At 41.0% G+C, this 55674-nt stretch carries 70 protein-coding genes, 2 pseudogenes and 2 other annotated features (1 of these 74 only partly in view); of the genes and pseudogenes, 3 read left to right on the forward strand and 69 right to left on the reverse strand.

Annotated elements, in window-relative coordinates; genetic code table 11:
* Window positions 1-273: 273 nt before the first annotated feature.
* A complete protein-coding gene (locus tag ACWF5P_RS24275) occupies window positions 274-510 on the reverse strand; it encodes a hypothetical protein (RefSeq protein WP_101225888.1) in 237 nt (78 codons plus the stop codon).
* Between the two features lie 132 nt (window positions 511-642).
* Here ACWF5P_RS24275 and pdaB point away from each other — a divergent pair, with 132 nt between their 5' ends.
* Window positions 643-1395, forward strand: coding sequence for a polysaccharide deacetylase family sporulation protein PdaB (pdaB, locus tag ACWF5P_RS24280; protein WP_101225887.1), 753 nt, complete (start codon window positions 643-645; stop codon window positions 1393-1395).
* A 93-nt stretch (window positions 1396-1488) separates the two neighbouring features.
* Here pdaB and ACWF5P_RS24285 read toward each other — a convergent pair whose 3' ends face one another.
* On the reverse strand, window positions 1489-2169 hold the full coding sequence (locus ACWF5P_RS24285; RefSeq protein ID WP_101225886.1) for a KinB-signaling pathway activation protein: 681 nt from the start codon (window positions 2167-2169) through the stop codon (window positions 1489-1491).
* Window positions 2170-2306: 137 nt separating this feature from the next.
* Here ACWF5P_RS24285 and gerD point away from each other — a divergent pair, with 137 nt between their 5' ends.
* Entirely contained in the window at window positions 2307-2867 is a 561-nt protein-coding gene (gene gerD / locus ACWF5P_RS24290) for a spore germination lipoprotein GerD (protein WP_101225885.1), read from the forward strand.
* Between the two features lie 44 nt (window positions 2868-2911).
* On the opposite strand, the gene ACWF5P_RS24295 is transcribed toward gerD, so the two are convergent.
* The 5 genes from ACWF5P_RS24295 to ACWF5P_RS24315 all read right to left on the reverse strand — a co-directional run bounded on the left by ACWF5P_RS24295 (window position 2912) and on the right by ACWF5P_RS24315 (window position 7073).
* Window positions 2912-3970, reverse strand: a complete 1059-nt coding sequence (locus ACWF5P_RS24295; protein WP_101225884.1) for an Mrp/NBP35 family ATP-binding protein — start codon at window positions 3968-3970, stop codon at window positions 2912-2914.
* A gap of 139 nt (window positions 3971-4109) precedes the next feature.
* Window positions 4110-4826 (reverse strand): N-acetylmuramoyl-L-alanine amidase CwlD, encoded by a 717-nt coding sequence (gene cwlD, locus ACWF5P_RS24300; RefSeq protein WP_101225883.1) that lies wholly within the window; start codon window positions 4824-4826, stop codon window positions 4110-4112.
* A gap of 82 nt (window positions 4827-4908) precedes the next feature.
* The gene (locus ACWF5P_RS24305; RefSeq protein WP_101225882.1) at window positions 4909-5334 is read right to left on the reverse strand and encodes a DUF2521 family protein; all 426 of its coding nucleotides are present in this window, start codon (window positions 5332-5334) and stop codon (window positions 4909-4911) included.
* A gap of 451 nt (window positions 5335-5785) precedes the next feature.
* Complete coding sequence (locus ACWF5P_RS24310; protein ID WP_101225881.1) at window positions 5786-6316, reverse strand: ECF transporter S component; 531 nt, start codon at window positions 6314-6316, stop codon at window positions 5786-5788.
* Window positions 6317-6524: 208 nt separating this feature from the next.
* Window positions 6525-7073, reverse strand: a complete 549-nt coding sequence (locus tag ACWF5P_RS24315; protein WP_434168256.1) for a TetR/AcrR family transcriptional regulator C-terminal domain-containing protein — start codon at window positions 7071-7073, stop codon at window positions 6525-6527.
* Between the two features lie 155 nt (window positions 7074-7228).
* Between ACWF5P_RS24315 and ACWF5P_RS24320 the strand changes: the two genes are divergently transcribed.
* Window positions 7229-8698, forward strand: coding sequence for a DHA2 family efflux MFS transporter permease subunit (locus ACWF5P_RS24320; RefSeq protein ID WP_434168255.1), 1470 nt, complete (start codon window positions 7229-7231; stop codon window positions 8696-8698).
* A gap of 142 nt (window positions 8699-8840) precedes the next feature.
* Here the strand turns inward: ACWF5P_RS24320 and rpsI are convergent, their stop codons facing one another.
* The 62 genes and pseudogenes from rpsI to disA all read right to left on the reverse strand — a co-directional run.
* Entirely contained in the window at window positions 8841-9233 is a 393-nt protein-coding gene (gene rpsI / locus ACWF5P_RS24325; protein ID WP_034304957.1) for a 30S ribosomal protein S9, read from the reverse strand.
* Between the two features lie 20 nt (window positions 9234-9253).
* Window positions 9254-9691, reverse strand: coding sequence for a 50S ribosomal protein L13 (gene rplM / locus ACWF5P_RS24330; protein ID WP_034304960.1), 438 nt, complete (start codon window positions 9689-9691; stop codon window positions 9254-9256).
* A 267-nt stretch (window positions 9692-9958) separates the two neighbouring features.
* Complete coding sequence (gene truA / locus ACWF5P_RS24335; RefSeq protein WP_230178747.1) at window positions 9959-10699, reverse strand: tRNA pseudouridine(38-40) synthase TruA; 741 nt, start codon at window positions 10697-10699, stop codon at window positions 9959-9961.
* A 14-nt stretch (window positions 10700-10713) separates the two neighbouring features.
* Complete coding sequence (locus ACWF5P_RS24340; protein ID WP_101225877.1) at window positions 10714-11511, reverse strand: energy-coupling factor transporter transmembrane component T family protein; 798 nt, start codon at window positions 11509-11511, stop codon at window positions 10714-10716.
* Window positions 11511-12377 carry an energy-coupling factor ABC transporter ATP-binding protein gene (locus ACWF5P_RS24345; protein WP_053537046.1) on the reverse strand — a complete coding sequence of 289 codons (867 nt, stop codon included), beginning with the start codon at window positions 12375-12377 and terminating at the stop codon, window positions 11511-11513. The genes ACWF5P_RS24340 and ACWF5P_RS24345 overlap by 1 nt, the downstream gene beginning before the upstream one ends.
* Window positions 12353-13192, reverse strand: a complete 840-nt coding sequence (locus ACWF5P_RS24350; protein ID WP_434168254.1) for an energy-coupling factor ABC transporter ATP-binding protein — start codon at window positions 13190-13192, stop codon at window positions 12353-12355. Before ACWF5P_RS24350 ends, ACWF5P_RS24345 begins: the two co-directional genes overlap by 25 nt.
* 366 nt (window positions 13193-13558) lie before the next feature.
* Complete coding sequence (gene rplQ / locus ACWF5P_RS24355; RefSeq protein WP_034304973.1) at window positions 13559-13921, reverse strand: 50S ribosomal protein L17; 363 nt, start codon at window positions 13919-13921, stop codon at window positions 13559-13561.
* A gap of 83 nt (window positions 13922-14004) precedes the next feature.
* A pseudogene (locus ACWF5P_RS24360) lies at window positions 14005-14949 on the reverse strand (DNA-directed RNA polymerase subunit alpha).
* Between the two features lie 177 nt (window positions 14950-15126).
* Window positions 15127-15516, reverse strand: coding sequence for a 30S ribosomal protein S11 (gene rpsK, locus ACWF5P_RS24365; RefSeq protein WP_028390438.1), 390 nt, complete (start codon window positions 15514-15516; stop codon window positions 15127-15129).
* A gap of 22 nt (window positions 15517-15538) precedes the next feature.
* Entirely contained in the window at window positions 15539-15904 is a 366-nt protein-coding gene (gene rpsM, locus ACWF5P_RS24370; protein ID WP_034304978.1) for a 30S ribosomal protein S13, read from the reverse strand.
* 22 nt (window positions 15905-15926) lie between these two features.
* Window positions 15927-16040, reverse strand: a complete 114-nt coding sequence (gene rpmJ / locus ACWF5P_RS24375; protein ID WP_003156543.1) for a 50S ribosomal protein L36 — start codon at window positions 16038-16040, stop codon at window positions 15927-15929.
* Window positions 16041-16080: 40 nt separating this feature from the next.
* The gene (gene infA, locus ACWF5P_RS24380) at window positions 16081-16299 is read right to left on the reverse strand and encodes a translation initiation factor IF-1 (RefSeq protein WP_028390440.1); all 219 of its coding nucleotides are present in this window, start codon (window positions 16297-16299) and stop codon (window positions 16081-16083) included.
* Between the two features lie 42 nt (window positions 16300-16341).
* A pseudogene (locus ACWF5P_RS24385) lies at window positions 16342-16694 on the reverse strand (M24 family metallopeptidase); the annotation flags it as partial.
* 170 nt (window positions 16695-16864) lie between these two features.
* Window positions 16865-17518, reverse strand: a complete 654-nt coding sequence (locus tag ACWF5P_RS24390; RefSeq protein WP_101225874.1) for an adenylate kinase — start codon at window positions 17516-17518, stop codon at window positions 16865-16867.
* Window positions 17519-17576: 58 nt separating this feature from the next.
* Window positions 17577-18872, reverse strand: coding sequence for a preprotein translocase subunit SecY (gene secY, locus ACWF5P_RS24395; protein WP_034304981.1), 1296 nt, complete (start codon window positions 18870-18872; stop codon window positions 17577-17579).
* Entirely contained in the window at window positions 18872-19312 is a 441-nt protein-coding gene (gene rplO / locus ACWF5P_RS24400; RefSeq protein WP_034304982.1) for a 50S ribosomal protein L15, read from the reverse strand. Before rplO ends, secY begins: the two co-directional genes overlap by 1 nt.
* A gap of 32 nt (window positions 19313-19344) precedes the next feature.
* Complete coding sequence (rpmD, locus tag ACWF5P_RS24405; RefSeq protein ID WP_034304984.1) at window positions 19345-19527, reverse strand: 50S ribosomal protein L30; 183 nt, start codon at window positions 19525-19527, stop codon at window positions 19345-19347.
* Between the two features lie 16 nt (window positions 19528-19543).
* Entirely contained in the window at window positions 19544-20044 is a 501-nt protein-coding gene (gene rpsE / locus ACWF5P_RS24410; RefSeq protein WP_034304987.1) for a 30S ribosomal protein S5, read from the reverse strand.
* Between the two features lie 22 nt (window positions 20045-20066).
* A complete protein-coding gene (gene rplR / locus ACWF5P_RS24415) occupies window positions 20067-20429 on the reverse strand; it encodes a 50S ribosomal protein L18 (protein WP_101225873.1) in 363 nt (120 codons plus the stop codon).
* Window positions 20430-20461: 32 nt separating this feature from the next.
* Window positions 20462-20998: a 50S ribosomal protein L6 gene (gene rplF / locus ACWF5P_RS24420; protein ID WP_137016892.1), complete on the reverse strand. Its 537-nt coding sequence runs from the start codon at window positions 20996-20998 to the stop codon at window positions 20462-20464.
* 30 nt (window positions 20999-21028) lie between these two features.
* Window positions 21029-21427 (reverse strand): 30S ribosomal protein S8, encoded by a 399-nt coding sequence (gene rpsH, locus ACWF5P_RS24425; RefSeq protein ID WP_034304995.1) that lies wholly within the window; start codon window positions 21425-21427, stop codon window positions 21029-21031.
* Window positions 21428-21457: 30 nt separating this feature from the next.
* Window positions 21458-21643 (reverse strand): type Z 30S ribosomal protein S14, encoded by a 186-nt coding sequence (locus ACWF5P_RS24430; RefSeq protein WP_034304998.1) that lies wholly within the window; start codon window positions 21641-21643, stop codon window positions 21458-21460.
* Window positions 21644-21668: 25 nt separating this feature from the next.
* The gene (gene rplE / locus ACWF5P_RS24435) at window positions 21669-22208 is read right to left on the reverse strand and encodes a 50S ribosomal protein L5 (protein ID WP_034305000.1); all 540 of its coding nucleotides are present in this window, start codon (window positions 22206-22208) and stop codon (window positions 21669-21671) included.
* A 29-nt stretch (window positions 22209-22237) separates the two neighbouring features.
* Window positions 22238-22549, reverse strand: coding sequence for a 50S ribosomal protein L24 (gene rplX, locus ACWF5P_RS24440; RefSeq protein ID WP_034305002.1), 312 nt, complete (start codon window positions 22547-22549; stop codon window positions 22238-22240).
* 43 nt (window positions 22550-22592) lie between these two features.
* On the reverse strand, window positions 22593-22961 hold the full coding sequence (gene rplN, locus ACWF5P_RS24445; RefSeq protein ID WP_034305005.1) for a 50S ribosomal protein L14: 369 nt from the start codon (window positions 22959-22961) through the stop codon (window positions 22593-22595).
* A 41-nt stretch (window positions 22962-23002) separates the two neighbouring features.
* A complete protein-coding gene (gene rpsQ, locus ACWF5P_RS24450) occupies window positions 23003-23266 on the reverse strand; it encodes a 30S ribosomal protein S17 (protein ID WP_048677887.1) in 264 nt (87 codons plus the stop codon).
* 18 nt (window positions 23267-23284) lie between these two features.
* The gene (gene rpmC / locus ACWF5P_RS24455) at window positions 23285-23488 is read right to left on the reverse strand and encodes a 50S ribosomal protein L29 (RefSeq protein WP_034305010.1); all 204 of its coding nucleotides are present in this window, start codon (window positions 23486-23488) and stop codon (window positions 23285-23287) included.
* On the reverse strand, window positions 23478-23912 hold the full coding sequence (gene rplP / locus ACWF5P_RS24460) for a 50S ribosomal protein L16 (RefSeq protein ID WP_034305012.1): 435 nt from the start codon (window positions 23910-23912) through the stop codon (window positions 23478-23480). Before rplP ends, rpmC begins: the two co-directional genes overlap by 11 nt.
* Before the next feature lies 1 nt (window position 23913).
* Window positions 23914-24570: a 30S ribosomal protein S3 gene (rpsC, locus tag ACWF5P_RS24465; RefSeq protein ID WP_034305014.1), complete on the reverse strand. Its 657-nt coding sequence runs from the start codon at window positions 24568-24570 to the stop codon at window positions 23914-23916.
* A 3-nt stretch (window positions 24571-24573) separates the two neighbouring features.
* Complete coding sequence (gene rplV / locus ACWF5P_RS24470; protein ID WP_034305017.1) at window positions 24574-24915, reverse strand: 50S ribosomal protein L22; 342 nt, start codon at window positions 24913-24915, stop codon at window positions 24574-24576.
* Between the two features lie 17 nt (window positions 24916-24932).
* Window positions 24933-25211: a 30S ribosomal protein S19 gene (gene rpsS / locus ACWF5P_RS24475; RefSeq protein ID WP_034305018.1), complete on the reverse strand. Its 279-nt coding sequence runs from the start codon at window positions 25209-25211 to the stop codon at window positions 24933-24935.
* Between the two features lie 60 nt (window positions 25212-25271).
* On the reverse strand, window positions 25272-26102 hold the full coding sequence (gene rplB, locus ACWF5P_RS24480) for a 50S ribosomal protein L2 (protein ID WP_034305021.1): 831 nt from the start codon (window positions 26100-26102) through the stop codon (window positions 25272-25274).
* Window positions 26103-26128: 26 nt separating this feature from the next.
* A complete protein-coding gene (gene rplW, locus ACWF5P_RS24485) occupies window positions 26129-26413 on the reverse strand; it encodes a 50S ribosomal protein L23 (RefSeq protein ID WP_034305023.1) in 285 nt (94 codons plus the stop codon).
* Window positions 26413-27036 (reverse strand): 50S ribosomal protein L4, encoded by a 624-nt coding sequence (gene rplD / locus ACWF5P_RS24490; protein ID WP_034305025.1) that lies wholly within the window; start codon window positions 27034-27036, stop codon window positions 26413-26415. The genes rplW and rplD overlap by 1 nt, the downstream gene beginning before the upstream one ends.
* A 25-nt stretch (window positions 27037-27061) precedes the next feature.
* Complete coding sequence (rplC, locus tag ACWF5P_RS24495; RefSeq protein ID WP_034305028.1) at window positions 27062-27691, reverse strand: 50S ribosomal protein L3; 630 nt, start codon at window positions 27689-27691, stop codon at window positions 27062-27064.
* Window positions 27692-27731: 40 nt separating this feature from the next.
* Window positions 27732-28040, reverse strand: a complete 309-nt coding sequence (gene rpsJ, locus ACWF5P_RS24500) for a 30S ribosomal protein S10 (RefSeq protein WP_019244375.1) — start codon at window positions 28038-28040, stop codon at window positions 27732-27734.
* 418 nt (window positions 28041-28458) lie between these two features.
* The gene (gene tuf / locus ACWF5P_RS24505; protein WP_054398381.1) at window positions 28459-29646 is read right to left on the reverse strand and encodes an elongation factor Tu; all 1188 of its coding nucleotides are present in this window, start codon (window positions 29644-29646) and stop codon (window positions 28459-28461) included.
* 121 nt (window positions 29647-29767) lie between these two features.
* A complete protein-coding gene (gene fusA, locus ACWF5P_RS24510; protein ID WP_101225871.1) occupies window positions 29768-31846 on the reverse strand; it encodes an elongation factor G in 2079 nt (692 codons plus the stop codon).
* Window positions 31847-31890: 44 nt separating this feature from the next.
* Complete coding sequence (rpsG, locus tag ACWF5P_RS24515) at window positions 31891-32361, reverse strand: 30S ribosomal protein S7 (protein ID WP_048677878.1); 471 nt, start codon at window positions 32359-32361, stop codon at window positions 31891-31893.
* 41 nt (window positions 32362-32402) lie between these two features.
* The gene (gene rpsL / locus ACWF5P_RS24520; RefSeq protein WP_034305038.1) at window positions 32403-32825 is read right to left on the reverse strand and encodes a 30S ribosomal protein S12; all 423 of its coding nucleotides are present in this window, start codon (window positions 32823-32825) and stop codon (window positions 32403-32405) included.
* Window positions 32826-32929: 104 nt separating this feature from the next.
* Window positions 32930-33178: a 50S ribosomal protein L7ae-like protein gene (locus tag ACWF5P_RS24525; protein ID WP_034305040.1), complete on the reverse strand. Its 249-nt coding sequence runs from the start codon at window positions 33176-33178 to the stop codon at window positions 32930-32932.
* A 294-nt stretch (window positions 33179-33472) separates the two neighbouring features.
* Window positions 33473-37072 (reverse strand): DNA-directed RNA polymerase subunit beta', encoded by a 3600-nt coding sequence (gene rpoC, locus ACWF5P_RS24530; RefSeq protein ID WP_101225870.1) that lies wholly within the window; start codon window positions 37070-37072, stop codon window positions 33473-33475.
* 184 nt (window positions 37073-37256) lie between these two features.
* The gene (gene rpoB / locus ACWF5P_RS24535; RefSeq protein ID WP_230178745.1) at window positions 37257-40826 is read right to left on the reverse strand and encodes a DNA-directed RNA polymerase subunit beta; all 3570 of its coding nucleotides are present in this window, start codon (window positions 40824-40826) and stop codon (window positions 37257-37259) included.
* Between the two features lie 238 nt (window positions 40827-41064).
* The gene (locus ACWF5P_RS24540) at window positions 41065-41670 is read right to left on the reverse strand and encodes a class I SAM-dependent methyltransferase (protein WP_101225889.1); all 606 of its coding nucleotides are present in this window, start codon (window positions 41668-41670) and stop codon (window positions 41065-41067) included.
* 195 nt (window positions 41671-41865) lie between these two features.
* Complete coding sequence (gene rplL / locus ACWF5P_RS24545) at window positions 41866-42225, reverse strand: 50S ribosomal protein L7/L12 (RefSeq protein WP_034305050.1); 360 nt, start codon at window positions 42223-42225, stop codon at window positions 41866-41868.
* A gap of 62 nt (window positions 42226-42287) precedes the next feature.
* The gene (rplJ, locus tag ACWF5P_RS24550; protein WP_101225868.1) at window positions 42288-42788 is read right to left on the reverse strand and encodes a 50S ribosomal protein L10; all 501 of its coding nucleotides are present in this window, start codon (window positions 42786-42788) and stop codon (window positions 42288-42290) included.
* 39 nt (window positions 42789-42827) lie between these two features.
* Window positions 42828-42978: a sequence feature (ribosomal protein L10 leader region), on the reverse strand.
* Window positions 42979-43028: 50 nt separating this feature from the next.
* Window positions 43029-43721, reverse strand: coding sequence for a 50S ribosomal protein L1 (gene rplA / locus ACWF5P_RS24555; RefSeq protein ID WP_048677868.1), 693 nt, complete (start codon window positions 43719-43721; stop codon window positions 43029-43031).
* A 104-nt stretch (window positions 43722-43825) separates the two neighbouring features.
* Window positions 43826-44251: a 50S ribosomal protein L11 gene (gene rplK, locus ACWF5P_RS24560; RefSeq protein ID WP_034305057.1), complete on the reverse strand. Its 426-nt coding sequence runs from the start codon at window positions 44249-44251 to the stop codon at window positions 43826-43828.
* A 174-nt stretch (window positions 44252-44425) separates the two neighbouring features.
* Window positions 44426-44959, reverse strand: a complete 534-nt coding sequence (gene nusG / locus ACWF5P_RS24565; RefSeq protein WP_048677866.1) for a transcription termination/antitermination protein NusG — start codon at window positions 44957-44959, stop codon at window positions 44426-44428.
* A 247-nt stretch (window positions 44960-45206) separates the two neighbouring features.
* Window positions 45207-45389, reverse strand: a complete 183-nt coding sequence (gene secE / locus ACWF5P_RS24570; RefSeq protein WP_034305062.1) for a preprotein translocase subunit SecE — start codon at window positions 45387-45389, stop codon at window positions 45207-45209.
* Window positions 45390-45439: 50 nt separating this feature from the next.
* On the reverse strand, window positions 45440-45589 hold the full coding sequence (gene rpmG, locus ACWF5P_RS24575) for a 50S ribosomal protein L33 (protein ID WP_101225867.1): 150 nt from the start codon (window positions 45587-45589) through the stop codon (window positions 45440-45442).
* Window positions 45590-45790: 201 nt separating this feature from the next.
* Entirely contained in the window at window positions 45791-46423 is a 633-nt protein-coding gene (gene sigH, locus ACWF5P_RS24580) for an RNA polymerase sporulation sigma factor SigH (RefSeq protein ID WP_094246690.1), read from the reverse strand.
* Window positions 46424-46508: 85 nt separating this feature from the next.
* Window positions 46509-47018 carry an NYN domain-containing protein gene (locus ACWF5P_RS24585; RefSeq protein WP_034305067.1) on the reverse strand — a complete coding sequence of 170 codons (510 nt, stop codon included), beginning with the start codon at window positions 47016-47018 and terminating at the stop codon, window positions 46509-46511.
* Between the two features lie 4 nt (window positions 47019-47022).
* Complete coding sequence (rlmB, locus tag ACWF5P_RS24590) at window positions 47023-47766, reverse strand: 23S rRNA (guanosine(2251)-2'-O)-methyltransferase RlmB (RefSeq protein WP_063235788.1); 744 nt, start codon at window positions 47764-47766, stop codon at window positions 47023-47025.
* Window positions 47763-48185 carry a Mini-ribonuclease 3 gene (locus ACWF5P_RS24595; protein WP_101225866.1) on the reverse strand — a complete coding sequence of 141 codons (423 nt, stop codon included), beginning with the start codon at window positions 48183-48185 and terminating at the stop codon, window positions 47763-47765. Before ACWF5P_RS24595 ends, rlmB begins: the two co-directional genes overlap by 4 nt.
* A gap of 3 nt (window positions 48186-48188) precedes the next feature.
* The gene (gene cysS / locus ACWF5P_RS24600) at window positions 48189-49586 is read right to left on the reverse strand and encodes a cysteine--tRNA ligase (protein ID WP_101225865.1); all 1398 of its coding nucleotides are present in this window, start codon (window positions 49584-49586) and stop codon (window positions 48189-48191) included.
* 1 nt (window position 49587) lies between these two features.
* A complete protein-coding gene (gene cysE, locus ACWF5P_RS24605) occupies window positions 49588-50238 on the reverse strand; it encodes a serine O-acetyltransferase (RefSeq protein WP_101225864.1) in 651 nt (216 codons plus the stop codon).
* Between the two features lie 85 nt (window positions 50239-50323).
* Window positions 50324-50572 (reverse strand) — a binding site (T-box leader).
* A 42-nt stretch (window positions 50573-50614) separates the two neighbouring features.
* Window positions 50615-52072 carry a glutamate--tRNA ligase gene (gltX, locus tag ACWF5P_RS24610; RefSeq protein ID WP_230178744.1) on the reverse strand — a complete coding sequence of 486 codons (1458 nt, stop codon included), beginning with the start codon at window positions 52070-52072 and terminating at the stop codon, window positions 50615-50617.
* A 90-nt stretch (window positions 52073-52162) separates the two neighbouring features.
* Window positions 52163-52642, reverse strand: a complete 480-nt coding sequence (gene ispF / locus ACWF5P_RS24615; protein WP_101225862.1) for a 2-C-methyl-D-erythritol 2,4-cyclodiphosphate synthase — start codon at window positions 52640-52642, stop codon at window positions 52163-52165.
* Between the two features lie 14 nt (window positions 52643-52656).
* Window positions 52657-53346 carry a 2-C-methyl-D-erythritol 4-phosphate cytidylyltransferase gene (gene ispD, locus ACWF5P_RS24620; RefSeq protein ID WP_434168252.1) on the reverse strand — a complete coding sequence of 230 codons (690 nt, stop codon included), beginning with the start codon at window positions 53344-53346 and terminating at the stop codon, window positions 52657-52659.
* Between the two features lie 21 nt (window positions 53347-53367).
* Window positions 53368-54465: a PIN/TRAM domain-containing protein gene (locus ACWF5P_RS24625; protein ID WP_101225860.1), complete on the reverse strand. Its 1098-nt coding sequence runs from the start codon at window positions 54463-54465 to the stop codon at window positions 53368-53370.
* Window positions 54466-54692: 227 nt separating this feature from the next.
* Window positions 54693-55674: the 3' portion of a DNA integrity scanning diadenylate cyclase DisA gene (gene disA / locus ACWF5P_RS24630; RefSeq protein ID WP_063595517.1), read on the reverse strand. The gene runs 92 nt beyond the window's last position; the window shows 982 of its 1074 coding nt (coding positions 93-1074); the start codon falls outside the window, past its right edge; it ends in the stop codon at window positions 54693-54695.

Here is a 55674-nt window from a genome sequence, read left to right on the forward strand (position 1 = left end):
GTTTGACTTGCTCATTTGCTTTTTTGATAGTGTGTGCTCACTTAAAATTTAACGTTGGCGCTTTGTTTTGTTCAGTTTTCAAAGAGCAATTTGTTCGCCGTATCTCTTAGCGACTTTAATATCTTAACATCTTATTACTACTTCGTCAATAACTTTTTTAAAAAAGTTTTTTCATTCTTTTTCAAAAGCTTTTACGTTGCAGCAACTTTTATAATATACCAGCGTATAAATCAATAGTCAATAGATTTTTTGAATATAATTCACTTTTGAATCTCATGACTGATTCCACTTGGACAAATTCTTTTTCCCCCTCATATAGATTAGGCATTCCTCCTCGGTGCTCACCCTTTTAAACAGTCTGAAAAGGATGTTATATTTCTCGTTTATAGCCCTTTTGACCAAGTGATCGATTCTGTCATCCTGCAGATCGAATAGTATTTCATCCATCTCTCTTTTTAAAAGGTACTCCAATTCCATCTTTTCCTTGTCATTAATCAATAAACCGAGCATGGTTCACACCTCCATCAGACAGCATTCCCCATTGCCAGCATTTTTATGAATTTTCAACTGACTTTTTTGCATAACAATAATCCTCGCGCATAAATTTGAAGACAAGAGTACTTTGGACAAGGGGATGGATTAATGAAATTTTTCATGGTGCTTCAAGCCAAGAAGATCAAATATTATTCGTTAATATTACTTACGGCACTTTTTACCGCTTGGTTCCTTTTTGTACAAAACATTCTTCATGCTCCCGTTTTTTCAACAGATGATGGGCCGAAAGCTGTTTATAAAGGGGAAAAGAATGTTGCGATCACGTTCAATATCGGCTGGGGTGATGAGAAAGCCGCTCCGATAATAGAAACATTAAAAAGGGAAGAGATTAAATCCGCCACATTTTTCCTCTCGGGATCCTGGGCTGAACGTCATCCGGACATAGTAGCGGAAATTGTGAAAGAAGGATATGAAATCGGCATCCTTGGTTACGATTATAAGGATTATTCCGAAATGGAAGATCAGGAAATCATCCGGGATATTTCTAAAGCCCAGGAAGCATTTAAAAAACTTAATATAAAGAATATAGAACTTTTACGCGCTCCCACCGGACACTTTGATAAACGCCTCTTAAAGATCAGCGAGAAATTCGGATACACCGTTGTCCATTGGAGCATCGATTCAAAGGATTGGACCAATCCGGGTGTGGACCGGATCGTACAGAACATCACCAAGGCCCAAAAGGGTGATATCATCTTATTACATGCTTCAGACTCAGCAAAACAAACGAATAAGGCTTTACCGGAGTTAATAAGTGAACTTCGAACAAAAAATTTAAACTTCGTTAACGTTTCAGAGATGATTTCCAATTCATCAGCAAGCAGTGAGGAAATTCGCTGACTGAAAAAACTGCGTACTAATGGTCTCCTTGAACCTTTAGTACGCAGTTTTTATGTTTTGACTTCCTCAAGTATGGCCCGGCATACATATAGGTTATCTGCCTTCACCAAGTTCACCGGCTTTCATCTTTCCATTTGCCGGAGTTTGCTTACGCCCTCTTTTACTGGCCAATTCCTTTTGTGAAATTTCAATCAATTTGCTCAGGACCAATAATTGATAAGCATTGCAGACCAGCAATGGAAACAGCATGAAGTAAAGCCAGCTTTCATCATTGGCACTTAGGACAGGTATCCACTCCAACACCGTGAACACGACCATGAAAAACAAAGCCGGGATGAATGACTGTTTATTCGTTTGTTTCATTTTGAAATAAGCTGTAACAAGCCCCGAGGCCAATACAACCAATGCTAACACGATGTAGGAACTGATCCCCTCGCCTGAACCAAAGCTAAGGTATCGCAGGTAAACAAGATCGAAAACAACAAAAAGAATGAGTACAAGTTGAACGGCATTCCATAAGGAAGCGCTTTTAAATATTCCGAGACCAAAACGATGTATCGTTAAATAGGCAAAAAAGCCAGCTTGGCTTATGACACTGAAAATTAATCCAACACCGAATAACCAAATAAAAGTTGATAGGATGGCACTGACATCAAAAGAAGAGAAATAAGGCTTAAACTCATTCCACCGGGCCAAGAAACCTACAACTCCGCCCGTTACACCACCTATAAGCAATGTTGTTAAAAACAATTTAACTAAATTACGGCTGTTCATTGTTTTCCTCCATACATTTCTATTTCATTTCCTTAATTGTACCAACCAAATTTGGAAAAATCCACTTATTCCACCAAGGAATAATATCGCCGATTGGAACCATATTAACAGTAAGAAGGATGAAAGGGGCCCTGCGTATGAGAGTGGGAGTTGCTTTGCTTTTCACGTCATTCTTACTCGTTTGTTCCGGTTGTGCTCAAAATGGAGCAGGCGCAGAAAAAATGGAGTATGAAGAGACAAAGAAGATGGTCGTAGATATCTTGAAAACAGATGATGGAAAAAAAGCCATCCAGGATATCATTACTGACGATAAAACGAAAGCTGAACTTATTATGGATTCGGATGACATTAAGAAATCCATTGAAGATATGGTCACTTCAGATAAAGGGAAGGAATTTTGGAAAAAGACATTTAATGATCCCGAATTCGCTTCCGCGTATGCTAAAGCATTAGAAGACGAACATAAAAAGGTATTGAAGGACTTAACTGCCGATCCTCAGTATCGTGGAATGCTCATGGAAATAATGAAAGAACCGGATATGGAAAAAGAAATGAATAAGTTATTAAAAACCAAGGAGATGCGGTCGGTCTACAAAGAGCTGATCATCGAAACCATGGAGAGTCCTCTCGTCCAGGCTAAAATGCAAGAGAAATTGGATAAAGCAGCCACTAAAGCGGCTGAGAAGGAGAAAAAGTAAAAAGAATGAAATAAGGCTGATTCCAATCGGAATCAGCCTTATTTTCATTGTAGTTTTTCAATGACTTTCTTAGCAATATCTTCGTAAATCCTGCCGAGCCTATGGTCCGCTGCGTAAATGGATGGAGCAAAGTCCTCTTCGTTCCAATCCGGCTGTTGCAGGGGAAGTTGACCTAAAACTTCTGTACGAAGCTCTTCTGCAAGCTTCTCTCCGCCGCCTTTTCCGAAGACATATTCTTTTTCACCCGTCGTTTTACTTTCGAAGAATGACATGTTCTCTATGACACCAATGACTTCGTGTTCTGTCTTGATGGCCATGGCACCAGCTCTTGCAGCAACGAAGGCTGCAGTCGGATGCGGTGTCGTAACGATGATTTCTTTACATGATGGGAGCATCGTATGAACGTCCAAAGCAACATCGCCTGTACCCGGCGGTAAGTCAAGGACCAAATAGTCCAAATCTCCCCATTCCACTTCATTAAAGAAACTGTTGAGCATTTTCCCCAGCATTGGCCCTCTCCATATGATCGGCGCGTTATCCTCTACAAAAAAGCCCATTGAGATAACTTGAACGCCAAACCGTTCTACAGGAATGATTTTTTCCCCGCGAACAACCGGTCTTTTTGTTATCCCCATCATATCAGGTACGCTGAATCCATAAATATCGGCATCAACCAGTCCGACCTTTTTACCTAAACGAGCAAGTGAAGTGGCGAAATTCACTGAAATCGTAGATTTTCCCACTCCGCCTTTACCGCTGGCGATCGCGATGAATTGTGTCTTGCTGTTAGGGCCAAGCAAGCCTTGGTCCGCTTCATCCTGAGGAATGCTTTCACGGTGCTTGGCTAACTCCTCTTCAGAAAGCTCCGCGAAACGGATGCCTACCGATTCCGCTCCGTTCGTTTTCAGTAAGTCCACAACTTCCGATTGCATTTGCATTTGCTCGGCGGTCCCCGTTTTCGCAATCGCAAGTTTAACGCTTACATGATTCTTTTCAGGTTTTATTTTGATTTCTATAATTCCATTTGTCTCTTCAAGGTTTTTATGTAGAAAAGGGTCTTTAAGATCCTTTAATAAATTCAGTACTTTCTCTTCTGTTAGCAAGTCGAGCACCCCTTTGAATTTTATTTTCCCATTTTTCAGTATAACATATTACGGAAAGAAAGATTATTATCTGCCCCGCATGAAAAACCTGATTATTTTCCCATAATAAAGAGGCCTTGTACCTTACAAGACCCAGACATCACTTTTCTTCTGATAGTTTTCCCTCTGTAAAGTACCGTAAAATCCCCATATAAATCGAGCTGGCAACCTTTTCTTGATACTTATCACTGACAAGGCGTTCCCTTTCCTCGGTATTGGAAAGAAAGCCAATTTCCACAAGCGCTCCCGGCTTCTTAGCATAATTCATCAAATACACATGATTAATCGTTTTTGCATCACGCTTTGTATTTTCCAGGTTCCTGATGATTTCAGTCTGAATGAATTTTGCCACCTGTTCATTTTCTTCAAACCTGCTTGTATAAAAGGTCTGGGCACCTTTCGATGACGCTGATGGAAAAGAGTTCAAATGAATGCTTAAGAATAAGTCCGCTTCCGAATCATTGATCATTTCAACCCGATTCCGTAAGTCCTCCTGTTTTCGCTGGCGGATCCCCTTTGTATTTCCCTGTGCCAAATCCTCATCTTTCTCACGGGTCATGATGACAAGGGCACCCTGTTCCTGCAAATAGTCCCTGACCTTTAATGAAACGGAAAGGGCAATTTCCTTTTCCATAATCTCTTGTACATTTGCCCCGCCGTCCATTCCTCCGTGACCTGCATCCAGAATGATGACCTTACCTGCCAACGGAAGGTTCCAGGAGTCCCAAGAATCATCTTCAACAAATTTAAAAGTTACAATTAAAAAAAGGACAAACAATCCCATAGCGATTCCTGTATATTTCAGCTTTCTGCGCATGACCGTTCCCCTTCCATGATCTCTCTACTAAAAAGTATGGGACAAACCATGGAAATAGAACAAGGAATGGGAATTTGCCTTCCTAATGCAGTTTCATTTTATATCGTTTTTCACCAGTCTTAAAGCCGTCCAGCCACCAATCCCCTACAAATCCTTCACAGCAATAAAACAAACCCTCATCAAAAGCATTATTCGCCGTAACTTCCCGCCAATACAAAATGAAGTTAAAAAGAGTATCTACCAAAAATTTCTCTTCCTTCCAGCACCTGGACCTAACATCTTCTTCCGACTCACCATAATAGCCAAACTTACTATAGTTGGCTCCTAATAAATAAGCCTCGATGGCAACATCAAAGTAGCCCTCCTCCAAAACATCCATCAAGTCCTGTCCGAAGTAACGCTGAATCCTTCCCTTCATATCCTCGATAGAAAGTTCCCTGAGCAGCCTGCGTTCGAACTTCAATTGCCTTTCCCTTTGCATCTCCTGTAAACCTAATATCACAGCCATAATTCACCTCCGGGGCAATTCCCCATTTCCCAAAATTATTTCCCAAGACATAATTTAGTTTTAGCCTTCTATTTTGAACCATTCATTTATTCCATTGGCAAAAAATAATAAGGATAGGTTTGGCAAGTAATTTAATAATGCGTATCGATATGCAAAATGCTATCTTCCATGGTCAAAGGGCAAACTGAACATTTCGGATGATGTTTAATGGCAGAAAACTCGGAACTATCACCCATAACTCGCCACTCAGGCCGCTACCCGAGGCTGACCTTGCCGACTTGGGTCGCTCACTGCGTGTATCTCTTTGAACCTTGATCAATACTATTTGAGATCTATTAAGATAAAAGGACATCCATGGTAAACGGATGTCCTTTGATATAACTTTTAAACTGTCCTAAATTCAATCGGTGGCGCCTACACAATGTTTTGAAATGGTTTCCCATGTTTTACTTTATATCTGTCCAGCTCTTTTCTTTAATCTACCAGCAAGCGGCACTACAATTATACCGGCTATTACGACCTGCATCACGTTTCCGGGGATGGAGCCAAATGGCTGTATCCAGTTACCATAAAGAATAACCTCGACAAAATAGTAGCCGACGATTTTTATAACCAATGCAACGGCAACGGCCATAGTGTATACCCATTCTCTTTTGCCCGGTACCTTTTCGGATATAAGGCCGGCTAGAAAGCCCATTGTACCTACGATGACGAATGTAAACGGTGCCCACGCTGCCCAACCAGAGAAAAGGTCGAAGAAGGCCATACCGAAGGCGCCTGCTATCGCTCCTGTTTTTTTGCCATATACCAAGGCTGCTATAAAAAGGGGAACGTTACCAAGATGGATCAGGCCGCCGTTACCCATTATTGGAAGCTTGATGTTGATGAACATTGTCGCTACAAGAGTTAATGCAATGAATAGCGCATTGATGACCAAGGCTTTTGTTTTAGTTGTTTCAATTGGTGAGTATGTTGAATTCATATGAAGTCCTCTTTCTTTTTTAAGTATTATCATACTCCTAAACAGGAACTTAATAAATATGGATTTTACAAAAAATTCTGTATTACATAAATAAACTCAAGTGTAAACAAATGGAACACACCCGTCACCAACGCCGCCGCGGCCTTTTACTTGGATCTGATGCTGAAAATGGGACAAATCTTTTTCCGGACAAAGAACACCCCCAACATCATTGCACCTTGTACATTAAATATATTTGATTGGCAATATAATCTGAACTAAAATGAAGCCCCTTTCTTAACCACCATATTATAATGCCTACCAATGAGGCTGTTTTAATGTCAATGTCAACATATTCAGCAGGTAGATCCTTTTTGGTATTCTTCCTTCTAATTTCTACTAATTGCTTTAACAATGAAAACAACTGGTCCTCAAACTGATTCGTTTTAAATAAAATAAGTAAATAATCCCGATGAATATATAAATAATCAAGCAATTGTGTTAGCTGTTGTTTTTCTGATAAATCTTTTGCATGTATTAAAGCAAAAATTTTATCGGAAAGCTCATTTAAAATCTCATCGGTGATTTGCGTTAGTAAATCTTGAATATCCTGATAATGCAGGTAAAATGTTGTCCGATTTAATCCTGCTTTGTCTGCGATTTTCTTAACCGTTAAATTTGAAATTATGGGGTCCTCGCGTAAGAGAGCAATGACAGCGTCCTTAAACATTTCCCTTGACCGAATTGTACGAGGATCTTCTTTTTTTGGTATAGACATTTTTAACTCCTTTATAGATTTTTCCCTGACTTTCTCAACAGCATATATTTCTATGTCGATTAGTGAACATTTTCAAAAAAACTGTTCATGGTAAGCAACATATTTTTTTGTTACCATCGATTTTATCGACACGGTGTTGAGAATGCAAGTCAAAAATGAAGGGGTTGTCGACAGAAGTGGACATAACGGAAGGAAATAAAAAAGTTTTATTAATTGTATTGATCGCTGGGTGTTTTTTATCAACATTAAATCAGACACTATTAAATGTTGCATTGAGTGGTTTAATGGATGTATTTCATGTAACGGCCGCAACTGTACAATGGCTATCAACAGGATTTATGCTAGTGAATGGTGTGTTAGTGCCGATTACTGCCTTTTTAATGAAACGGTTTACAACAAGGCAGCTATTTATTAGCTCGATGTTCTTTTTGCTCATCGGATCTTTACTTTGTGCATGTGCAGGGAATTTTGGTGTGCTGTTAACGGGAAGAATGATTCAGGCAATTGGTGCCGGGATTATTATGCCTCTAATGATGACAGTTATTTTATATTTATATCCTAGCGAAAAGCGCGGAAGCATTATGGGGACAATTGGCTTTGCGATGATTTTCGCTCCAGCCATAGCCCCTACATTATCTGGTTTTATCATTGAATATGTTTCATGGAGATGGCTATTTATTGGGTTAATGCCATTTATATTAATCGTCATAGTTCTAGCGTTCAAATATTTAATGAATGTTGCCGAGACAACAAAAGCAAAATTGGATATCATAAGTGTCACTTTATCGACGATTGGTTTTGGCTGTGTATTATTTGGATTTAGTAGCGCAGGAAGCAAGGGATGGGATGATCCCGTTGTCATTACTGCAATACTCGTCGGAATGATCGTGTCGACTCTATTCTGTACACGACAAATGAAATCCAGCGATCCATTATTAAATTTATCTGTATTCAATTATAAAATTTTCACTCTCACATCTTTCATCAATGTACTAATTACGATGATCATGTATGCTGATTTAATTCTTTTACCCATTTACTTGCAAAACGGAAGAGGTTTTACAGCATTTGAAGCAGGTTTACTGTTATTACCTGGAGCTGTGATTAATGCCTTCTTATCCCCTGTCACAGGTAAAATGTATGATAAATATGGTGCTAAACCGCTCTTTATTACAGGTTTGGTATTTATCATTGTTTCGATGTGGGGAGTCATAGATATAAACGAATCCACAACCTATAGCTATTTAATGGTTCGTACCATTATATTACGAATTGGCTTGAGCTTTATTACCATGCCATTAAATACAGCAGGGTTGAATGCTTTACCAAGAGAATTGGGTTCCCATGGTTCAGCTGTAAATAATACCATTCGCCAATTGTCAGGTGCTATTGGAACGGCAGTTGTCATCACAGTGTATACAATGCAGGCAACTTCGCATGCCTCTGAGCTATCAATGAAAAATGAAAATATTTCAGCTATTCAACTAAAGGCATTAGCTTCCATCTTTGGCTCAAGTGATGCCTATGTTTTCATGTTAATCTTATCTTTTGTGGCATTAATTTTTGCATGCTTCATGCCGGGAAAGGCCGTAATCAAAAAAAGCCAAGGTGAATCTCATAACTAAAATTATTAAATGGAGTATTGAAAATAAAGCATATCCGGGAGATCCCAGATATGCTTTTTAATATTTCCAGTGACACACTTTTCCGGGCATAAAAAAAGACTCCCAACCGAAATGGTTGAGAGTCTTTGAAACGGTAATAGAATTAACGTTTTGAGAACTGAGGTGCACGACGTGCGCCTTTAAGACCGTATTTTTTACGCTCTTTCATACGTGGGTCACGAGTTAGTAAACCAGCAGTTTTAAGAGATGGACGGTATTCTGGATCAACTTGAAGCAATGCACGAGCGATACCGTGACGGATTGCTCCAGCTTGACCAGTGTATCCACCACCGCTAACGTTTACTAGAACGTCGTAATTTCCAGTAGTTTCTGTTGCAACTAGTGGTTGGTTTACAACTTCACGTAATGCTGCGAAAGGAATATATTCATTGATGTCACGACCGTTAATAACGATGCGACCTTCGCCTGGTACTAAACGTACACGAGCTACTGAGCTCTTACGGCGACCAGTACCATAATATTGAACTTGTGCCAAGATAGTAACCTCCTTAGTAATTATCCGCGTAATTCGTATACTTCTGGTTGTTGAGCAGCGTGTGGGTGCTCAGCTCCAGCGTATACGTGTAATTTTTTGTAGATTTGACGACCAAGAGAATTCTTTGGAAGCATACCTTTGATAGCAAGTTCAAGCATTCTCTCAGGGTAGTTTGTACGCATTTCAAGAGCAGTTCTAGTTTTAAGACCGCCTGGATGCATAGTGTGACGGTAATAAATTTTGTCAGTCAATTTTTTACCAGTCAAGTGGATTTTTTCAACATTGATTAGAATTACATGATCACCAGTGTCAATGTTCGGTGTAAAAGTTGGTTTATGTTTACCACGTAAGATGGATGCTACTTCAGTAGAAAGGCGACCCAAAGTTTTGCCTTCAGCGTCAATCACATACCATTTACGTTCTACTTCATTAGCTTTCGCCATAAATGTCGTACGCATGGTTAACCTCCTAAAAAACTTTTTAATTTTTTATATTTATTTTCAATCACAATAAACTTCCGGGGCTTATCGTGGGATTAAAATACATACCATATTATATTAACTTCTCCCAGATTCATTGTCAAGGGAATGTTACACTAGGATAAGTTGTCTATAAAACACTCTCTGCAACTCCATAAAAAGGTCAGTGTAGCGTCAAACCGCTCCATTACTGAGTTCATCTCGTTTCCCAGTTGTAAAAAAACTGGTATCACTTCGAAAATAATTTTATTTGTAAAAAACTTTCCATAAATATAAGCCTTGGGCTGGTGCTGTTTTCCCTGCAAAACTGCGGTCCTTTTTGGCCAAAATCCCACTCATATCATGGGGTGACATCTTGCCGCTGCCGACATCCAGGAGCGTCCCAACCAAGATACGCACCATGTTATACAAAAAACCTTCGCCAACGAAGCGGAAAACCATGTAACCATCGCTCTCTTCAAAATCCATCACTTGTATCGTTCGAACTTTATCGACCACTTCCGTTTTAGCCGAACAAAAACTTGTAAAGTCATGTGTCCCGATCAAGTAGGAGATTGCTTCCCTCATCGCCTCCCCATCTAATGGGTAGGGATAATGATAAGCGTAATTTCGCTGGAACGGATCCCGCAGTTTAGAGCGGGCTATGATATAACGGTACTCTTTCCCAGTCGTATGGAACCTTGCATGAAAATCGTCAGGCACGATGTCGACTTCCAGAACGATGATATCGGTCGGAAGAAGGGCGCTGAACGCCTTTACCCAATTTTCCGTAGGGAATGTAAGGGGCGATTCAAAGTGAAGTACCTGCCCCTTTGCATGGACCCCTGAATCTGTCCTGCCAGAAGCAGTCACTTTTATAATTGTGCCTTTATGCATTTGGGCCAAGACTGCCTCGAATTCACTTTGTATGGTGCGCTTCTCAGGCTGCACCTGATAACCAGCAAAATCCGTGCCGTCATAAGCGATCACACATTTATATTTTGGCATAGTTCTCTTCCTTATTATGAACGTAATAAAAATAACATGACCGTAAGAACACCGATTGAGACCATCAAAAGACTATCACTCATCTTCCAGTTCAATTGGCGATATTTCGTGCGGCCTTCCCCGCCACGGTATCCTCTTGATTCCATGGCAGTTGCCAATTCCTCAGCCCGTTTGAACGAACTAACAAATAAAGGAACAAGCAGCGGTACAATCGATTTAACCCTGTCCTTTATCGGGCCAGATGAAAAGTCAACGCCCCTTGCAGTTTGAGCCTTCATGATTTTTTCCGTTTCCTCCATTAGCGTTGGAATGAAACGAAGGGCAATGGACATCATCAATGCCAGTTCATGTACAGGCATCTTCCACTTTTTCAAGGGCCCCAACAGCTCTTCCATCCCATCTGTAATGGATATCGGGGATGTCGTCAAAGTTAAAAGTGACGTAACAAGGATTAATAAAGTAAATCTTACTGATATGAAAAAACCTTGAATCAGACCGCCTTCATAGATTTCAAACCAACCGTATTCAAAAAGCAAATCCCCTTCTTTCGTAAAAAATATATGGAGAAGGAATGTAAATACGATCAAGAAAAAGATTGGTTTTAACCCATTGTAAAGATAACGAAGCGGTATTTTGGAAAGAATGATCAATAGGATGGTGAATACAGCAAGCAAACCGTAAGAAACGACATTATTCGCCAAAAAGACGACACAAACAAACAGGAACACGAGGAGCAATTTAGCCCTTGGATCCATCTTGTGAATCAGTGAATTTGCAGGGACATAACGCCCGATAATCATTTTATCCAGCATCAGCGGTTCCCCCGTTTCATGGCTTTATCTATTTCTATCGCTAAATCACCGATATTAAGACATGGGTGATCAAATCGAACACCAAGTTCCTTCTGGAGCTTTAGTTGAAAACGGACCGTATCGGGAACATCCAGGCCAAGCTCCATTAATTGTTCCGGCTCTGAGAAAATTTCCTGGGGGGTTCCTTTTTTGAACACCGTACCCTTATGCATGATAATGATGTCATCCGCGTACTTGGCTGCATCCTCCATGCTATGAGTCACCAGAATCGTTGAAATGCCTCTTGCTTTATGCAGATCATAAAACATATCCATGATTTCTTTGCGTCCTCGCGGATCCAGACCCGCTGTAGGCTCGTCAAGCACCAATACTTCCGGCTCCATGGCAAGGACCCCAGCGATGGCCACCCGTCGCATTTGTCCGCCGGATAAGTCGAATGGAGATTTTTCAAGAACTTCCTCATTCAAACCGACTTGCGCGATGGCTTTCCTGGCCAGTTTCTTCGCATCAATTTCAGAAACGCCAAAGTTCATAGGACCGAAACATATATCCTTTTCAACCGTTTCATCAAATAACTGATGTTCCGGAAACTGAAAAACAATTCCGACCTTTTGTCTTATTGGCCGCAAAGCCTTTTCTTTTCTTCCGGCTTCAATCGTCCGATCCCCAATGAAAACCCGACCCTTCGTCGGTTTTAAAAGAGCATTTAAATGCTGCAGTAGCGTGGATTTCCCGGACCCTGTATGCCCGATGATTGCGGTATAGGTTCCCGGCTCCATTGAAATATTGACATCATGCAGGGCTAGATGTTCAAAAGGAGTATTCACCTGATAGCGGTATTCTACATCATCGAGTGTAATTCGCATAAATCCTTCACCAACTCTTCCTCTGTCAAATGCCCATCAACTACACGAACACCATTTTTTTGTAACTCCTTGGTTAGTTTCACTGAAAAGGGAATATCCAGACCAAGAGCAATCAATTCTTCCTCTAATTCAAAAATATCCTGAGGCGATCCTTCACGATATAGCCGACCTTGGTTCATGACTATCATTCGATCAGCTTTCGCAGCTTCCTCAAGATCATGGGTTATTGATATGACAGTAATATCGTTTTCCTGCTTTAATTCCCTAACTGTTTCAAGCACTTCTTCACGGCCTCTTGGGTCAAGCATGGAGGTTGCTTCATCTAAGATGATTATGTCTGGCTGCAGGGCTATTACACCTGCTATTGCCACTCTTTGCTTTTGACCGCCGGATAGATGGTGCGGCTCTTGATTAAGAAAGGAATTCATTTTAACCTTATTTAACGCACCATGAACACGCTCCACCATAACCTGCTGAGAAACACCGGCGTTTTCTAAACCAAAAGCCACATCATCCTGAACTGTAGTGCCTACAAATTGATTATCTGGGTTTTGAAAAACCATGCCAATTTTCTGGCGTACATCCCAAACGGATTCTTCTGTCAATAGTTGATCATTAATCGTAATGGTACCTGAGTTAGCGAACTGAAGACCATTCAGTAACTTCGCTAATGTCGACTTGCCAGAGCCATTATGTCCGACAATCGCAAGCCACTCCCCCTGATGAATATCAAAAGAAACATCATCCAAGGCGTTTCGAGACTGACCCTCATATTTAAAAACAATATTATTTAAAGAAACCAGCTTCTTCACCATGTGGCCCTCCTCATTCTCGACTGCACTCGTCTAAACTAAACTCTGCTCACTCAATATAAATATAGTAATTTTCCTTCTGAAAATATAAAAAAACGCTGCACCCCTTCCACCGAAAGAATTTTCGGTAAATTAAGAGCAGCTAATAGCGGGCCTGTTACGAAAAACAGGTTATCTTATAATCGCTTATCAAAAGCGGGAAGGGATGCTTGAGCTAGACGTGAAGGCTCCCTGCATGATACAGGTTCCGCCAGCCATCGTAACACTCAATGCGAATTTCTAAAGTACAGAATTTCTATTTAAAAAAAAGAAAAAGGGCATAGAACAAGTGAGTATATTCATTTGTCCCGCCCTTTTTCATCGTTGTTATTAAACTAATTCAATAACCACGACTGGTGCACCGTCACCGCGGCGTGGACCAACTTTCATGATACGAGTGTATCCACCTTGACGTTCTTCATAACGTGGAGCCACGTCACTGAATAGTTTTTGAAGGGCATCTGTGCCATTCTCAGCGTCAGCGATTTCGTTACGGATGAAAGATGCAGCTTGACGGCGTGCATGCAAGTCACCACGTTTACCAAGAGTGATCATTTTATCTACTACAGAACGTAATTCCTTTGCACGTGCTTCAGTAGTTTCAATGCGCTCATGGATAATAAGATCCGTAGCTAAATCACGAAGTAATGCTTTACGTTGTGCGCTAGTGCGTCCTAACTTTCTGTAACCCATTAGAGATTCCCTCCTTTGTTGAAGTTCTATATTGTGTGTCTATAACAAGGCTCACAACATAATGGATTGATTCCGCCATGTTATCAGTCGTCTTTACGAAGACCTAAGCCTAATTCTTCTAGTTTCGCTTTCACTTGTTCAAGTGATTTACGTCCTAGATTACGTACTTTCATCATATCTTCTTCCGTTTTATGAGCTAGCTCTTGAACGGTATTGATTCCAGCACGTTTCAAGCAGTTGTAAGAACGAACAGAAAGGTCTAATTCTTCGATCGTCATCTCAAGAACTTTTTCTTTTTGATCTTATTCTTTATCAACCATGATTTCAGCATTTTGAGCTTCATCGGTTAAACCAACAAAGATATTTAAATGCTCTGTTAAAATCTTAGCTCCAAGTGCTACCGCTTCTTGCGGACCAGTACTGCCATCAGTCCAAACATCGAACGTTAACTTGTCAAAGTTAGACAACTGTCCAACACGTGTATTTTCAACTTGGAAAGATACGCGTGAAACTGGAGTGTAAAGAGCATCGATTGGAATTACACCAATTGGCTGGTCTTCTCTCTTGTTTTGAACAGCAGGAGTGTAGCCGCGGCCGCGACGTGCAGATAAACGCATACGCATATGACCGTTTTTACCAATTGTAGCAATATATAAATCCGGATTAAGAATTTCTACATCACTATCATGAGTGATATCAGCAGCCGTGATGACTCCGTCACCTTGAACGTCAATTTCCAGCGTCTTCTCTTCATCAGAGTAAATCTTAAGAGCTAGTTTTTTCACATTAAGAATGATAGATGTTACATCTTCCACGACGCCTTCAATTGTTGAGAACTCATGTAGCACTCCATCAATTTGTATAGCTGTGACAGCAGCACCTGGGAGTGAGGATAAAAGGATACGACGTAAGGAGTTACCCAATGTAGTACCATACCCACGCTCTAGTGGCTCTACGACGAATTTACCGTATTTGGTATCGTCGTTGATTTCAACCGTTTCGATTTTTGGTTTTTCTATTTCGATCATCAATAAACCCTCCTTCAAAACGTCAAAACCCCGGCAAGTAAACGAATTCACTTAAACCGAAATTCCCCATGTATACGTTCCCGCTGTGCGCAACAACTGAAAATTAATCCTCTGTAAGAACGCAAACTCAGTATTATATCCCATTATTGACAGGAATACAAAATCTATACAGAAAAATTAAACACGGCGACGTTTTGGTGGACGGCATCCGTTATGTGGAACTGGAGTTACATCTTTAATTGCAGTTACTTCTAGGCCAGCAGCTTGAAGTGCACGAATAGCAGCCTCACGTCCAGCACCAGGTCCTTTAACTGTAACTTCAAGAGTTTTCATACCATGTTCAATTGATGTTTTAGCAGCTGTTTCAGCAGCCATTTGTGCAGCGAACGGAGTGGATTTACGAGATCCACGGAATCCTAGAGCTCCAGCACTTGACCAAGAAATAGCATTACCATGAGAGTCAGTGATCGTAACGATAGTGTTATTGAATGTTGAACGAATATGTGCAATACCAGTTTCTATATTCTTTTTCACACGACGTTTACGTGTATTAGTTTTACGTGCCATGAAAAGTAACCTCCTTTACTAATTATTTTTTCTTGTTAGCTACAGTACGACGAGGTCCTTTACGCGTACGAGCATTGTTTTTTGTATTTTGACCGCGGACAGGAAGACCACGACGGTGACGTAAACCACGGTAAGAACCGATTTCCATTAAACGTTTGATGTTTAGGGAGATTTCACGACGAAGGTCGCCTTCTACTTTAAGCTTGTCAATGATATCACGAATTTTGTTCAATTCGTCTTCCGTTAAGTCACGAACGCGAGTTTCTTCAGAAACGCCTGCTTCTGCAAGAATCTTGATCGCTGTTTGTTTTCCAATACCATATATATATGTTAATGAGATAACAATACGTTTGTCACGGGGAATATCTACTCCAGCAATACGTGCCATGCTTGAGTGCACCTCCTTCTATTTAGCCTTGTTTTTGTTTATGTTTAGGGTTTTCGCAAATAACCATAACTTTACCTTTTCTGCGGATAACTTTACACTTTTCGCAGATTGGTTTGACTGATGGTCTGACTTTCATTGCTATCTAACCTCCTTATACAGATCGGAGCGAAACCGGATTATTTGAACCGGTATGTGATTCTGCCGCGAGTTAGATCATACGGGGAAAGCTCAACCGTAACTTTATCTCCAGGCAAAATGCGAATAAAGTGCATACGAATTTTACCGGATACATGAGCTAAAACAGTATGACCATTTTCTAATTCTACCTTAAACATTGCATTTGGCAAAGTCTCTTGTACTGTGCCTTCTACTTCAATTACATCATCTTTCGCCATTAAAGTGATTCTCCCTTCTCTATGCGTGAACCTATTAAAGGTACACATCTTTCCGTCAACATTACTACAGTCCAATCATCCTCATAAGTCTTACAATTCTGCATCAAGTATTCACCATTTTGTAGAACCAGGCTTTAACTGAGGACCTTTATCAGTTGGACCGAAATGAGGATTTTATGGGTCCTCATGTAAGTCTTGACCGATTCCGTGACCGACATACTCTCGAAATAGAGAAGCAATTAGTCTCGACATAGGTTTGAATAGCATGGGAGATGTTTGAAAGGCGCACGCCTGACATAGCTTCTTTCAACCCTCTATATCACGACTCTTTAGGAATCCCAATAGAGTCACTGCATTTCTTCATCAATTTTGCCGACCGGATATGTCCATGAAGATCACTTAAAAAGTAATCGCCCAATTCAGGGAATACCAAGTACAAGAACCTGATTAATAAATGTGCGAATGCTCTCGCGAAATCCATTATACCCTTTGTATTATAGGAATGCACCAAGTTTAACTAGTAAGTTAGAAAAATGGTATGAATTTCATAAATCAATACGAATGATTAATTTTGTAAAGCACCAAGCAACACATCGATATCTTCAAATACCTTATTAATATCTTGCTGTCCGTTAATGTTCACCAAGTATCCTTTATCTCCGTAGAAATCAAGAAGTGGCTTGGTTTGTTTCAAATTCACATCTAAGCGATTTTGAACCGTTTCTGCATTATCGTCGGCACGTTGATATAATTCTCCGCCGCAACGGTCGCATACATCATCTTTAGCAGGAGGATTGAATACAAGATGGTATGTCGAACCACAAGATTTGCAAATACGACGTCCTGTCAATCTTTCCATTAAGATGCTTTTATCAACATCGATATTAATGACAAAATTCATTTTGCGATCTAAATCAGTAAGAATGCCCTCAAGTGCTTCTGCCTGTGCCACAGTACGTGGAAATCCATCAAGCAAAAATCCTTTGAGACAGTCTTCCTTGCTTAACCGTTCGCGTACGATGCCAATGGTAACTTCATCAGGTACCAATTCGCCTTTGTCCATGAATGATTTCGCCTTTAGACCTAATTCTGTTCCATCTTTGATAGCTGTTCGGAACATATCTCCAGTAGAGATATGAGGGATATTATATTTTTCTACGATTTGTTCAGCTTGAGTGCCCTTACCAGCACCCGGCAGACCCATTAACACTAGATTCAATTTTCTTCCCCCTCAAACTCTATAATGGGTAAAGGGAACAAGCCGTTCCCAAAACTCATTACTTTATAAAGCCTTTATAGTGTCTCTTCACAAGTTGTGATTCCAGCTGCTTCATCGTATCAAGGGCAACCCCCACTACGATCAGCAAACTGGTTCCACCAATCTGTGCAGATTGAGGAAGATCAGCAAGCTTAATGAAAAATACCGGTAAAACGGCAATGATGGCTAAAAATATAGAGCCTACAAACGTCAGACGGTATAAAACACGTGTTAAATATTCTTGTGTACTCTTACCTGGACGAATCCCCGGCACATAGCCACCTTGCTTTTTCAAATTCTCAGCCATTTGTTCAGGGTTAACCTGAATGAATGCATAAAAATACGCAAAAGCAATGATAAGAGCAACATATATGATCATACCAATTGGCTTGGTGTAATCAAGATTTGTTGATATCCAACTAGTCACGCTGTTCTTTCCAAAGAAAGAAGCGATTGTAGTGGGAGTAATGATAAATGCCATTGCAAAGATTACCGGAATAACCCCCGCAGCATTTACTTTCAATGGTAAATGAGTAGACTGGCCACCCATTTGTGTACGACCTACCGCAGCACGTTTCGCATACTGAATAGGAATTTTACGTAATGCCTGCTGAATGAAGATAACAGCAACCACGATTGCTAATACTGCTAAAACAATGAGGATAATCGTTATGATTCGTAAGAATAATTGATCACCGGCATTTTCAAATTGTTGGGCGTAAATCTGATTTGCCGTAGTTGGCAAACTAGCTACGATACCAGCAAAGATAATGATGGAGATCCCATTACCCACACCCTTAGCAGTGATCAGCTCCCCTAACCACAGAAGAAAAGCTGTTCCTGCCGTTAAGACAGTCGCAATAAGCAAGTATGTTGCAATTCCAGGATTTTCAATCAACTGTCCACCTGACATATTATTGAACCCATAAGACATACCAACTGCTTGGATAAATCCTAGGATAATAGTGAAGTAACGAGTGAATTGTGCTAATTTACGGCGCCCTGCTTCCCCTTGTTTAGACCATTCAGTGAACTTAGGAACAACATCCATCTGTAACAGCTGAACGATGATGGATGCCGTGATGTAAGGCATGATACCCATCGCTAAAATCGAAAAGTTTTGCAGTGCTCCGCCGCCAAAGGTATTTAAAAGACCTATGACGCTCAGCTGGTCCTGTTCAGCGAGAAAATCGGCATTCACATGCGGTACAGGTATAAATGTACCGATGCGATAGACGATTAACATTAGAAGGGTAAAAATAATCTTATTCCTTATTTCACCCACGCGCATAAAATTGGAGATCGTGCGAAACATTAGATCACCTCTGTATTACCGCCAGCAGCTTCGATAGCTTCTTTAGCAGTAGACGAGAATTTGTGAGCTTTAACAGTAAGCTTTTTCTCAATGCTTCCTTTGGCAAGAATTTTGATTCCTGCTTTTTCTTTACTTACAACCCCAGTCTCAAGTAAAAGAGCTGGTGTTACTTCAGTACCGTCTTCGAAAAGATTTAACGTATCAAGATTCACGATAGCATAGTCTTTACGGTTGATGTTGGTAAATCCACGTTTAGGTAAACGTCTGAATAGAGGAGTTTGACCCCCTTCAAATCCAAGACGCACACCGCCGCCGGAGCGAGCGTTTTGTCCTTTGTGTCCTTTACCTGCTGTTTTACCGTTACCAGATCCAATACCGCGACCTTTACGTTTACGTTCTTTACGAGAACCTTCTGCAGCTTTTAACTCATGAAGTTTCATGTTGGCACCTCCTTGTTAAGTTAAAAATTATTTTATTGTTCTTTTACAGTAACAAGATGAGCAACTTTGGTAATCATACCGCGAATCGCAGGGTTATCTTCTTGAACAACCGTTTGATGCATTTTGCGTAAACCCAAAGTGTTAACTGTAACACGTTGATCTTCAGGACGACCAATCAAGCTGCGAGTGAGGGTGATTTCTAATTTATTAGCCATAATTCGATTTCCCTCCTTATCCTAACAGTTCTTGTACTGATTTTCCACGTAACTTAGCTACGTCTTCAGCACGTTTCAATTGCTTCAATCCTTCAATTGTTGCGCGAACCATATTAATAGGTGTATTAGTACCTAGTGATTTAGACAAGATATCGCTAACTCCGCCTAATTCAAGTACCGCACGAACAGGACCACCAGCAATTACTCCTGTACCTTCAGAAGCTGGTTTCAATAGAATGTGACCTGCGCCATAGCGACCGTTCACAAGGTGAGGAATAGTAGTACCAACCATCGGTACAGTAATTAGATTTTTCTTAGCATCCTCAATAGCTTTACGGATAGCATCCGGAACTTCTTGAGCTTTACCAGTACCAAATCCAACATGACCATTTTTATCACCAACTACAACTAGTGCAGTGAAACGGAAACGACGTCCGCCTTTAACAACTTTAGCTACACGATTAACTGTAACTACGCGTTCTTCAAGTTCTAATTTATTAGGATCAATGCTACGCATCTGTTATGTCCCTCCTTATCCATTAAAATTCTAAGCCGTTTTCACGAGCAGCGTCAGCCAATGCTTTTACACGACCATGGAAGAGGTAACCACCGCGGTCAAATACCACAGCTTTGAAACCTTTTTCAACAGCACGTTTCGCAATAAGTTCGCCAACTTTTTGAGCTGCTTCAGCATTGCTACCTGCTTCGATATTGATCTCTTTATCAAGAGTTGAAGCACTTGCCAATGTTACGCCTTTTGCATCGTCAATTAATTGTGCGTAAATGTGTTTGTTTGAACGAAACACATTTAAACGAGGACGAGCTTCTGTTCCAGAAAGCTTAGCACGTACACGCGCATGTCTTTTCTGACGAGTAGCATTTTTATCAAGCTTCGTAATCATTTACGTCACTCCTTTCGTTTACTTATGCGGCATTACTTACCAGTTTTACCTTCTTTACGACGAACGAATTCGCCTTCGTAACGGATACCTTTACCTTTATACGGCTCAGGCGGGCGAACATCACGGATATTAGCTGCTAGAGCTCCTACACGTTCTTTGCTTGCACCTTTTACGATTACTTTTGTATTAGAAGGAACTTCGACTTCAACGCCAGCTTCTGGCTCTATTTCTACAGGGTGGGAATATCCTACGTTAAGGACAAGCTTGTTACCTTGCTTTTGTGCACGGTACCCAACCCCAATAAGTTCAAGTGATTTTACGAAACCTGTTGATACACCTTCAACCATGTTAGAGATAAGTGCGCGAGTAGTACCGTGTAAAGAACGGTGAGTCTTCTCGTCAGACGGACGTGTAACAGTTAACACGTTCTCTTCAACAACGATTGAAAGGTCAGGACTGAACGATCTAGTTAATTCACCTTTAGGACCTTTAACAGTTACTTCACTTCCAGTAACAGTAACTGTTACGCCTGCAGGGATTTCAATAGGTTTTTTACCTATACGAGACATAATGTGCACCTCCATTCTTGTGAAAATGTATTACCAAACGTATGCTAAAACTTCTCCGCCAACTTGTTTAGAGCGAGCTTCCTTGTCTGTTAAAACTCCGTGAGAAGTAGAAACAATTGCGATACCTAAACCGTTAAGAACGCGTGGTACCTCTCCAGTTTTTGCATATACACGCAAACCAGGTTTGCTGATACGTTTTAGACCAGTGATAACACGTTCGTTGTTTGCACCGTATTTTAAGAAGATACGGATGATACCTTGTTTGTTGTCTTCGATTAATTCAAAGTCACGTACGAAGCCTTCACTTTTTAAGATCTCAGCAATTTCCTTTTTGATCTTTGAAGCAGGAACTTCCAGTTTTTCGTGACGAACCATATTCGCATTACGGATGCGAGTAAGCATATCTGCAATAGGATCTGTCATGACCATTATATTTTACCTCCTTCCCAAACTCGGGTTTTACCAGCTAGCTTTTTTAACGCCAGGAATTTGTCCTTTATATGCAAGTTCGCGGAAACAAATACGACAAAGTTTAAATTTACGTAGTACTGAATGTGGACGTCCGCAACGTTCGCAACGTGTATATTCTTGTACTTTAAACTTCTGTTCGCGTTTTTGCTTTACGATCATAGACTTTTTAGCCACGATTTCGCCTCCCTTTATTTAGAGATTACTTTTGGAACGGCATTCCAACTTGAGTAAGTAGTTCACGAGCTTCTTCGTCAGTGTTGGCAGTCGTTACGATAACGATGTCCATACCACGAACTTTGCTCACTTTATCGTAATCAATCTCAGGGAAGATAAGTTGTTCTTTAACGCCTAATGTATAGTTCCCACGTCCGTCAAAGGATTTCTTTGAAACGCCGCGGAAATCACGTACACGCGGTAAAGATACAGATACTAGCTTATCAAGGAATTGATACATACGCTCTCCACGTAATGTAACTTTCGCTCCGATAGGCATACCTTCACGCAAACGGAAACCTGCGATTGATTTTTTTGCTTTTGTTATAACTGGTTTTTGACCAGTTATCAATGTAAGTTCTTCAACAGCTGTATCTAAAGCTTTCGAGTTAGAAACTGCGTCACCCACACCCATGTTAATAACGATTTTCTCAATGTTTGGTACTTGCATTACTGATTGATAGTTGAATTTACCCATCAATGACGGTGTAATTTCACTTCTGAATTTTTCTTTAAGGCGGCTCATTGCTTAGTGTACCTCCCTTCATTTATGACTTATTTATCTAAAGATTCACCTGATATTTTAGCTACGCGTACTTTTTTACCATTTTCGATCTTATATCCAACACGAGTCGGTTTACCTGATTTAGGATCAAGTGGCATTACATTGGATACGTGAATAGCAGCTTCTTTGCTTATAATTCCACCTTGTGGATTAAGTTGAGATGGCTTGGAATGCTTTTTCACGATGTTAATTCCTTCAACAAGCACACGATTTTGTTTCGGATATGCAGAAAGAATTGTTCCTTGTTTGCCTTTGTCCTTACCAGAGATGACTACGACTTTGTCACCTTTTTTAACATGCATTAGCTTGGCACCTCCTTGAAAGGCTTTATACAAATTTTACATATTATAGAACTTCTGGAGCAAGAGAAACGATTTTCATGAAACTATTGTCACGTAATTCACGAGCAACAGGTCCAAAAATACGCGTTCCACGTGGGCTCTTATCGTCACGGATAATTACACATGCGTTTTCATCGAAACGAATGTAAGAACCGTCAGGACGACGCATACCACGTTTTGTACGGACAACAACAGCCTTAACGACTTCACCTTTTTTAACAACGCCTCCTGGTGTTGCCTGTTTGACTGTACAAACGATGATATCACCGATGTTTGCAGTTTTACGGCCAGAACCACCTAGGACTTTAATTGTTAGCACTTCACGAGCACCAGAATTGTCAGCGACTTTTAAACGAGATTCTTGTTGAATCATGTACGGTACCTCCCTTCGGAATTAGCTTAATCCGAACTATATTAAATGATTACTGCTTTTTCTACTACTTCTACAAGACGGAAGCGTTTTGTAGCTGAAAGTGGACGAGTTTCCATGATACGTACTACGTCGCCTGCTTTAGCTTCGTTTAGCTCGTCATGAGCTTTAAACTTTTTAGAGTATTTCACGCGTTTACCGTATAAAGAATGCTTTTTATAGGTTTCTACAACAACTGTAACTGTTTTATCCATTTTGTCGGATACTACGCGTCCAGTGTAGATTTTGCGTTGGTTGCGTTCGCTCATTCTGCAAACCTCCATTCATTATCGATTAGTGACACCGATCTCTCTTTGACGAACAACTGTTTTCATACGAGCAATCGATTTGCGAACTTCACGGATGCGAGCTGTATTTTCAAGTTGTCCAGTAGCTAACTGGAAACGAAGATTAAATAGTTCTTCTTTAAGAGATTTTAGTTTTTGTTCAATTTCAGCAGTGGTTAGATCTTTGATTTCATTAGCTTTCATTTGTTTCACCACCAATTTCCTCTCTTTTTACAAACTTGCATTTGATTGGAAGTTTGTGTGCTGCAAGGCGCAATGCTTCTCTTGCCACCTCTTCAGATACACCAGAGATTTCAAACATAACTTTGCCCGGTTTAACTACTGCTACCCAACCTTCAGGAGCACCTTTACCGGAACCCATCCGTACTTCAAGCGGCTTAGCTGTGTAAGGTTTGCTTGGGAAGATTTTGATCCAAACTTTCCCTCCACGTTTCATATAACGAGTCATCGCAATACGAGCTGCTTCGATTTGACGGTTCGTGATCCAGGAAGCTTCTTGAGCTTGAAGTCCAAATTCTCCGAAATGAACTTCAGTGCCGCCTTTAGCCATCCCTCTCATCTTACCGCGGTGTTCACGACGGTATTTTACGCGTTTTGGCAATAACATATTATTTTCCTCCTTCCTCAGATTTCTTCTTAGTAGGAAGAACTTCTCCACGGTAGATCCAAACTTTCACGCCTAGCTTACCGTAAGTAGTATCTGCTTCAGCATGAGCATAATCTATGTCTGCACGAAGTGTGTGAAGTGGAACTGTTCCTTCGCTGTAATGTTCAGCACGAGCAATATCAGCACCGCCAAGACGACCAGAAACTTGTGTTTTGATTCCTTTTGCTCCAGAACGCATAGTACGTTGGATAGCTTGCTTTTGAGCGCGACGGAATGAAACACGGTTTTCTAATTGACGAGCGATGTTTTCTGCAACCAATTTTGCATCAAGATCTGCTCTTTTAATTTCGATGATATTGATATGAACTCTTTTGCCAGTCAACTGGTTCAAAGCTTTACGAAGTGCTTCGACCTCAGTACCGCCTTTACCGATAACCATTCCTGGTTTAGCAGTGTGGACAGATACATTGATACGGTTAGCTGCACGCTCGATTTCAACTTTTGAAACAGAAGCATCATTTAGACGTTTCGCGATATATTCACGAACTTTGATGTCTTCATGCAAAAGAACTGCGTAGTCTTTATCAGCGTACCATTTGGATTCCCAGTCACGGATTATCCCGATACGCATACCGATTGGATTTACCTTTTGACCCACAGATTACCCCTCCTTCTTTTCTGATACAACGATTGTAATATGACTAGTACGTTTGTTAATTGCACTCGCACGACCTTGAGCGCGAGGACGGAAACGTTTTAATGTTGGTCCTTCGTTAACGTATGCCTCTGAAACGACTAGGTTATTAATATCCATTTCGTAGTTATGTTCTGCATTTGCGATAGCAGATTTCAGAATTTTTTCTACGACTGGAGAAGCAGATTTTGGTGTTAAGCGAAGAATCGCTACTGCTTCACCTACTTGTTTTCCTCGAATTAAATCTGCGACTAAACGCACTTTACGAGGAGCAATACGAACTGTTTTAGCGACAGCTTTAGCTTGCATGAGATGCCCTCCTCTCATTAACGTCTTGTTTTCTTGTCATCACTTGCGTGACCTTTATAAGTGCGTGTAGGCGCGAATTCGCCTAGTTTGTGACCTACCATATCTTCTGTTACATAAACCGGCACATGCTTACGACCGTCATAAACGGCGATTGTGTGTCCGATGAATTGCGGGAAGATTGTTGAGCGACGAGACCAAGTTTTTACTACCTGTTTCTTGTCAGCTTCATTTAATTTTTCAACTTTTACCAATAAATGATCATCAACAAAAGGCCCTTTTTTTAAGCTACGACCCATGCGAGTACCTCCCTTCGTGACTGTTCTACGGTTCTATATATGAACCGTAGCTCAATCCCGTTATTTTTTACGACGACGTACGATAAATTTATCGGATTTGTTTTTCTTCTTACGAGTTTTGAATCCAAGAGTAGGTTTACCCCATGGAGACATTGGTGATTTACGTCCGATTGGCGCTTTACCTTCACCACCACCGTGTGGGTGATCATTCGGGTTCATTACAGATCCACGAACTGTTGGGCGTTTACCTAACCAACGGTTACGGCCAGCTTTACCAATGTTGATAAGTTCATGTTGTTCATTACCAACTTGACCGATTGAAGCACGGCAAGTAGCAAGAATCATACGAACCTCACCTGAGTTTAAACGTACAAGTACATAACGACCTTCTTTACCAAGTACTTGAGCAGATGTTCCTGCTGAACGGACTAATTGTCCACCTTTTCCTGGTTTAAGTTCGATGTTATGAATTACTGTACCAACTGGGATGTTAATAAGAGGAAGTGCGTTACCCACTTTGATGTCAGCTTCTGGACCTGACATAACTTCCAAACCTACTTCTAGGTTTTTCGGAGCTAGGATATAACGTTTTTCTCCATCAACGTAATTAATTAATGCAATGTTTGCAGAACGATTTGGATCGTACTCAATAGTAGCAACGCGTCCTGGTATACCATCTTTATTCCGTTTGAAATCGATGATACGGTATTGACGCTTGTGGCCGCCACCTTGATGACGAACTGTTAACTTACCTTGGTTATTACGGCCGCCTTTGCTGTGTAAAGGAGCAAGTAATGATTTTTCCGGTTTGTCTGTAGTGATCTCAGCAAAATCGGAAGTTGTCATATTACGTCGACCGTTAGAGGTAGGTTTATACTTCTTAATCGCCATTTGTATTTCCCTCCTTCTCTAATGAATTAAGCCTCGAATAGCTCGATTTCTTTGCTGTCAGCAGTTAATTTAACAATAGCTTTACGGCGCTTGTTAGTATAGCCTGCATGTTTGCCCATGCGTTTGAATTTACCTTTGTAGTTCATGATGTTTACTTTCTCAACTTTAACGCCGAAAATTTCTTGAACAGCATCTTTAACTTGAGTTTTATTAGCTCTAACATCAACTTCAAAAGTATATTTCTTTTCAGCCATTATGTCTGAAGAGCGTTCAGTGATTACGGGGCGCTTAATGATATCGCGTGCATCCATTATGCAAGCACCTCCTCTACTTTTTCGACAGCTGATTTAGTCAAGATCAATTTGTTGTGTGAAACAACATCAAGAACATTAAGACCATCAGCTTCAACTACAGTAACACCAGGGATGTTACGTGCAGAAAGAGCAACTTTCTCATCTAAACCGTCAGTAACTACCAACGTTTTAGTATCAACAGAAAGGTTTTTAAGTACAGCTACAAACTCTTTTGTTTTTGGAGCTTCGAAAGACAAGCTTTCAAGTACCAAAATGTTCTCTTCCAATGCCTTTGCAGACAATGCAGATTTAATAGCTAAACGACGTACCTTTTTAGGTAGCTTGTAAGCGTAAGATCTTGGAGTTGGTCCAAAAACAACGCCACCGCCACGCCATTGTGGAGAACGGATAGAACCTTGACGCGCACGTCCAGTTCCTTTTTGTTTCCAAGGTTTACGTCCACCGCCTGCAACTTCAGAACGGTTTTTAACTTTATGAGTTCCTTGACGTAAGGAAGCTCGTTGCATGATGATTGCTTCAAATAATACGTGATTATTAGGTTCGATACCAAAGATGGATTCATTTAGTTCGATGTCGCCAACTTGTGAACCTGTTTGGTTGAACAATGTAACTTTTGGCATTCTATTGCTCCTCCTTTCTCAGAAATTACTTTGCTTTAACAGCAGTTTTAACTTTGATCAATGCTTTTCTAGCACCAGGTACATTACCTTTGATCAATAGTAGGTTACGTTCAACATCAACTTTAACGATAGCTAAGTTTTGAACAGTGATTTGCTCTCCACCCATACGTCCTGGTAAAAGTTTACCTTTGAATACGCGGTTTGGAGCTACAGGACCCATTGAACCTGGGCGACGGTGGTAACGAGAACCATGAGACATAGGTCCGCGAGATTGTCCATGACGCTTGATAGAGCCTTGGAATCCTTTACCTTTTGAAATTCCTGATACATCTACTAAATCGCCTTCAGCGAAAATACTTACATTGACTTCTTGACCGATCTCATATTCAGTAAGATCCGTTCCGCGGAATTCGCGAATGAAGCGCTTAGGAGTAGTATTTGCTTTTTCAACATGGCCCTTTTCAGGTTTGTTAGAAAGCTTTTCACGTTTGTTTTCAAAACCAACTTGAACTGCTTCATAGCCATCAGTTTCAACAGTTTTCTTTTGAAGAACCACGTTATTAGCAGCTTCGATAACTGTTACCGGAATAAGTTCACCGTTTTCAGCAAAAACTTGAGTCATACCGATTTTTCTTCCTAAGATTCCTTTGGTCATAAGTCACACCTCCTAGAGTAATTGTTCATATTTATATGAATTATAATTTGATTTCAATGTCAACGCCTGATGGTAAATCTAAACGCATCAATGAATCAACTGTTTGTGGAGTTGGATTAACGATGTCGATTAGACGTTTATGCGTACGCATTTCGAATTGTTCACGAGAATCTTTGTATTTATGAACCGCACGTAGGATCGTATATACCGATCTTTCAGTAGGTAATGGAATTGGACCAGATACAGCCGCACCAGAACGTTTTGCAGTTTCAACAATTTTCTCAGCAGATTGATCAAGAATTCTGTGATCATATGCTTTTAAACGGATACGAATTTTTTGTTTTGCCATAATTTTCCCTCCTTTTCGCCTATTTTGAAATAGACCTTCTCAATGGAAATTTCCCACACACTCGCCATGGCAAAGCGGCCGGGTGTGTCAGCAACCTTCCATATCATCGCAGTCAAAGACCAACATTGTCTATTATACATAAAACACAAGCTGAATGCAAGTTAAACTTGAATATTTCTTGTGCAGCACACTTTTATTATTATACATACTATCACAAGTATTTACAAGTACATTCTATGAGGTCTTTCATATCCATTTTCTTCAATTCAATAATCCTCATGATACCCATTAAATACACTTCATTATTTACAGGTATTATAGAAGAAAGATTCAATATTAATAAGAAAAAAAAGAAGCAGATGGCGTCCCATCTGCTTCTCCCGGAAGGCGTCCCTTCCAATATTGTTTTATGAATCAATTATTCTTGGATTGTAGCAACTACGCCAGCGCCTACAGTACGTCCACCCTCACGGATAGAGAATTTAGTACCTTCTTCGATAGCGATTGGAGCGATAAGTTCTACAGTCATTTCGATGTTGTCTCCAGGCATAACCATTTCTACGCCTTCAGGAAGGTTACAAATACCAGTTACGTCAGTTGTACGGAAGTAGAACTGAGGACGGTAGTTTGTAAAGAATGGAGTGTGACGTCCACCTTCTTCTTTAGAAAGAACATAAACTTCAGCTTTGAACTTTGTGTGTGGAGTGATTGTGCTTGGTTTAGCAAGAACTTGTCCACGTTGGATATCTTCACGGGATACACCACGAAGAAGTGCACCGATGTTGTCACCAGCTTCAGCATAGTCAAGAAGTTTACGGAACATTTCAACACCAGTTACAGTTGTTGGTTTAGACTCTTCGTTGAAACCGATGATGTCAACAACGTCACCGACTTTAACTTGTCCACGCTCAACACGACCAGTAGCAACTGTTCCACGACCAGTGATTGAGAATACATCCTCAACTGGCATCATGAATGGTTTGTCAGTGTCACGAGTTGGTTCTGGGATGTACTCGTCAACAGCTGTCATTAATTCATGGATTTTTTCTTCCCAAGCAGCTTCTCCTTGAAGAGCTTTTAAAGCAGATCCTTTGATAACTGGAATGTCATCGCCAGGGAATTCGTATTCAGATAAAAGATCACGGATTTCCATTTCTACTAATTCAAGAAGTTCTTCGTCATCTACCATGTCGCATTTGTTCATGAATACTACTAGGTATGGTACACCAACTTGACGAGAAAGAAGGATGTGCTCACGAGTTTGTGGCATTGGGCCATCAGCAGCAGATACTACTAGGATTCCGCCGTCCATTTGTGCAGCACCAGTGATCATGTTTTTAACATAGTCAGCATGTCCTGGGCAGTCAACGTGTGCATAGTGACGAGTAGCTGTTTCATACTCAACGTGTGCAGTAGAGATTGTGATACCACGTTCTCTTTCTTCTGGAGCACCATCGATTTGGTCATAAGCGCGAGCTTCTGCGCCACCAGATTTAGCAAGTACAGTTGTGATTGCAGCAGTTAGAGTTGTTTTACCATGGTCAACGTGACCAATTGTTCCAACGTTAACGTGCGGTTTTGAACGATCAAATTTAGCTTTTCCCATTAGGAATTCCTCCTTAAAATTATAAATAAAAGATTAAGTATATAGGGGCTGTGAAAGAAGACTAATTCTTCCATCACAGCTTACATAAGATAGTTATACTTTAATAAGAGATGAAAATCAATTATTCACCTTTATTTTTTTTGATGATTTCTTCAGAAATGCTCTTAGGTACTTCTTCATAATGATCGAAGTGCATAGAGAATGTTCCGCGTCCTTGAGTGTTAGAACGTAAAGATGTAGCATATCCGAACATTTCAGATAGAGGAACCATCGCTTTAACCATTTGCGTGTTACCGCGAGCTTCCATACCTTCTACACGACCACGACGAGATGTGATATCTCCCATGATGTCGCCTAGGTAATCTTCTGGAATAACTACTTCTACTTTCATGATTGGTTCAAGGATGACAGGACTACATTTAGATGCTGCATTTTTAAGTGCCATAGATGCAGCGATTTTAAATGCCATTTCATTGGAGTCAACGTCATGGTAAGATCCGTCAAATAATTTTGCTTTGATGTCGACTAGCGGGTAACCAGCAAGTACACCACGGTCAAGTGAATCAACTAATCCAGCTTGTACAGCAGGGATATATTCACGTGGTACTACACCACCGACGATAGCATTTTCAAATTCGAATCCTTTACCTTCTTCGTTTGGACCGAATTCGATCCATACGTGTCCGAATTGTCCACGACCACCAGATTGGCGAACGAATTTACCTTCAACTTTAGCTGAACCACGGAAAGTTTCACGGTATGCTACTTGAGGAGCACCAACGTTTGCTTCCACTTTGAATTCGCGACGCATACGGTCAACAAGGATGTCCAAGTGAAGTTCACCCATACCAGCGATGATTGTTTGACCAGTTTCTTGGTCAGTATGCGCACGGAATGTTGGATCTTCATCTTGAAGCTTTTGTAAAGCTTGAGACATTTTGTCTTGGTCTGCTTTTGATTTCGGTTCAACTGATAGTGAGATAACTGGCTCTGGGAATACCATGGACTCAAGAATTACTTGATTCTTGTCATCACATAGAGTATCTCCAGTTGTAGTATCTTTCAATCCAACAGCAGCTGCGATATCTCCTGCATATACAGTTGAGATTTCTTCACGGCTGTTTGCGTGCATTTGAAGGATACGTCCAATACGTTCACGTTTTCCTTTAGTTGAGTTGATTACATATGATCCTGATTCTAATGTACCTGAGTACACACGGAAGAATGTAAGTTTACCAACGTAAGGGTCAGTCATAACTTTAAACGCTAAAGCAGAGAACGGTTCAGAATCGTCTGAATGACGTTCCACTTCTTCTTCTGAATCCGGTAATGTACCTTTGATAGCTGGTACATCCAATGGAGATGGAAGGAAGTCGATAACGTTATCAAGCATTAATTGAACACCTTTGTTTTTGAAAGCTGATCCGCAAATAACAGGGAAGAATTCAACATTAACGGTTGCTGTACGAATAGCTGCTTTTAATTCAGCAATGCTGATTTCTTCGCCGCCAAGGTATTTTTCCATTAAGTCTTCATTAACTTCCGCTACTGCTTCAATTAGCTTTTCACGGTATTCTTCAGCTAATTCCCGGTGTTCTTCAGGAATTTCACCGATAGTGATGTCAGTTCCTAGGTCATTACCATAGAAATGAGTTTTCATTTCAATAAGGTCAATGATTGCAGAGAATTGATCCTCTGCTCCGATTGGTAACTGAACTGGGTGAGCGTTAGCTTGTAAACGATCGTGGATTGTTCCAACTGAATACAAGAAATCTGCACCGATTTTGTCCATTTTGTTTACGAATACGACACGTGGTACACCGTAAGTTGTAGCTTGGCGCCAAACTGTTTCAGTTTGAGGCTCAACACCTGATTGGGCATCAAGTACAGCTACAGCTCCATCAAGTACGCGCAAAGAACGTTCAACTTCAACTGTGAAGTCTACGTGTCCTGGTGTATCGATGATGTTTACACGGTGACCTTTCCACTGTGCAGTTGTTGCAGCGGAAGTGATCGTGATTCCGCGTTCTTGTTCCTGTTCCATCCAGTCCATTTGTGATGCACCTTCGTGCGTTTCACCAATTTTATGGATTTTACCAGTGTAATATAGAACACGTTCTGTTGTTGTCGTTTTACCAGCATCGATGTGAGCCATGATACCGATATTACGAGTGTTTGCTAAGGAGAACTCTCTTGCCATTTGTCTTTCTCCTTCCTTCTATAAGGATTTTATAGTGATTAATCTTACCAGCGATAATGCGCGAAAGCTTTGTTGGCTTCAGCCATTTTGTGTGTATCTTCACGTTTCTTAACTGCTGCTCCAGTATTGTTTGCAGCATCCATGATTTCATAAGCTAAACGCTCTTCCATCGTTTTTTCTCCACGAAGGCGAGAGTAGTTTACTAACCAACGAAGTCCTAGAGTCGATTTGCGATCTGGACGCACCTCAACTGGTACTTGGTAGTTAGCTCCACCCACACGGCGTGCTTTTACTTCTAGTACAGGCATGATGTTTTTAAGTGCTTGATCGAAAACTTCGATCGGCTCATTGCCAGTACGTTCTTTGATTAAATCAAATGCAGAGTAAAGAATTTTTTGTGATTTACCTCTTTGTCCATCAACCATTAATTTGTTGATTAAGCGAGTCACAAGTTTTGAATTATATATTGGATCTGGTAATACGTCTCTTTTCGTTACAGGTCCTTTACGAGGCATTGTATTTCCTCCTTTCAAGAAAGTTCAATTTTTGTTTAAGATTATTTTTTTGCTGCTTTCGGACGCTTAGTACCGTATTTAGAACGGCCTTGCATACGATTGTTAACTCCAGCTGTATCAAGAGCACCACGTACGATATGGTAACGTACCCCTGGTAAATCTTTTACACGACCGCCACGGATAAGAACCACGCTGTGTTCTTGTAGGTTGTGACCGATACCTGGGATATAAGCTGTTACCTCGATACCGTTTGTTAAACGTACACGCGCATATTTACGTAACGCGGAGTTTGGTTTTTTCGGTGTCATAGTACCCACACGAGTGCAAACACCACGTTTTTGCGGAGATGATACGTTAGTTTGTGCTTTTTTAAAGCTGTTGTAGCCTTTGTTAAGTGCTGGAGATTTTGAATTAACCTCTTTAGACTCGCGTCCTTTACGCACTAATTGATTAATAGTAGGCATTACATTTTTCCTCCCTTCACGTTTTCATTTCTAGTACCACACATCCAGGTGGTTCATAAATGGGTAAAAACAAAGTCTTTGCAAATACATTTGCAAAAACATCTTTACTTTTTGATGGCAACAGTTGCTGCTCCGACATCAATACCACATGCTTTGCCAAGCATTCTCATCGAATCAACATATGTGATAGGAACATCCAATTCTTTGGCAGTCTCAACGACACGCCCAGTCAAGTATATATCTGCATCATCAGCGATGATAACTTCTTGAATTAAATTGTTTTTAAGAGCTCTAACTGCTTGCTTCGTCCCTATAATCACTGACTTTGCCTGTATTACTTTTTCATAAGACATGGTCCATATCCTCCAAAGTTACAGGGTAACATAGGAGCACCTTTGCTATAGTATCATTATTAGTCGGATACTGTCAACTTCTTTCAAAAAAATAATTCAAGCAAAAGGTTTTCCTTACAAAATTCTATTAAGATTATCAATTTGCCTAAACGGAATATATCAAATTCTCATAGTGCCTTTCAGCCGGTCATGAGTAATAAGAGAGACCAGCTCAATAACCTTCTGATCCATCAGCTCCTATAGGAAACAGGAGCGCGGTTTTCAGTTTAAATTATTGAGCTGGTCCTTTTCCCTTTAATCCACTGTTACTGCATCAGCATTTTCGTCTCCAACAACGACAGGGTTTGCTTTTCTGTATCTAAGCATTCCCGTTCCTGCAGGGACAAGTTTACCGATGATGACATTTTCTTTAAGTCCAAGCAATTCATCACGTTTTCCTTTTATTGCTGCATCAGTCAAGACCCTAGTTGTTTCTTGGAATGACGCGGCGGACAAGAAGGAATCCGTTTCTAGAGATGCTTTTGTGATACCTAGCAATACAGGGCGGCCTGTTGCTGGTAATTTATTGGTCAGCAATGCATCAGTGTTTGCAGTAGTGAACTGGTTAACATCCAATAATGTTCCTGGAAGCACTTCAGTTTCTCCTGCATCAAGCACACGGACTTTACGCATCATTTGTCTAACCATTACCTCGATATGTTTATCTCCGATTTCAACACCTTGCATCCGGTATACTTTTTGAACTTCATGAAGCAGGTATTCCTGAACAGTAAGCACGTCTGTAACCTTCAGCAATTCTTTCGGATCGATGGAACCCTCTGTCAACTCTTCACCACGACGGACAGGTGTATCAACAGTTACTCTTAGACGCGCTGTGTACGGCGCAGTATACGTGCGTGATTCAACAGCACCCTGAACGACGATTTCCTGTTGTTTATCGCGAATTTCATTGATCGAAACAATCGTTCCTTCAATTTCAGAAATGACAGCTTGACCTTTAGGATTTCTCGCTTCAAATATTTCTTGGATACGAGGAAGACCTTGAGTGATATCGTCCCCGGCAACCCCACCTGTATGGAATGTACGCATCGTCAACTGTGTACCAGGTTCTCCGATGGATTGAGCGGCAATAATACCGACTGCTTCGCCCACTTCAACTTCTTGACCGGTAGCCAAGTTGCGTCCATAACATTTTTTACATACACCATGGCTGGTGTTACATGTAAAGGCAGAACGGATCCATGCTGTTTCAATTCCAAGTGATTCAATATAATTAGCAAGATCTTCAGTAATAAGATCGTTTTCAGCCACGATTACTTCATTTGTTTCTGGATGTCTGATCGCTTTTCTTGCATAACGGCCCACTAGGCGCTCTTCAAGATGCTCGATTATTTCAGTACCTTCTCTTAAGGCTGAAATTTTCAAGCCGCGGTCCGTTCCACAATCGTCATCACGGATGATGACATCTTGGGCAACGTCAACAAGTCGACGCGTAAGGTAACCGGAATCGGCTGTTTTAAGGGCTGTATCGGCAAGACCTTTACGCGCACCATGTGTAGAGATGAAGTACTCCAACACTGTTAAACCTTCACGGAAACTTGATTTGATCGGTAATTCAATGATTCGTCCAGCCGGGTTGGCCATCAAACCACGCATACCCGCAAGCTGCGTAAAGTTGGAAGCATTACCACGGGCACCGGAGTCACTCATCATGAAGATCGGGTTGCGTCGGTCCAGTGAGTCCATAAGTTTGGACTGGATGGTATCCTTGGCAGCACTCCAGATGGAAATGACGCGATCATAACGCTCATCCTCTGTAATTAGACCACGTCTGAACTGTTTCAAGACGTTATCCACTTTGGTTTGAGCCTCAGTAATGATTTCTTGTTTTTCTTTTAAAACGACAATATCAGCCACACCAACGGTAATACCGGCTTTTGTCGAATATTTGAATCCAAGATCTTTCATCCGGTCAAGCATTTTGGATGTTTCGGTAATTTTAAAGCGTTTAAAGACTTCTGCGATGATATTTCCAAGAATTTTTTTCTTGAAAGGATCGATAGCAGGTTGAGCCTTAATCAATTCAGGGATATTAGCGCCTTTTTCCACAAAATATTTCTCTGGAGTTTTGGTTTCCAAATTATATCGTGTCGGCTCGTTAATATACGGGAATGATTTTGGTAAAATTTCATTGAAGATCAATTTACCGACAGTGGTAATAAGCAGCTGGCGGTTTTGTTCTTCAGTGAATGTTTCATTATTCAGTGATGATGCATGTACGGCACAACGGGAATGTAAGTGTACATATCCGTTTTGGTATGCAAGCAATGCTTCACTTGTATCTTTAAAGATCATACCTTCGCCGATAGCGCCTTCTCTTTCCAATGTTAAGTAATAGTTACCTAATACCATATCTTGAGAAGGTGTAACGACAGGTTTACCATCTTTAGGGTTCAAAATGTTCTGTGCTGCAAGCATAAGCATGCGAGCTTCGGCTTGGGCTTCAGAAGATAGAGGAACGTGGACCGCCATTTGGTCACCGTCAAAGTCAGCGTTGTAAGCTGTACATACGAGCGGATGCAAACGAATTGCGCGACCTTCAACCAACGTTGGTTCAAACGCCTGGATACCAAGTCTATGAAGAGTCGGTGCACGGTTCAATAGTACTGGGTGTTCTCTAATAACTTCTTCAAGCACATCCCATATTTCAGGAGATAAACGTTCAATTTTGCGCTTAGCGGATTTGATGTTATGCGCTAGGCCTCTTTGAACAAGCTCCTTCATAACGAATGGTTTGAATAATTCAATCGCCATTTCTTTAGGAAGACCACATTGGTACATCTTTAAGTTTGGTCCTACTACGATAACGGAACGGCCAGAGTAATCAACACGTTTACCAAGAAGGTTTTGACGGAAACGACCTTGTTTACCTTTTAACATGTGAGATAAAGATTTTAACGGACGGTTACCAGGTCCAGTTACCGGACGGCCGCGACGGCCATTATCGATAAGAGCATCGACAGCTTCTTGCAGCATACGCTTCTCATTTTGAACGATAATGCTTGGTGCTCCAAGATCCAGTAATCTTTTCAAACGATTATTACGGTTGATAACACGGCGATATAAATCATTTAGATCAGATGTGGCAAAACGTCCTCCATCAAGTTGAACCATAGGACGAAGTTCCGGTGGAATGACCGGAAGCACGTCAAGGATCATCCATGAAGGCTCATTTCCGGAGTTACGGAATGCTTCAAGCACTTCCAAGCGTTTGATTGCACGGGTTCTGCGTTGTCCTTGAGCTGTTTTAAGCTCCTCTTTCAACGACTCTACTTCCTTTTCCGTATCAATATCTTGTAAAAGTTTTTTAATAGCTTCCGCACCCATGGCAGCTTGGAATTTCTTACCGTATTTTTCACGGTATGTACGATATTCTTTTTCAGAAAGAAGCTGTTTCTTTTCTAAAGTTGTATCGCCCGTTTCAGTTACGACGTAAGATGCAAAGTAAATAACTTCTTCCAAAGCCCGTGGAGACATGTCAAGTACAAGTCCCATACGGCTAGGAATTCCTTTAAAATACCATATGTGTGAAACTGGAGCTGCCAGCTCAATATGACCCATACGCTCACGACGCACCTTAGCACGAGTGACTTCAACGCCACAACGGTCACAGACTACGCCTTTATAACGAACACGTTTATATTTTCCGCAATGACATTCCCAGTCCTTTTGAGGTCCAAAAATTCTCTCACAGAATAAACCGTCTTTTTCTGGCTTTAGCGTACGATAGTTGATTGTTTCTGGTTTTTTAACTTCTCCATGTGACCAAGAACGAATCTTGTCTGGTGAAGCAAGACCAATTTTCATATACTCAAAATTATTAACGTCTAACAAGGGGCCTACCTCCCTTTTAATCTCCAGGTTTAACCCTTGATTGCCGTCAAATATCAGGCAATCTTACACCGGATGATGGTTGATTGAATCAATAAGGCTCTAACAAGGCAGCATGATCTTCAAATGAACATCTTGCTGCCAGTCAGAGCGGGTGATATATAACTAGATATGTTTATATTTAATTTTATTCTTTGACAGGTGCCCCTACTTCGGAAGCAACCATATCTTTAGTTTCTGAATCAAGGCTTAATTTGTCTGCTTGGTTGGCTTCATCTTCATCTTCCAAATCACGCATTTCGATTTCACGATCTTCGGCATTGAGGATTTTAACATCCAATCCTAAACTTTGAAGCTCCTTAATCAATACTTTGAAGGACTCAGGAACGCCTGGTTCAGGGACATTTTCACCTTTGACAATCGCTTCGTACGTTTTCACACGACCCACGACATCATCTGATTTAACGGTTAGGATTTCTTGTAATGTATAAGCAGCACCATAAGCTTCAAGTGCCCATACTTCCATCTCACCGAAACGCTGACCACCAAATTGCGCTTTACCACCAAGTGGTTGCTGCGTAACAAGGGAGTAAGGACCAGTTGAACGTGCATGAAGTTTATCATCGACCATATGTGCCAGTTTGATCATATACATGACACCAACTGATACACGGTTATCGAATGCTTCACCTGAACGGCCATCATAAAGGACGGTTTTTGCATCACGGGACATCCCGGCTTCTTCAATCGTACCCCAAACATCTTCCTCAGTAGCGCCATCGAATACAGGAGATGCCACATGGATGCCAAGTGCGCGTGCAGCCATACCTAAGTGAAGCTCCAGCACCTGACCGATGTTCATACGTGAAGGTACACCCAATGGGTTTAACATGATGTCGACTGGAGTGCCATCCGGTAAATAAGGCATATCTTCTTCAGGAAGAATCCTGGAGATTACCCCTTTATTACCATGTCGTCCAGCCATTTTATCGCCTTCATGGATTTTACGTTTTTGAACGATATATACACGCGCGAGTTGGTTTACACCAGGAGGCAGTTCATCGCCGTCTTCTCTGTTGAATACTTTAACATCAAGAACGATTCCTCCGCCGCCGTGAGGTACACGAAGTGATGTATCCCTTACTTCACGTGCTTTTTCACCGAAGATTGCATGTAATAGACGTTCCTCGGCAGTCAGTTCCGTTACACCTTTAGGCGTTACTTTACCAACGAGGAGGTCTCCGTCTTTCACTTCAGCACCAACACGGATAATTCCGCGCTCATCAAGATTACGAAGCGCATCTTCCCCTACGTTAGGGATATCGCGGGTGATTTCTTCAGGCCCTAATTTTGTATCGCGTGATTCAGATTCATATTCTTCAATATGAATGGAAGTGTACACATCATCTTTAACCAATCGTTCACTCATGATGATGGCATCTTCATAGTTATATCCATCCCATGTCATGAAGGCAACCAATACGTTACGTCCAAGTGCCAACTCACCTTTTTCCATTGAAGGACCATCAGCAAGAATTTCACCTTTTACGACGTTGTCGCCAACACTGACGATAGGGCGTTGATTATAGCACGTTCCTTGGTTGGAACGGATGAATTTTAATAGACGATATTTATCAAGATTTCCTTTTACTTGCTGTCCATCTACTTCACTTACCCTACGTACCCATACTTCACGTGATTCAACGTGCTCTACGATACCAGGGTGTTTACAGATTACAGCAGCACCGGAGTCTTTCGCTGAAACATACTCCATACCCGTTCCGACTCGAGGGGCTTCCGGTTGAAGCAAAGGAACTGCTTGACGTTGCATGTTCGCTCCCATAAGGGCACGGTTGGAGTCATCGTTTTCCAAGAAAGGAATACATGCAGTCGCAGCTGATACAACTTGTTTAGGAGATACATCCATGTAATCTACGCGGTCACGCGGAACAACGGTGTTTTCACCGCGGAAACGTGCAACAACATCATTATCAAGGAATGAGCCGTCATCTGACAGTCGTACATTCGCTTGGGCAACTACATAATTATCTTCCTCATCAGCTGTTAAGTAATCGATTTGGCTTGTAATTTTACCTGTTTCAGGGTCCACACGACGGTATGGTGTTTCAATGAAGCCATATGGGTTAACCTTTGCAAAACTGGATAACGAGTTAATCAAACCAATATTCGGTCCCTCAGGCGTTTCAATCGGACACATGCGGCCATAGTGGGAATAATGAACGTCACGCACTTCAAAGCCAGCACGCTCACGTGTCAGACCACCAGGTCCCAATGCAGATAGACGACGTTTATGCGTCAATTCAGCCAACGGGTTCGTTTGATCCATGAATTGGGAAAGCTGCGAGCTTCCAAAGAACTCTTTAATTGATGCAATGACCGGGCGAATGTTGATTAGTTGCTGCGGAGTGATTGTATTCGTATCCTGAATGGACATTCTTTCACGAACAACTCGCTCCATACGGGATAAACCAATTCTAAATTGGTTTTGCAGCAATTCACCAACGGAACGCAGACGACGGTTACCTAAATGGTCAATGTCATCCGTGATTCCCACACCATGCAATAAGTTAAAGAAATAACTTATGGAAGAAATGATATCAGCCGGTGTAATGTTTTTGACCTGGTCGGTCACATAGGCATTACCGATGATATTGATCACTTTTTCGCCTTCAGCATCGTTTGGTGCAAACACTTTAATAGGTTGAAGAAGAGTTTCCTCCTCCACTACACCGCCTGATGGATGGAATGTCTTGAAGCCGATTCCAGCTTCGATATGAGGCAGAATCCTATCAAGGGTCCGACGATCAAGCATTGTACCTTTTTCAACGATGATTTCACCTGTTTCAGGATCAATCAAAGTCTCTGCAATACGTTGTCCGAATAAACGGTTCTTGATATGCAGTTTTTTGTTTATTTTATAACGGCCTACATTAGCTAAATCATAACGTTTTGGATCAAAAAAGCGTGATACTAAAAGACTTTTCGCGTTTTCGACAGTAGGCGGTTCACCTGGGCGTAGACGCTCATAGATTTCCAGTAATGCTTTTTCCACACTCTCGGTGTTATCCTTTTCAAGAGTGTTGCGAAGGTATTCGTTGTCTCCGATCAAATCGATGATTTCTTGATCTGTTCCGAATCCAAGGGCACGCATCAATACCGTGATCGGTAATTTCCTGGTGCGGTCGATTCGAACATACACAACATCCTTGGCGTCTGTTTCATATTCGAGCCATGCGCCACGGTTAGGAATAACGGTCGCAGAGAATCCAAGCTTACCGTTTTTATCCATTTTCCCATTGTAGTAAACACTCGGTGAGCGCACTAATTGGGATACAATTACCCGTTCAGCACCATTGATGACGAATGTACCTGTTTCAGTCATCAGCGGGAAGTCACCCATAAATACATCCTGGTCCTTCACTTCCCCTGTTTCTTTGTTAACAAGGCGCACTTTCACACGAAGTGGTGCAGAATACGTAACATCGCGTTCTTTTGTTTCTTCCACAGAATACTTCGGCTCAGCTAAGCTGTAATCGATGAATTCTAACGATAAATTACCTGTAAAATCCTCAATAGGAGAAATATCCTGGAACATTTCCTTTAAACCTACATCTAGAAACCATTGATAAGAAGCTGTTTGAATTTCAATCAGATTCGGAAGGTCCAAAACCTCACTGATTCTTGCATAACTTCTACGTTGGCGGTGTCGTCCATACTGAACAAGTTGACCTGTCAACTGATTCACCCCTTAAATCAAGCGTTATAAGGATCCATTTGCCTCGGAAAAGGAATCATTTCCATAGACAAAAAGAAAATGGTTTTTATTTTAAAAACCACTATTTCTCATAAAACGAACTATTATTTATATATTTTTCCCATATTATCCATTGATTATACACCAATGGTATAAAAATTGCATAGTTACGGAATTATATATATGCATTTTATAATACTAACATAGCGAAAATTTAGAGTCAAACCTTTTTGGATAATAGTATATAGTATCCCTTTTTCTTAACGGGCACTTCAACATTTCCAAATAATTGCTCCATTTTATCCATTGCGGATGGAGCTCCTTGTTTTTTTTGAATGACAACCCATAATTCTCCACCAGCTACCAAACTGCGATAGCTTTCTTCTAAAATTTCGTGGACTACACTTTTACCTGCGCGAATGGGAGGGTTCGTAAGAATCGCTGCGAATTGATTGGAGGCAACTTTGTCAAAACGATCACTTTCGTAAATCTTCACGTTTGCGATCCCATTAGATGCAGCATTCTCTTTTGACAATTCAACTGCCCGGCTATTTATATCAATCATTTCTATCGCTCTATCGGGATAAGCTGCCGCAATCGATATTCCAATTGGTCCATAACCGCAACCAACATCGAGAATATTTCCTTCCACAGCCTCATTAAGGTTAAAACTCTCAACCAAAAGACGCGATCCGAAATCAACTTCCTTTTTCGAAAAAACACCATTATCACTTTTGAAGCGAAATGTACGTCCCTTTAATGTGAAATCCCAAAATTTCGGATTGCTTACGACATCCGGTTTTTGTGAGTAGTAATGCTCTGTCAGAGTCATCTCCCCCTATCAGAAAGGAATATTGAAGATTTAATGAGAGAAGAGAATTGAAGAATGGATGCTTGCATGCCGGAATGTCGGAATAATGAAGTCCTCGTTATCAAACCATTAACGGCTAATTTCCGTCATTTCTTTAAAAATGAAGAAAAAAAGCCCGCCAGTGATAGCGAGCTTTTTGTTTATGCAAGATTACTTAACTTCAACGCCAGCTCCAACTTCTTCAAGTTTAGCTTTGATTTCTTCAGCTTCTTCTTTAGAAGCAGCTTCTTTGATTGCTTTTGGAGTGTTGTCAACAAGTTCTTTTGCTTCTTTAAGTCCAAGACCTGTAACTTCACGTACAGCTTTGATAACTTTGATTTTTTGATCTCCAGCAGATGTAAGGATTACATCAAACTCAGTTTTTTCTTCAGCAGCAGCGCCACCAGCAGCAGCTACAGCTACAGGTGCAGCAGCAGTTACGCCGAATTCTTCTTCGATTGCTTTTACAAGGTCGTTTAATTCTAAAACAGTCATATTTTTAACTGCTTCAATGATTTGATCTTTAGTCATTTTTATTTCCTCCTCGAAATGGTTGTTTTTTTTTGAATCAGCAGGCTAAATAAGCGGTCAGCTTACGCGCCTTGTTCTTCTTTTTGCTCTGCAACAGCTTTTGTAGCAAGAGCCAGTCCGCGCATAGGTGCTTGTAGCACGCTGAGTAGCATTGAAAGTAGGCCTTCGCGTGAAGGTAGTTCTGCAAGAGCTTTAATTTCTTCAGCAGTTGCAACATTTCCTTCGATAACTCCAGCTTTGATTTCTAAAGCTTCATGTTTTTTCGCAAAATCGTTAAGGATTTTTGCTGGCGCAATAACATCTTCAGTTGAGAATGCAATTGCGTTTGGACCTGTTAATGCTTCGTTTAAAGCGCTAAGTTCAGCACTTTCAGCAGCACGGCGAGTCATAGAGTTTTTGTAAACTTTAAACTCAACGCCAGCTTCACGAAGTTGCTTACGAAGTTCTGTTACTTCAGCAACAGTCAATCCACGGTAGTCAACAACTACTGTTGATTGGCTTGAAGTTAACTTATCAGAAATCTCAGCAACGATTTTTTGCTTTTGTTCAATAATTGCGTTCATCCTTACACCTCCTGTAGATTTGCTTGAAAACATTTATACCGTTTCAAAGAAAAAGCCTTCATCTCTATTGCAGACATGAAGGCAGTAATTTCAAAAGTCATAGTCCAGGACTATTATTATCGAATTACCTCGGCAGGGAATTAAGCTCGTAATGAGCACCTACTGTCTACGGTACAAATAGTATTCATTTATTCACAACAAAACTTATTATAACAATAATAGTTTTGGTATGTCAATTATTTATTTGAAAGAAGAAGGATCAACTTTCACACCAGGGCCCATTGTAGTTGTTACAGAAACGTTTTTCATGTAAGTTCCTTTAGCAGCCGCAGGTTTAACTTTCAATAATGTATCATAGATAGTAGTGAAGTTTTCCACTAGTTTAGCATCTTCGAAAGATACTTTACCGATTGGAGCGTGGATGTTACCAGCTTTATCTACGCGGTACTCAACTTTACCAGCTTTGATTTCATTAACAGCTTTCGTTACATCGAAAGTTACTGTGCCAGTTTTAGGGTTAGGCATTAAACCTTTAGGTCCTAATACACGTCCAAGTTTACCAACTTCACCCATCATGTCTGGAGTCGCAACGATTACATCGAATTCGAACCATCCTTGTTGGATTTTGTTGATGTAGTCAGATTCGCCAACGTAGTCAGCACCAGCAGCTTCCGCTTCTTTTGCTTTTTCGCCTTTTGCGAATACTAATACGCGTTGAGTTTTACCAGTACCATTCGGAAGAACAACTGCTCCACGAATTTGTTGGTCGGCTTTCTTAGGGTCTACGCCTAAACGGAAAGCAACTTCAACAGTCGCATCGAATTTTGCGAAGTTTGCTTTTTTAGCAACTTCGATTGCTTCAGTTACAGCATAAGCCTTAGATACTTCTACAAGCTTAGCTGCTTCAAGATACTTTTTACCTTTTTTAGCCATGATATAAATCCTCCTAAATTGTGGTTTTAACGGAATGACCTCCCACGAATAAAGGTTGCGAGTATCAATCGCAACCCCGTAGAAACAAATAGCAATTACATGGATTAGTCTTCGATGACAATACCCATGCTGCGAGCAGTACCTTCAACCATACGCATTGCAGCTTCAACACTTGCAGCGTTTAGGTCAGGCATTTTAGTTTCAGCAATCTCGCGCACTTGATCACGCTTGACTGTAGCAACTTTATTACGGTTAGGTTCACCAGAACCAGACTCGATACCAGCTACTTTCTTAAGCAATACTGCAGCCGGTGGAGTTTTTGTAATGAATGTAAATGAACGGTCTTCAAATACCGTGATTTCAACAGGAATAATTAGACCAGCTTGATCTGCTGTACGAGCGTTGAACTCCTTACAGAATCCCATGATGTTTACACCAGCTTGACCTAATGCAGGACCGACTGGCGGTGCCGGATTCGCTTTACCAGCAGGAATTTGCAATTTAACCATTTTAATTACTTTTTTAGCCACGAGACACACCTCCTTATAAGTCCGTGATGTGGTAATAGGGTAATACCCTCCCACTCATCTTGAATTCTTTATATATTAATAAAGAATGCTTGTATCGTTGAGGCCTAAAAATTGAAACATACTGACCTTTGAAATTTTACCACTTTCAAAAGGCAATTTCAAGTTTTTTTCCGTTTATAATTTTTCCACTTGATTAAAATCAAGTTCAACCGGTGTATCACGGCCGAACATATTGACTAGAACCCTTACTTTACCTTTATCTTTATCAAGTTCTTCAATAGGTCCTGCAAATGTTGCAAATGGCCCTTCCTTAACTTGAACCGTATCACCGATTTCAAAATCAACCTCGATTTTGCTTTCATCTACGCCCATTCGCTTAAGAACGACTTCAATTTCTTCCGGCAGCAATGCAGTCGGTTTTGACCCAGCCCCAGATGAACCTACGAAACCTGTTACTCCAGGCGTATTCCGGACAACATACCATGAATCATCAGTCATGATGATCTCAACCAATACATATCCTGGGAATACTTTCTTTTTGGTCACTTTCTTTTTGCCATCTTTCACTTCTGTTTCTTCTTCTTCTGGAACTACTACGCGAAAGATCTTGTCTTCCATCCCCATAGTTTCAACACGTTTTTCCAAGTTAGCTTTAACTTTGTTCTCATAACCTGAATAGGTGTGAACTACATACCAATTCTTTTCCATGTGTTAGGACTTTAACGTCCTTCCCTCCCTGCAATCAATCATTTTCTTTATTAATCTTTATCTTTGAACGTTTTAGCCAAAAAACCATACGGCGTCATTCCGACTTAACTAGAATATATTGTGATGAACATATTACAGCAGTGCTCGATTTTGAACTTACTAAAAAAGACAAATTAAAAAACCCGTTTCCGGGCTTTTCTGCTGACACATATTATTCTATCACTATTATACCTTATTTTCGAATCTCTTATTCAATAACTAAGCGAATTAATTCGGAAATGCCCAAATCCACCACTGTAAAGAATAAAGCCATAAATACTACAGTCGTTACCACCACGATTGTATATTTGGTAAGCTCCTTGCGTTTCGGCCAGCTTACCTTTTGCATTTCGCGAGCGACTCCGCTGAAAAATTCGGTAAAACGTTTCATGAATGTACCTCCAAGCATTAGAAGCTTCTGTCAATCTATTTATAAAACGGTTATTTCGTTTCTTTATGAATCGAGTGTGAGTTGCACGTACTGCAAAATTTCTTGATTTCCAGTCGTTCGCCGCTTGTCGATTGTTTGCTCTCATAACTATAATTCCTTGTACCGCAATCAGTGCAGGCAAGAACTATTTTTTTTCGCATTAGATACACCTATCCTATCTACTATATCCATAAAACCTTATCACGGCTGTTTTTTATTGTCAATATCAAAGCAGGTTTCGACGATTATGGACACCGGAAATCAGAATATCGGTTTACTTGCCAACCATTAAAAATCTTTGTGAATAATAAGCTTCCATGTGGAGAAGGGACAGATGAAATTAAGCGGAAAAAGCGGAGGGATTATAAACTGATTTCCCTTACTTCCAGATAGCGCTCGAGCTTTCTTTTCACCCGCTGAAGGGCGTTGTCGATTGACTTAACATGCCGGTTCAACTCTTCCGAAATTTCTTGGTAGGTTTGTCCATCCAGGTAAAGAGCTAACACTTTTCTCTCAAGATCACTCAGGAGCTCGGCCATCTTTAATTCGATATCGTCAAACTCTTCTTGGTTGATGATCAGTTCTTCCGGGTCCAAAACTTTCGTACCCGATATAATATCCATTAGAGTTCGATCCGATTCCTCATCGTAAATGGGCTTGTCCAGGGAAACATAGGAATTGAGCGGAATATGTTTTTGACGTGTTGCTGTTTTGATAGCTGTAATGATCTGCCTTGTAATGCATAGTTCTGCAAATGCTTTAAAAGAAGATAACTTATCCCCTTTAAAATCACGGACGGCTTTATATAAACCAATCATACCTTCTTGCACGATGTCTTCCTTATCGGCACCAATCAAGAAATAAGTCCTTGCCTTAGCTCTTACAAAATTACGATACTTTTGGATCAAATAATCCAGCGCTTCACTGTCACCAGTGTGCACCAACCCTATCAATTCATCATCCTCAAACTGCAGATACTTTTCGTTCAGCTTCATTCCGAATTTGAGACCCACATTATATCCCCCTGACCTGACTCAGATAGAAATATTATACAGCAGGTAAAATTTACCCGTCAATGGTTCATATTTTACCCCGGCGCCATTTTTCGAAAATTTCTGCCACTTCTTCACTTAAAGGAATTTTAGCCACGGGTCTTATCGTCGTTGTTTTTCTTACATCTTTCTTGATTTCGCCTTGAATTTCTTCCATTTCAATAAGCAGTTCACGAGCGGATTTCCTTAGGGCCCCTTGGCCAAAGATCACCCACTGTTCCGTGAAGTCCGAGGTTGCCACTTGAATTTGTGTTTTGACATTATTCAGTTCAATGGCCATCTTTTCAATTCTTTCATCCGCAGTTTCATTTTCTTTTGTAAAAATTACGTCAACTTTGTGATTTTTGAATATACGGGCAATTCCCTGAACATATTGAGCGTCAAATACGACAATTACACGGTATCCGGTAAATGCTTGATATTCCGCCATCATTTCTATCAACCGGTCCCTTGCAGCAGCAAGATCCCGTTCCTTTAATTCTCTCAGTTCCGGCCAAGCTCCAATAATGTTATAACCGTCCACCAACAGAATATTCATTTCATCATTGCCCTAGGGGATTTCTTTTTCTATAAACCTCATACATCAATAAACCGGCTGCTACCGATGCATTTAACGAAGTTACTTGACCTGCCATAGGGAGACGGATGAGAAAATCACATTTATCCTTCATTAATCGTGCCATGCCTTTTCCTTCGCTGCCGATAACAAGTCCGATAGGCATCTTTCCATCCATGTTACGGTAATCATCGCTGCCTTTCGCATCGGTACCGACTATCCATACCCCGCGCTCTTTCAACTCTTCCACCGCTCTCGCCAAATTTGTAACGCGAGCTACCGGAATATATTCAATTGCACCCGTCGAGGCTTTTGCCACTGTTGCCGTCAAGCCCACAGCTCTCCTTTTTGGAATGATGATTCCATGGGCACCGACAGCATCAGCCGTCCTCATGATCGACCCTAAATTATGCGGATCTTCAACTTCATCAAGAATCATGAAAAAAGGTGCTTCGTCCCGTTCAGCCGCTTTTGCGAATAAATCATCCAGTTCCACATATTCATATGCAGCCACTTGTGCGATAACGCCTTGATGGATACCTTCAGCCATTTGGTCAATTTTTTTCTTCGGTACGATTTGCACGAATACCTTCTTTTCCTTCGCCAGACCGATGAGTGGCTGCATTGAGCCTTTTTGCGAGCCTTCGGCTATCCAAATTTTATTAATATCCCGTTCGGAGCGAAGAGCTTCCAATACGGGGTTTCTGCCAATGATATATTCTTCGCTCATGGGTTACTCCCCTTTTCTTCTTCAATGTATTCAATGGATTTTTTGATGAGTTCTTCCATTCTTTCTATTCGGCCGGATAAATACAAAAATCCCATAAGTGCCTCGAAGGCTGTACTGTAGCGATACGTTTGCACATCTGTATTCTTCGGTACCGTACCGGATTTTGCATTTCGGCCGCGCCTAACGACTGCGGATTCCTCTTCCGATAACCAACCTGACTCCAGGAAAAAGTGGATGACTTTATTTTGTGCTTTAGCCGCTACAAAAGATGTAGCCTTTTTGTGAAGTAGATTTGGCTTGACCGATCCTTTTTGAATGAGGTGATGCCGTATATACGTTTCGTATACGGCATCACCTATATATGCTAAAGCAAGACTGTTCAGCATTTTTGCATCTACCTTACTATCGTAATGAAGCATTAATTACCCTCTTTTCCATCTTGTACCTTGAGGGGTATCCTCTAATATGATATTCATGTTTTTCAAGCGATCACGAATTTCATCAGATAACCCAAAATTGCGGTCTTTCCGCGCTTGAATTCTCTGCTGTATCAACCCTTCAATTTCTTCATCCAAAAGCCCCTCTTCTTCAAGGGATAAACCGAGGACAGAAAATAAGATGTTGAATTTATCAAGGAAAGCATTAATCACTTCCTTGTCTGTGTTTTTCTCCATCAAGTAATAATTCGCCTGTTTGGATAGTTCAAAGAGCATGGATATTGCATTAGCTGTGTTGAAATCATCGTCCATTTCCTTAATGAATTGTTCATGTAATTCATTAAGCTTCTCCAACCAAACATCATTATTCTCAGTCAATCCATCACTTACTTGAAGGCGATGCTTTAAGTTTTGATAAGATGTCCTTAAGCGTTCTAGGGACGCTTTTACATTTTCAAGCACTTCTTCGCTATAATTGATGGGATGACGGTAATGTACAGATAACATGAAGAAGCGTAACACTTGTGGATCATGCTTCTGTATGATGTCATGCACAAGGACGAAATTGCCTAAGGACTTAGACATTTTTTCATTCTCAATATTTATATACCCATTATGCATCCAATAATTCGCAAAGGTCTTACCCGTCAATGCTTCGGATTGTGCAATTTCATTTTCATGATGCGGAAAAGCCAGATCTTGACCCCCTGCATGAATATCGATCGTATCGCCCAAATACTTTTTGACCATTGCGGAGCATTCGATATGCCAGCCAGGACGCCCCTTACCCCATGGGCTCTCCCAAGATATTTCATCATCCTTGGCCGTTTTCCAAAGGGCAAAATCAAGGGCATCTTGTTTTTTCTCCCCTATTTCAATACGGGCCCCCACTCGCAGCTCATCGATGGACTGATGTGAAAGCTTTCCATATCCCTCAAACTTACGAGTGCGGTAATACACATCCCCTTCAGATTCATAAGCGAATCCTTTCTCAATTAATGCCGAAATGAATTCAATGATTGCATCCATATTCTCCATTACGGTTGGGTGAGCATCCGCTTTTTTGCAGCCCAATGCCGATACGTCTTCAAAATAAGCCTTGATGAAACGCTCTGAGATGGTCGGGACATCTTCACCCAATTCTTTTGCCGCGCGAATCAGCTTATCATCCACATCCGTAAAGTTCGAAACGAATTGCACATCATATCCACGGTAATCCAAATACCTACGAACGGTATCAAATACGATTGCCGGTCTTGCATTACCTATATGAATGTAATTATAGACAGTGGGCCCGCATACATACATCTTCACCTTTCCCTCTTCAATCGGGACGAAGGTTTCCTTTTTTCTTGTTGCTGTGTTATATATTTTAATCGCCATATTATAGACTCCTTTCTTCCTGCTTCTGTTCAGCCAGCTTCTCTCTTAAGGCCCTGAGTTCACTATCCAATTCCTTAAAGCGATCAGCGATTGGATCAGGAAGATCACAATGATTTAGGTCTTTGTTGATTTTGATACCATCTTGAATGACCACTTTACCTGGAATGCCCACCACTGTAGAATTAGGTGGCACTTCCTTTAAAACAACCGATCCTGCACCGATTTTTGAGTTTTCCCCAACAGTGATGGAACCAAGCACTTTTGCTCCTGTAGCAATCAGGACATTATCCTTTATCGTAGGATGACGTTTTCCCTTTTCCTTTCCTGTTCCCCCAAGGGTTACACCTTGAAAGACAGATACATTGTCGCCAATTTCACAAGTTTCGCCAATGACGATCCCCATTCCATGGTCAATGAAGAAACGACGGCCAATCGTAGCCCCTGGATGAATTTCAATTCCGGTAAAAAACCGACTGATTTGAGATATACTTCTTGCCAGGAAAAAGAATTTCTTCTTGAATAGTGCGTGAGCCATCCTATGACTCCAAATTGCATGTAAACCCGCATACGTCAATATGACTTCCAAATAGCTGCGCGCAGCAGGATCTTGATCAAAAACCACTTCGATATCCTCTTTAAACATCTTTAACAAAATGATTCCCCCCTATGTTCCGTCCTTTTCCAACATCCCCTTTTGTAGCTTTTAAAGCATATAAAAAAGCGTCTCTGTCCAAATAGACAGAGACGCTTGAAGCGCGGTTCCACTCTGTTTGGAATGTAAAAACCAGATAAAGCTTTTTCCTGTTTTTTCATCCCCAACTTTAATCCCTGTAACGGAGGAAATTCCGCCTGTGCCTACTATAAGTTAGTTCAGCAAAGGACTCAAGGGTGCATTTCAGAAAACGAGAGGCTTGAACCACTTTCAGCAGGTTATGGTTCTCTCTAAAAAGCTTCGTTTACTTACTTCTCCCCATCTACGCGTTCTTTTGTAAGATTATTAAATACTATATTACATTTTCGACAAATTGTTAATATAAAATACTCTGAATACGCTGTTTAATTTTTTCCTTGCCCAGTAATGAAATCGCCTTAGGCAAGTCAGGACCATGTGTTTGACCCGTGACGGCAGCCCTAATCGGCATGAATAATTTTTTCCCTTTATGACCTGTGCCTTTTTGTACGGCTTTAATCGACTTCTTGATTTCATCCGCGTTAAATTCTTCAAGCCCTTCAATCTCCTGAAGGAAAGCTTTCATGACTTCCGGTACCTGTTCTTCAGCCAGCACTTCCTTAGCTTCTTCCTCGAACACGACCTCATCCTTGAAAAACAGTTCAGATAGCTCGACTATTTCCGCTCCATAGCTCATCTGCTCTTGAAAAAGGGAAACTAGCCCATGTACCCACTCTTCTTCTTCGGCGGTCAGTGTCTCTGAAACCTTCCCGGCTTTAATTAAGTGAGGCATTGACAATTCCACTGCACGATTGAGGTCCAATTGCTTAACATATTGGTTATTCATCCATGTAAGCTTTTGTTTATCGAAAAGTGCAGGTGACTTAGAAAGACGGTCAGCATCGAAAATATTAATGAATTCTTCCTTCGTGAAAATCTCTTCCTCCCCGACCGGAGACCACCCTAGTAATGTAATGAAATTGAATAACGCTTCAGGTACATAACCAAGCTCTTCATATTGCTCAATGAATTGAATGATCGACTCATCACGTTTACTCAGTTTCTTCCTGCTTTCGTTTACAATCAGCGTCATATGTCCGAATACCGGCGGTTCCCAGCCGAAAGCTTCATAAATCATCAATTGTTTTGGAGTATTGGAGATATGATCATCACCGCGAAGGACATGGGAAATCTTCATCAAATGATCATCGACGGCCACTGCAAAGTTATAGGTTGGAATGCCATCTTTTTTAACGATAACAAAATCACCAAAGCCATCTGTTTCAAACGAAACCTCATCCTTGACCATATCTTTGAAAGTAAGGACCTTCCCAGCTGGAACGGCAAAGCGAATGCTCGGTTTTCTTCCTTGAGCCAATAGTTCCGCTTGCTCTTCCTCAGTTAAATGCTTGCACTTCCCTGAATATTTTGGCGTTTCATTGCGTTCGACCTGTCCTTCACGCTCTGCTTCAAGCTCTTCTTCCGTACAATAGCATTTATATGCCAAACCCTTATCTAAAAGCTCTTGATACAATTCCTGATAAAGGTCGTTCCTTTCGGATTGACGATATGGCCCGTATTCACCGCCAACATCAACACCTTCATCCCAATCCATACCAAGCCATTTTAAATATTTAAGCTGACTATCCTCTCCGCCTTCAATATTTCTCTTTTGATCGGTATCTTCAATACGAATGATGAATTTCCCGCCTTTATTTCGTGCATATAAATAATTAAATAAAGCAGTCCGTGCATTACCAATATGTAAATGTCCAGTCGGACTCGGTGCATAGCGAACTCGAATATCACTGCTCATGATATATATAGACCTCCCAGTCGTTCTATTCTATTGTATATATTATCATTTAAATACATTGGGATAAAGGCATCCACCCTAAAAATGAATTTAGTTTGATTTAACCAATAAGACTACAGCCTGTGCCGCGATTCCTTCGCTCCTGCCTGTAAATCCAAGTTTCTCGGTAGTGGTCGCCTTTACATTAATTCTGTCTATCGACGTATCTAAAAGTTCAGCAATCCTGCCTCGCATCTCCTCAATATACGGTGCCATTTTCGGGCTTTGTGCAATGATTGTACAGTCCGCATTGCCCAGGGAATATCCTTCTTTTTTTACAATTGCCCAAATATACTGCAGCAGTTTTGCCGAATCGGCATCTTTAAATTCAGGATCGGTATCCGGAAAATGCTTACCGATATCCCCTGCACCAATTGCACCCAAGCAGGCATCAGCAACAGTATGCAGAAGGACATCCGCATCAGAATGCCCTAGCAAACCTTTCTCATACGGAATCGTAATCCCGCCAATAATCAAAGGTCTGCCCTCTACAAGCTGATGAACGTCATATCCTTGTCCTATTCTAAACATATCATTCTCCCCAATCATCTTTTTCCATGTTGTTGTTTATGTAAAATCGCTTCTGCAAAATAAAGGTCTTCCTGAGTCGTAATTTTAATATTATCATAATTGCCCTCAATAATAACTACCTGTTCATTGATCCGCTCTAGCAAACTTGCATCATCCGTCCCTAAAAACGCTTCAGCTTCTGCCTGTTCATATGCACTTTTTAATATGGATACACGAAAAGCTTGTGGAGTTTGCACCGCCCACAAGCTTGATCGTTCCACTGTTTCCACTACCTCTTTGTTTGCCGCTTTTTTAATCGTATCCTTAACGGGCACTGCAATTACGGCACCTCCATGCAGGGAGGCGGCAGCAGTCAATTCACTGATTTGCCCAAGATCGATAAAAGGGCGGGCACCGTCATGGACCAAGATGATGTCTTCTTCTGCATGTTGCAGTCCATTATACACGCTTTGTTGGCGCTCCTTGCCACCCATGACCAGTTTCTTGACCTTTTTAAGCCCATACGCTGCTATCAATTGATTGAAATAATCCTTTTCTGCCGGGTTTATCGAAAGGATAATCCCCCGACAGTCAGGATCTTCTTCGAAGACACGCAGTGTATAAACAATGATCGGGATACCCGATAGTTCAATAAAAAGTTTATTCTTGCCCGCCTTCATTCTTTTGCCTTGTCCAGCTGCAGGTATCACTACTTCATAAAACATAACGGTTTCTCCTACTCTTCTTTATAATGCTTTTTCTAATAGTTTCGGTTTAGCGAATATCATCCGGCCTGCAGAGGTTTGCAATACACTTGTGACAAGTACATCGATCCGTTTCCCGATATGATCACGGCCACCCTCGACTACGATCATGGTACCGTCATCCAAATAAGCGATGCCCTGGTTCTGCTCTTTCCCATCCTTGATGACTTGAACATTCATCTCTTCCCCAGGAAGTACAACAGGTTTAACGGCATTGGCCAGGTCATTGATATTAAGGACCGCCACGTTTTGAAACTCGCATACTTTGTTTAAATTGAAATCATTGGTAACGACCATTCCGCCCGATATTTTGGCAAGCTTCACCAGTTTACTGTCCACTTCCTGAATGTCTTCAAAATCACCCTCGTACATCTCCACTTTAATCGGCAGGTCTTTTTGAATTCGATTCAAGATATCCAAACCGCGTCTTCCCCGATTCCTTTTCAATGCATCAGATGAATCGGCAATGTGCTGCAATTCGTTTAAAACGAATTGAGGAATGACTATGGTACCCTCCAGAAAGCCCGTCTGACAGATATCCGCAATTCTACCATCAATGATGACGCTAGTATCGAGAATCTTAAGCCGCTTGCTATACCCCTCTTCATCCTCTTCGTTCGCTTCACCATCAGTATTCTTTTTCTTATTGCTTTTCATGAATAAACTCAATAGCTCATCACGTTTTTTAAAGCCCACCTGAAAACCAAGATAACCAAATAAAAGCGTAAGGATGATAGGTACCACTGTATTTAAAATAGGAACCTTGATGGCACTGAAGGCGGAGCCAACCAAGAACGCCGCAAGCAGTCCCACTAAAAGGCCGACGCTGCCAAAGATTATATCCGTAATCGGTATCTTAACAAGCTGTTCCTCCAGCCACTTCATAAAATAGATCACATGATCTACTGCCCAAAAAGTTATAAGATAAAAGATAATGGCACCCAACAGTACACTTACATAAGGATTGTTTAATAAAGCAATATCGTCTGCATGTAAAACAATTAATAATTCAGGAATTAGTAACATACCAAGTGTTCCGCCGACTATTAAGAAGCATGCTTGTATAATGCGTTTTAACATCCCTTTCACCTCCCTCTACTCATTATTGACCAATAAAATAAAATGAAACCTTCGAAAATTCGTTTTCATTATATACGTTAAATTCACTTAAGGAATTAGTGGATTTACAAATACGACTTCTTCTCTTTTTCGTAATATTAGCCTAGCACCCTGAGTTTTGAGTGTCAAAAATAAACACCAACCAATTTCAAGCTGGTTCAGGTGAATGTTAAAAGGCCAGCTGCTCCTTACATCCTTCTATTTGTGACCAGCTGATTTTTTAAAATGCGGAGTCCTTCTTTGATTTTATTGGCGCGGACTTCGCCTATACCCTCCACATCGTCAAGGTTTTCAACCGTAGCTTTATTGACTTCACTAAAGCTTCCGAACTGTTTCACTAAATTTTCGATGATCAAACCCGGCAGGCGTGGGATTTTATGAAGAATACGGTAACCACGGGGATGTACTGACTCATCAAGATGTATGTATCCATGATAGCCCAGCACCTTCAGAAGAATGCTTTCATCCAGTTTTTCCTGCATGGCCAACTCTTGAAGCCTAAAAATGATTTCCTCGGGATTTTCATCATTACTGGAGGTATAATCCTTGATAAGCCATTTTCCTTCCGTTTCAATATCTGCCAGGATTTCATTCATTTGCAAACGGATCAATCTTCCTTCCGTACCAAGCTCATTAAGGTACGTTAGTAGCTCGGCCTTGATTCTGAGCACCATTACATAACGGTGAAATACCTGCAAAAGGTCGGCATAGGTCACGATTTCCTCAAACTCGAGCGCTCCTAAAACCGATATGCTCTGCTGCAGGACCACCTTGTATTTTTCCAGGGTCTGGATGGCCAAATTAGCCTTAGCAAGTATGACTCCTATATCTTTAAGGGCATACCGGAAATTGCCCTGATATAAAGTGATGACATTCCGACGTTGTGAGATTGCGATGACCAACGACTTGGTCTCCCTTGCCACACGTTCCGCTGTCCTATGCCGCATTCCCGTTTCAGTGGAAGGTGTGCTATTGTCCGGCACTAATTGGGCATTTGCGAAAATAATCTTATCGGCCGTTTCATTTAAAATGATGGCCCCGTCCATCTTCGCCAACTCATATAATGTGCTGGGGGTACAGCTGCAGTTGATTTCGAAGCCGCCATCCACGATCGTTCGCACCTTCTCGTTATATCCGACCACTATCAAACCACCTGTATTTGCCCTCAGG

The organism is Peribacillus sp. NPDC055009 (assembly GCF_053608705.1).

What these genes read in the sequence shown, in the direction of transcription:
- rplC (WP_034305028.1), bottom strand. Translation starts at nt 27,691, where the DNA reads ATGACCAAAGGAATCTTAGGAAGAAAAATCGGTATGACTCAAGTTTTT.
- rpsS (WP_034305018.1), bottom strand. Translation starts at nt 25,211, where the DNA reads ATGGGTCGTAGCTTAAAAAAAGGGCCTTTTGTTGATGATCATTTATTG.
- ACWF5P_RS24305 (WP_101225882.1), bottom strand. Translation starts at nt 5,334, where the DNA reads ATGGCTGTGATATTAGGTTTACAGGAGATGCAAAGGGAAAGGCAATTG.
- ispF (WP_101225862.1), bottom strand. Translation starts at nt 52,642, where the DNA reads ATGTTTAGAATAGGACAAGGATATGACGTTCATCAGCTTGTAGAGGGC.
- rpsE (WP_034304987.1), bottom strand. Translation starts at nt 20,044, where the DNA reads ATGCGTAGCATTGATCCTAATAAATTAGAACTTGAAGAACGCGTAGTT.
- rplD (WP_034305025.1), bottom strand. Translation starts at nt 27,036, where the DNA reads ATGCCAAAAGTTACATTGTTCAACCAAACAGGTTCACAAGTTGGCGAC.
- rplP (WP_034305012.1), bottom strand. Translation starts at nt 23,912, where the DNA reads ATGTTATTGCCAAAACGCGTAAAATACCGTCGTGAACACCGCGGTAAG.
- rplB (WP_034305021.1), bottom strand. Translation starts at nt 26,102, where the DNA reads ATGGCGATTAAGAAGTATAAACCTACCTCTAACGGTCGACGTAATATG.
- ACWF5P_RS24525 (WP_034305040.1), bottom strand. Translation starts at nt 33,178, where the DNA reads ATGTCTTATGAAAAAGTAATACAGGCAAAGTCAGTGATTATAGGGACG.
- infA (WP_028390440.1), bottom strand. Translation starts at nt 16,299, where the DNA reads ATGGCGAAAGATGATGTAATTGAAGTAGAAGGCACAGTACAAGAGACT.
- ACWF5P_RS24595 (WP_101225866.1), bottom strand. Translation starts at nt 48,185, where the DNA reads ATGCTTCATTACGATAGTAAGGTAGATGCAAAAATGCTGAACAGTCTT.
- pdaB (WP_101225887.1), top strand. Translation starts at nt 643, where the DNA reads ATGAAATTTTTCATGGTGCTTCAAGCCAAGAAGATCAAATATTATTCG.
- tuf (WP_054398381.1), bottom strand. Translation starts at nt 29,646, where the DNA reads ATGGGAAAAGCTAAATTTGATCGTTCAAAACCGCACGTTAACGTTGGA.
- secE (WP_034305062.1), bottom strand. Translation starts at nt 45,389, where the DNA reads ATGAAACGTTTTACCGAATTTTTCAGCGGAGTCGCTCGCGAAATGCAA.
- rpmJ (WP_003156543.1), bottom strand. Translation starts at nt 16,040, where the DNA reads ATGAAAGTCAGACCATCAGTCAAACCAATCTGCGAAAAGTGTAAAGTT.
- rpsK (WP_028390438.1), bottom strand. Translation starts at nt 15,516, where the DNA reads ATGGCACGTAAAACTAATACACGTAAACGTCGTGTGAAAAAGAATATA.
- rplW (WP_034305023.1), bottom strand. Translation starts at nt 26,413, where the DNA reads ATGGATGCACGCGATATCATTAAGCGCCCCGTAATCACTGAACGCTCT.
- rplN (WP_034305005.1), bottom strand. Translation starts at nt 22,961, where the DNA reads ATGATTCAACAAGAATCTCGTTTAAAAGTCGCTGACAATTCTGGTGCT.
- gerD (WP_101225885.1), top strand. Translation starts at nt 2,307, where the DNA reads ATGAGAGTGGGAGTTGCTTTGCTTTTCACGTCATTCTTACTCGTTTGT.
- ACWF5P_RS24315 (WP_434168256.1), bottom strand. Translation starts at nt 7,073, where the DNA reads ATGTCTATACCAAAAAAAGAAGATCCTCGTACAATTCGGTCAAGGGAA.
- ispD (WP_434168252.1), bottom strand. Translation starts at nt 53,346, where the DNA reads ATGTTTTATGAAGTAGTGATACCTGCAGCTGGACAAGGCAAAAGAATG.
- rpsL (WP_034305038.1), bottom strand. Translation starts at nt 32,825, where the DNA reads ATGCCTACTATTAATCAATTAGTGCGTAAAGGACGCGAGTCTAAAGAG.
- ACWF5P_RS24310 (WP_101225881.1), bottom strand. Translation starts at nt 6,316, where the DNA reads ATGAATTCAACATACTCACCAATTGAAACAACTAAAACAAAAGCCTTG.
- rplM (WP_034304960.1), bottom strand. Translation starts at nt 9,691, where the DNA reads ATGCGTACGACATTTATGGCGAAAGCTAATGAAGTAGAACGTAAATGG.
- rplF (WP_137016892.1), bottom strand. Translation starts at nt 20,998, where the DNA reads ATGTCTCGTATAGGTAAAAAACCTATTGAAATCCCTGCAGGCGTAACA.
- gltX (WP_230178744.1), bottom strand. Translation starts at nt 52,072, where the DNA reads ATGAGCAGTGATATTCGAGTTCGCTATGCACCGAGTCCGACTGGACAT.
- rplO (WP_034304982.1), bottom strand. Translation starts at nt 19,312, where the DNA reads ATGAAACTTCATGAGTTAAAAGCTGCAGAAGGTTCTCGTAAAGAACGT.
- rplJ (WP_101225868.1), bottom strand. Translation starts at nt 42,788, where the DNA reads ATGAACGCAATTATTGAACAAAAGCAAAAAATCGTTGCTGAGATTTCT.
- rpsQ (WP_048677887.1), bottom strand. Translation starts at nt 23,266, where the DNA reads ATGAGCGAACGCAACCAACGCAAAATCTACACTGGACGCGTAGTATCC.
- ACWF5P_RS24350 (WP_434168254.1), bottom strand. Translation starts at nt 13,192, where the DNA reads ATGGTGAAGAAGCTGGTTTCTTTAAATAATATTGTTTTTAAATATGAG.
- rplA (WP_048677868.1), bottom strand. Translation starts at nt 43,721, where the DNA reads ATGGCTAAAAAAGGTAAAAAGTATCTTGAAGCAGCTAAGCTTGTAGAA.
- fusA (WP_101225871.1), bottom strand. Translation starts at nt 31,846, where the DNA reads ATGGCAAGAGAGTTCTCCTTAGCAAACACTCGTAATATCGGTATCATG.
- rpsG (WP_048677878.1), bottom strand. Translation starts at nt 32,361, where the DNA reads ATGCCTCGTAAAGGACCTGTAACGAAAAGAGACGTATTACCAGATCCA.
- rplE (WP_034305000.1), bottom strand. Translation starts at nt 22,208, where the DNA reads ATGAGCCGCCTTAAAGAAAAATTCAGAAGTGAAATTACACCGTCATTG.
- ACWF5P_RS24585 (WP_034305067.1), bottom strand. Translation starts at nt 47,018, where the DNA reads ATGAATATTCTGTTGGTGGACGGTTATAACATTATTGGAGCTTGGCCG.
- ACWF5P_RS24345 (WP_053537046.1), bottom strand. Translation starts at nt 12,377, where the DNA reads ATGCGAATTACACTCGATGATGTAGAATACCGCTATCAGGTGAATACT.
- ACWF5P_RS24320 (WP_434168255.1), top strand. Translation starts at nt 7,229, where the DNA reads ATGAAGGGGTTGTCGACAGAAGTGGACATAACGGAAGGAAATAAAAAA.
- secY (WP_034304981.1), bottom strand. Translation starts at nt 18,872, where the DNA reads ATGTTTCGCACGATCTCCAATTTTATGCGCGTGGGTGAAATAAGGAAT.
- sigH (WP_094246690.1), bottom strand. Translation starts at nt 46,423, where the DNA reads ATGAAGCTGAACGAAAAGTATCTGCAGTTTGAGGATGATGAATTGATA.
- ACWF5P_RS24625 (WP_101225860.1), bottom strand. Translation starts at nt 54,465, where the DNA reads ATGTTAAAACGCATTATACAAGCATGCTTCTTAATAGTCGGCGGAACA.
- rplV (WP_034305017.1), bottom strand. Translation starts at nt 24,915, where the DNA reads ATGCAAGCTAAAGCTGTCGCTAAAACAGTTCGTATTGCTCCTCGTAAA.
- rpmD (WP_034304984.1), bottom strand. Translation starts at nt 19,527, where the DNA reads ATGGCTAATAAATTAGAAATCACCCTCACTCGCAGCTTGATTGGTCGT.
- ACWF5P_RS24285 (WP_101225886.1), bottom strand. Translation starts at nt 2,169, where the DNA reads ATGAACAGCCGTAATTTAGTTAAATTGTTTTTAACAACATTGCTTATA.
- cwlD (WP_101225883.1), bottom strand. Translation starts at nt 4,826, where the DNA reads ATGCGCAGAAAGCTGAAATATACAGGAATCGCTATGGGATTGTTTGTC.
- rplR (WP_101225873.1), bottom strand. Translation starts at nt 20,429, where the DNA reads ATGATTACGAAGCTTGATAAAAATGCTACTCGTCAGAAAAGACATGCG.
- rplL (WP_034305050.1), bottom strand. Translation starts at nt 42,225, where the DNA reads ATGACTAAAGATCAAATCATTGAAGCAGTTAAAAATATGACTGTTTTA.
- rpmC (WP_034305010.1), bottom strand. Translation starts at nt 23,488, where the DNA reads ATGAAAGCTAATGAAATCAAAGATCTAACCACTGCTGAAATTGAACAA.
- ACWF5P_RS24340 (WP_101225877.1), bottom strand. Translation starts at nt 11,511, where the DNA reads ATGCTGGATAAAATGATTATCGGGCGTTATGTCCCTGCAAATTCACTG.
- rpsM (WP_034304978.1), bottom strand. Translation starts at nt 15,904, where the DNA reads ATGGCACGTATTGCTGGAGTAGATATTCCCCGTGACAAACGTATTGTT.
- rpsJ (WP_019244375.1), bottom strand. Translation starts at nt 28,040, where the DNA reads ATGGCAAAACAAAAAATTCGTATCCGTTTAAAAGCATATGATCACAGA.
- truA (WP_230178747.1), bottom strand. Translation starts at nt 10,699, where the DNA reads ATGCCAAAATATAAATGTGTGATCGCTTATGACGGCACGGATTTTGCT.
- rlmB (WP_063235788.1), bottom strand. Translation starts at nt 47,766, where the DNA reads ATGAGCGAAGAATATATCATTGGCAGAAACCCCGTATTGGAAGCTCTT.
- rplQ (WP_034304973.1), bottom strand. Translation starts at nt 13,921, where the DNA reads ATGGGTTACAGAAAGTTAGGACGCACTAGCGCACAACGTAAAGCATTA.
- rpmG (WP_101225867.1), bottom strand. Translation starts at nt 45,589, where the DNA reads ATGCGAAAAAAAATAGTTCTTGCCTGCACTGATTGCGGTACAAGGAAT.
- rpsH (WP_034304995.1), bottom strand. Translation starts at nt 21,427, where the DNA reads ATGGTCATGACAGATCCTATTGCAGATATGCTTACTCGCATCCGTAAT.
- cysS (WP_101225865.1), bottom strand. Translation starts at nt 49,586, where the DNA reads ATGGCGATTAAAATATATAACACAGCAACAAGAAAAAAGGAAACCTTC.
- nusG (WP_048677866.1), bottom strand. Translation starts at nt 44,959, where the DNA reads ATGGAAAAGAATTGGTATGTAGTTCACACCTATTCAGGTTATGAGAAC.
- ACWF5P_RS24275 (WP_101225888.1), bottom strand. Translation starts at nt 510, where the DNA reads ATGCTCGGTTTATTGATTAATGACAAGGAAAAGATGGAATTGGAGTAC.
- rplX (WP_034305002.1), bottom strand. Translation starts at nt 22,549, where the DNA reads ATGCATGTTAAAAAAGGTGACAAAGTCGTAGTCATCTCTGGTAAGGAC.